At 68.5% G+C, this 55,713-nt stretch carries 51 protein-coding genes (1 of these 51 only partly in view); 15 read left to right on the plus strand and 36 right to left on the minus strand.

Going from position 1 to position 55,713, the window contains the following annotated elements:
- Window positions 1-121: 121 nt before the first annotated feature.
- From gshB to AC07OD_RS11595, 7 genes are all read right to left on the minus strand, one after another.
- The gene (gene gshB / locus AC07OD_RS11565; RefSeq protein ID WP_494596742.1) at window positions 122-1,078 is read right to left on the minus strand and encodes a glutathione synthase; all 957 of its coding nucleotides are present in this window, start codon (window positions 1,076-1,078) and stop codon (window positions 122-124) included.
- A 135-nt stretch (window positions 1,079-1,213) separates the two neighbouring features.
- Complete coding sequence (locus tag AC07OD_RS11570) at window positions 1,214-2,401, minus strand: benzoate/H(+) symporter BenE family transporter (RefSeq protein WP_218297844.1); 1,188 nt, start codon at window positions 2,399-2,401, stop codon at window positions 1,214-1,216.
- 136 nt (window positions 2,402-2,537) lie between these two features.
- Window positions 2,538-4,406: a potassium transporter Kup gene (locus AC07OD_RS11575; protein WP_369643628.1), complete on the minus strand. Its 1,869-nt coding sequence runs from the start codon at window positions 4,404-4,406 to the stop codon at window positions 2,538-2,540.
- Between the two features lie 252 nt (window positions 4,407-4,658).
- Window positions 4,659-5,954 carry a glutamate--cysteine ligase gene (gene gshA, locus AC07OD_RS11580; protein WP_218297846.1) on the minus strand — a complete coding sequence of 432 codons (1,296 nt, stop codon included), beginning with the start codon at window positions 5,952-5,954 and terminating at the stop codon, window positions 4,659-4,661.
- Window positions 5,955-6,052: 98 nt separating this feature from the next.
- Window positions 6,053-7,519: a TrkH family potassium uptake protein gene (locus AC07OD_RS11585; RefSeq protein ID WP_494596745.1), complete on the minus strand. Its 1,467-nt coding sequence runs from the start codon at window positions 7,517-7,519 to the stop codon at window positions 6,053-6,055.
- A 274-nt stretch (window positions 7,520-7,793) separates the two neighbouring features.
- The gene (gene trkA / locus AC07OD_RS11590; RefSeq protein ID WP_494596747.1) at window positions 7,794-9,248 is read right to left on the minus strand and encodes a Trk system potassium transporter TrkA; all 1,455 of its coding nucleotides are present in this window, start codon (window positions 9,246-9,248) and stop codon (window positions 7,794-7,796) included.
- Window positions 9,249-9,308: 60 nt separating this feature from the next.
- Window positions 9,309-10,589: a glutamate-5-semialdehyde dehydrogenase gene (locus tag AC07OD_RS11595; RefSeq protein ID WP_218297849.1), complete on the minus strand. Its 1,281-nt coding sequence runs from the start codon at window positions 10,587-10,589 to the stop codon at window positions 9,309-9,311.
- 93 nt (window positions 10,590-10,682) lie between these two features.
- On the opposite strand from AC07OD_RS11595, the gene AC07OD_RS11600 reads away from it, so the two are divergent.
- Window positions 10,683-10,961, plus strand: coding sequence for a hypothetical protein (locus tag AC07OD_RS11600; protein WP_369643630.1), 279 nt, complete (start codon window positions 10,683-10,685; stop codon window positions 10,959-10,961).
- Window positions 10,962-11,045: 84 nt separating this feature from the next.
- Here the strand turns inward: AC07OD_RS11600 and holA are convergent, their stop codons facing one another.
- On the minus strand, window positions 11,046-12,101 hold the full coding sequence (gene holA / locus AC07OD_RS11605) for a DNA polymerase III subunit delta (RefSeq protein ID WP_494596750.1): 1,056 nt from the start codon (window positions 12,099-12,101) through the stop codon (window positions 11,046-11,048).
- A 234-nt stretch (window positions 12,102-12,335) separates the two neighbouring features.
- On the opposite strand from holA, the gene rocF reads away from it, so the two are divergent.
- Entirely contained in the window at window positions 12,336-13,325 is a 990-nt protein-coding gene (gene rocF, locus AC07OD_RS11610; RefSeq protein WP_218297852.1) for an arginase, read from the plus strand.
- 71 nt (window positions 13,326-13,396) lie between these two features.
- Here the strand turns inward: rocF and AC07OD_RS11615 are convergent, their stop codons facing one another.
- From AC07OD_RS11615 to AC07OD_RS11640, 6 genes are all read right to left on the minus strand, one after another.
- The gene (locus AC07OD_RS11615) at window positions 13,397-13,894 is read right to left on the minus strand and encodes an LPS-assembly lipoprotein LptE (RefSeq protein WP_494596752.1); all 498 of its coding nucleotides are present in this window, start codon (window positions 13,892-13,894) and stop codon (window positions 13,397-13,399) included.
- Between the two features lie 119 nt (window positions 13,895-14,013).
- A complete protein-coding gene (leuS, locus tag AC07OD_RS11620; RefSeq protein ID WP_218297854.1) occupies window positions 14,014-16,707 on the minus strand; it encodes a leucine--tRNA ligase in 2,694 nt (897 codons plus the stop codon).
- 135 nt (window positions 16,708-16,842) lie between these two features.
- Complete coding sequence (locus AC07OD_RS11625) at window positions 16,843-17,292, minus strand: ExbD/TolR family protein (protein ID WP_218341789.1); 450 nt, start codon at window positions 17,290-17,292, stop codon at window positions 16,843-16,845.
- 22 nt (window positions 17,293-17,314) lie between these two features.
- A complete protein-coding gene (locus AC07OD_RS11630; protein WP_218341788.1) occupies window positions 17,315-17,998 on the minus strand; it encodes a MotA/TolQ/ExbB proton channel family protein in 684 nt (227 codons plus the stop codon).
- A 14-nt stretch (window positions 17,999-18,012) separates the two neighbouring features.
- Entirely contained in the window at window positions 18,013-18,873 is an 861-nt protein-coding gene (gene dapB, locus AC07OD_RS11635; RefSeq protein WP_218341787.1) for a 4-hydroxy-tetrahydrodipicolinate reductase, read from the minus strand.
- A 66-nt stretch (window positions 18,874-18,939) separates the two neighbouring features.
- Window positions 18,940-19,500, minus strand: a complete 561-nt coding sequence (locus AC07OD_RS11640) for an outer membrane protein assembly factor BamE (RefSeq protein WP_218297858.1) — start codon at window positions 19,498-19,500, stop codon at window positions 18,940-18,942.
- A gap of 87 nt (window positions 19,501-19,587) precedes the next feature.
- Between AC07OD_RS11640 and fur the strand changes: the two genes are divergently transcribed.
- The gene (fur, locus tag AC07OD_RS11645) at window positions 19,588-20,004 is read left to right on the plus strand and encodes a ferric iron uptake transcriptional regulator (RefSeq protein WP_218297859.1); all 417 of its coding nucleotides are present in this window, start codon (window positions 19,588-19,590) and stop codon (window positions 20,002-20,004) included.
- Window positions 20,005-20,123: 119 nt separating this feature from the next.
- Here the strand turns inward: fur and hprK are convergent, their stop codons facing one another.
- The 4 genes from hprK to AC07OD_RS11665 form a co-directional block, all read right to left on the minus strand.
- A complete protein-coding gene (hprK, locus tag AC07OD_RS11650; RefSeq protein WP_218297860.1) occupies window positions 20,124-21,080 on the minus strand; it encodes an HPr(Ser) kinase/phosphatase in 957 nt (318 codons plus the stop codon).
- A 50-nt stretch (window positions 21,081-21,130) separates the two neighbouring features.
- A complete protein-coding gene (locus tag AC07OD_RS11655; RefSeq protein ID WP_218297861.1) occupies window positions 21,131-21,598 on the minus strand; it encodes a PTS sugar transporter subunit IIA in 468 nt (155 codons plus the stop codon).
- Window positions 21,599-21,709: 111 nt separating this feature from the next.
- Entirely contained in the window at window positions 21,710-22,045 is a 336-nt protein-coding gene (hpf, locus tag AC07OD_RS11660; protein ID WP_494596758.1) for a ribosome hibernation-promoting factor, HPF/YfiA family, read from the minus strand.
- A gap of 247 nt (window positions 22,046-22,292) precedes the next feature.
- Window positions 22,293-23,519 carry an MFS transporter gene (locus AC07OD_RS11665; RefSeq protein WP_218297863.1) on the minus strand — a complete coding sequence of 409 codons (1,227 nt, stop codon included), beginning with the start codon at window positions 23,517-23,519 and terminating at the stop codon, window positions 22,293-22,295.
- 259 nt (window positions 23,520-23,778) lie between these two features.
- Between AC07OD_RS11665 and AC07OD_RS11670 the strand changes: the two genes are divergently transcribed.
- Window positions 23,779-24,699 carry a phosphoribosylaminoimidazolesuccinocarboxamide synthase gene (locus AC07OD_RS11670; RefSeq protein WP_218297864.1) on the plus strand — a complete coding sequence of 307 codons (921 nt, stop codon included), beginning with the start codon at window positions 23,779-23,781 and terminating at the stop codon, window positions 24,697-24,699.
- A gap of 196 nt (window positions 24,700-24,895) precedes the next feature.
- Here AC07OD_RS11670 and trxA read toward each other — a convergent pair whose 3' ends face one another.
- Window positions 24,896-25,804, minus strand: coding sequence for a thioredoxin (gene trxA / locus AC07OD_RS11675; protein WP_218297865.1), 909 nt, complete (start codon window positions 25,802-25,804; stop codon window positions 24,896-24,898).
- Window positions 25,805-25,963: 159 nt separating this feature from the next.
- On the opposite strand from trxA, the gene purE reads away from it, so the two are divergent.
- From purE to AC07OD_RS11695, 4 genes are all read left to right on the plus strand, one after another.
- A complete protein-coding gene (purE, locus tag AC07OD_RS11680; RefSeq protein ID WP_494596761.1) occupies window positions 25,964-26,458 on the plus strand; it encodes a 5-(carboxyamino)imidazole ribonucleotide mutase in 495 nt (164 codons plus the stop codon).
- A complete protein-coding gene (locus AC07OD_RS11685; protein ID WP_494596763.1) occupies window positions 26,455-27,624 on the plus strand; it encodes a 5-(carboxyamino)imidazole ribonucleotide synthase in 1,170 nt (389 codons plus the stop codon). Before purE ends, AC07OD_RS11685 begins: the two co-directional genes overlap by 4 nt.
- 2 nt (window positions 27,625-27,626) lie before the next feature.
- Window positions 27,627-28,643, plus strand: a complete 1,017-nt coding sequence (locus AC07OD_RS11690) for an L-threonylcarbamoyladenylate synthase (protein WP_494596765.1) — start codon at window positions 27,627-27,629, stop codon at window positions 28,641-28,643.
- Window positions 28,644-28,718: 75 nt separating this feature from the next.
- Window positions 28,719-29,672, plus strand: a complete 954-nt coding sequence (locus AC07OD_RS11695; RefSeq protein ID WP_492246533.1) for an SGNH/GDSL hydrolase family protein — start codon at window positions 28,719-28,721, stop codon at window positions 29,670-29,672.
- Window positions 29,673-29,792: 120 nt separating this feature from the next.
- Here AC07OD_RS11695 and AC07OD_RS11700 read toward each other — a convergent pair whose 3' ends face one another.
- The 3 genes from AC07OD_RS11700 to dacB form a co-directional block, all read right to left on the minus strand.
- Window positions 29,793-31,091 (minus strand): lipase family protein, encoded by a 1,299-nt coding sequence (locus AC07OD_RS11700; protein ID WP_492246534.1) that lies wholly within the window; start codon window positions 31,089-31,091, stop codon window positions 29,793-29,795.
- 132 nt (window positions 31,092-31,223) lie between these two features.
- On the minus strand, window positions 31,224-31,493 hold the full coding sequence (locus AC07OD_RS11705) for a SemiSWEET transporter (RefSeq protein WP_218297870.1): 270 nt from the start codon (window positions 31,491-31,493) through the stop codon (window positions 31,224-31,226).
- A gap of 71 nt (window positions 31,494-31,564) precedes the next feature.
- Window positions 31,565-33,037: a D-alanyl-D-alanine carboxypeptidase/D-alanyl-D-alanine endopeptidase gene (gene dacB / locus AC07OD_RS11710; protein ID WP_494596767.1), complete on the minus strand. Its 1,473-nt coding sequence runs from the start codon at window positions 33,035-33,037 to the stop codon at window positions 31,565-31,567.
- 100 nt (window positions 33,038-33,137) lie between these two features.
- Here dacB and AC07OD_RS11715 point away from each other — a divergent pair, with 100 nt between their 5' ends.
- The 5 genes from AC07OD_RS11715 to corA all read left to right on the plus strand — a co-directional run bounded on the left by AC07OD_RS11715 (window position 33,138) and on the right by corA (window position 37,429).
- On the plus strand, window positions 33,138-34,136 hold the full coding sequence (locus AC07OD_RS11715) for a DMT family transporter (protein WP_492245262.1): 999 nt from the start codon (window positions 33,138-33,140) through the stop codon (window positions 34,134-34,136).
- A 31-nt stretch (window positions 34,137-34,167) separates the two neighbouring features.
- On the plus strand, window positions 34,168-34,908 hold the full coding sequence (tsaB, locus tag AC07OD_RS11720) for a tRNA (adenosine(37)-N6)-threonylcarbamoyltransferase complex dimerization subunit type 1 TsaB (RefSeq protein ID WP_218297873.1): 741 nt from the start codon (window positions 34,168-34,170) through the stop codon (window positions 34,906-34,908).
- Window positions 34,909-34,930: 22 nt separating this feature from the next.
- Window positions 34,931-35,410 carry a ribosomal protein S18-alanine N-acetyltransferase gene (gene rimI / locus AC07OD_RS11725; RefSeq protein WP_218341783.1) on the plus strand — a complete coding sequence of 160 codons (480 nt, stop codon included), beginning with the start codon at window positions 34,931-34,933 and terminating at the stop codon, window positions 35,408-35,410.
- 27 nt (window positions 35,411-35,437) lie between these two features.
- Window positions 35,438-36,244, plus strand: a complete 807-nt coding sequence (locus AC07OD_RS11730) for a uracil-DNA glycosylase family protein (RefSeq protein WP_494596769.1) — start codon at window positions 35,438-35,440, stop codon at window positions 36,242-36,244.
- A gap of 198 nt (window positions 36,245-36,442) precedes the next feature.
- The gene (gene corA / locus AC07OD_RS11735) at window positions 36,443-37,429 is read left to right on the plus strand and encodes a magnesium/cobalt transporter CorA (protein WP_010464274.1); all 987 of its coding nucleotides are present in this window, start codon (window positions 36,443-36,445) and stop codon (window positions 37,427-37,429) included.
- Window positions 37,430-37,627: 198 nt separating this feature from the next.
- Here the strand turns inward: corA and AC07OD_RS11740 are convergent, their stop codons facing one another.
- The 8 genes from AC07OD_RS11740 to AC07OD_RS11775 all read right to left on the minus strand — a co-directional run bounded on the left by AC07OD_RS11740 (window position 37,628) and on the right by AC07OD_RS11775 (window position 47,691).
- Window positions 37,628-38,395: a 5'-methylthioadenosine/adenosylhomocysteine nucleosidase gene (locus tag AC07OD_RS11740; protein WP_494596772.1), complete on the minus strand. Its 768-nt coding sequence runs from the start codon at window positions 38,393-38,395 to the stop codon at window positions 37,628-37,630.
- A 130-nt stretch (window positions 38,396-38,525) separates the two neighbouring features.
- The gene (locus AC07OD_RS11745) at window positions 38,526-40,205 is read right to left on the minus strand and encodes a long-chain-fatty-acid--CoA ligase (protein ID WP_218297878.1); all 1,680 of its coding nucleotides are present in this window, start codon (window positions 40,203-40,205) and stop codon (window positions 38,526-38,528) included.
- Window positions 40,206-40,295: 90 nt separating this feature from the next.
- Window positions 40,296-41,708, minus strand: coding sequence for a Re/Si-specific NAD(P)(+) transhydrogenase subunit beta (gene pntB / locus AC07OD_RS11750; RefSeq protein WP_494596773.1), 1,413 nt, complete (start codon window positions 41,706-41,708; stop codon window positions 40,296-40,298).
- A 34-nt stretch (window positions 41,709-41,742) separates the two neighbouring features.
- Window positions 41,743-43,344, minus strand: coding sequence for a Re/Si-specific NAD(P)(+) transhydrogenase subunit alpha (locus AC07OD_RS11755; RefSeq protein WP_494596775.1), 1,602 nt, complete (start codon window positions 43,342-43,344; stop codon window positions 41,743-41,745).
- A gap of 63 nt (window positions 43,345-43,407) precedes the next feature.
- Complete coding sequence (locus AC07OD_RS11760; RefSeq protein ID WP_218341779.1) at window positions 43,408-44,133, minus strand: hypothetical protein; 726 nt, start codon at window positions 44,131-44,133, stop codon at window positions 43,408-43,410.
- 317 nt (window positions 44,134-44,450) lie between these two features.
- Window positions 44,451-45,515, minus strand: a complete 1,065-nt coding sequence (fba, locus tag AC07OD_RS11765; protein ID WP_492254124.1) for a class II fructose-bisphosphate aldolase — start codon at window positions 45,513-45,515, stop codon at window positions 44,451-44,453.
- 80 nt (window positions 45,516-45,595) lie between these two features.
- Window positions 45,596-46,987 (minus strand): histidine kinase dimerization/phospho-acceptor domain-containing protein, encoded by a 1,392-nt coding sequence (locus AC07OD_RS11770; protein ID WP_494596778.1) that lies wholly within the window; start codon window positions 46,985-46,987, stop codon window positions 45,596-45,598.
- Window positions 46,984-47,691, minus strand: a complete 708-nt coding sequence (locus tag AC07OD_RS11775; protein ID WP_218297884.1) for a response regulator transcription factor — start codon at window positions 47,689-47,691, stop codon at window positions 46,984-46,986. The genes AC07OD_RS11770 and AC07OD_RS11775 overlap by 4 nt, the downstream gene beginning before the upstream one ends.
- An 88-nt stretch (window positions 47,692-47,779) precedes the next feature.
- Between AC07OD_RS11775 and AC07OD_RS11780 the strand changes: the two genes are divergently transcribed.
- On the plus strand, window positions 47,780-48,532 hold the full coding sequence (locus AC07OD_RS11780) for a phosphatase PAP2 family protein (RefSeq protein WP_369643644.1): 753 nt from the start codon (window positions 47,780-47,782) through the stop codon (window positions 48,530-48,532).
- Window positions 48,533-48,577: 45 nt separating this feature from the next.
- On the opposite strand, the gene pyk is transcribed toward AC07OD_RS11780, so the two are convergent.
- Together pyk and AC07OD_RS11790 are read right to left on the minus strand one after the other, a co-directional pair.
- Window positions 48,578-50,014, minus strand: coding sequence for a pyruvate kinase (gene pyk / locus AC07OD_RS11785; protein ID WP_218297886.1), 1,437 nt, complete (start codon window positions 50,012-50,014; stop codon window positions 48,578-48,580).
- Window positions 50,015-50,093: 79 nt separating this feature from the next.
- Entirely contained in the window at window positions 50,094-51,581 is a 1,488-nt protein-coding gene (locus tag AC07OD_RS11790) for an MFS transporter (RefSeq protein WP_494596781.1), read from the minus strand.
- Between the two features lie 168 nt (window positions 51,582-51,749).
- Here AC07OD_RS11790 and AC07OD_RS11795 point away from each other — a divergent pair, with 168 nt between their 5' ends.
- Window positions 51,750-52,646, plus strand: a complete 897-nt coding sequence (locus AC07OD_RS11795) for a LysR family transcriptional regulator (RefSeq protein WP_218297887.1) — start codon at window positions 51,750-51,752, stop codon at window positions 52,644-52,646.
- Window positions 52,647-52,676: 30 nt separating this feature from the next.
- Here AC07OD_RS11795 and AC07OD_RS11800 read toward each other — a convergent pair whose 3' ends face one another.
- The 4 genes in view from AC07OD_RS11800 to AC07OD_RS11815 are tightly spaced (at most 50 nt apart) and all read right to left on the minus strand, a layout consistent with a single transcriptional unit that may run on beyond the window.
- Entirely contained in the window at window positions 52,677-53,465 is a 789-nt protein-coding gene (locus AC07OD_RS11800) for a CPBP family glutamic-type intramembrane protease (protein WP_494596783.1), read from the minus strand.
- A gap of 22 nt (window positions 53,466-53,487) precedes the next feature.
- Entirely contained in the window at window positions 53,488-54,885 is a 1,398-nt protein-coding gene (locus tag AC07OD_RS11805; RefSeq protein ID WP_218297888.1) for an aminopeptidase P N-terminal domain-containing protein, read from the minus strand.
- The gene (locus tag AC07OD_RS11810; RefSeq protein ID WP_494597029.1) at window positions 54,882-55,628 is read right to left on the minus strand and encodes a nucleotidyltransferase family protein; all 747 of its coding nucleotides are present in this window, start codon (window positions 55,626-55,628) and stop codon (window positions 54,882-54,884) included. The genes AC07OD_RS11805 and AC07OD_RS11810 overlap by 4 nt, the downstream gene beginning before the upstream one ends.
- 50 nt (window positions 55,629-55,678) lie before the next feature.
- On the minus strand, window positions 55,679-55,713 hold the final stretch of the coding sequence (locus AC07OD_RS11815; protein ID WP_218297889.1) for an S-adenosylmethionine decarboxylase family protein. 355 nt of this gene lie beyond the right edge of the window; 35 of the gene's 390 nt are visible here — the last part of the coding sequence; its start codon lies beyond the right edge, outside the window; its stop codon occupies window positions 55,679-55,681.

The raw sequence follows: 55,713 nt of genomic DNA on the forward strand, positions 1-55,713 counted from the left end.
ACCCCATCATCACCCGAACCTCCAGCGCCCCGCATCTCTGCAGCACCGCCTCAGTAGCGAAGCCCTCGACTATAGCATGAGTTCGGAGGGCGAGAAAAGACTCCAGCCAAAAAATTGCCCTCTACCGGGGGGAGACCGCCATGGCGGACTCCAGTGCGTCGATGAACAGGGCTGCGACATCACACCCTGTCTGATCGAAGATTTCCTGGAAGCACGTCGGGCTGGTCACATTGATTTCCGTGACGCAGTCCCCGATGACATCCACGCCCGCCAGCAACAGGCCGCGCTCTTGCAGTATGGGCCCCAGGGTTTCGCCGATCTCCAGGTCGCGTGCCGTCAGGGGCCGTGCCACGCCCTTGCCTCCCGCCGCAAGGTTGCCACGCACCTCCGTGCCTTGCGGAATGCGCGCCAGGCAATAAGGAACGGGCTTGCCGCCAATCACCAGCACGCGCTTGTCGCCGTCCACGATCTCGGGCAGAAACTTCTGCACCATCACGCTCTGCGCGCCGTCGCGATTGAGCGTTTCGGTGATGCTGCCCAGGTTCAGGCCATCCGGTCCCACGCGGAAGATGCCCATGCCCCCCATGCCGTCCAGCGGCTTGAGGATGATGTCCCGGTGCTCTGCGTGAAAACGCTGGATGTCCGATGCGCTGCGCGTGACCAGGGTTGGCCCGATGAACTGGGGAAACTCCATGATCGCCAGCTTCTCCGGATGGTCGCGCAGTGCCCGGGGCTTGTTGAACACGCGGGCGCCATCTCGCTCGGCCTGCTCCAGCAGATGGGTGGCGTAGAAATACTCGCTGTCGAAGGGCGGGTCCTTGCGCATCAGCACGGCGTCGAAGTCCACCAACGCGGCGACGCGTTCGGGCTGCGCCTCGAACCACGGGCTGGCATTCCCCGTCAGTCGGATGTCGCGCACCCGCGCACTCACCTTGCTTGCGCGCTGCCAAGTGATGTGCCGTGGCTCGCACACCGCCAGCGTATGCCCGCGCCGATGGGCTTCGCGCATCATGGCGAAGGTGGTGTCCTTGTAGATCTTGAAGCTTTCCAGGGGATCGGCGATGAAGAGCAGTTTCATGGTGTCGGATCGAAAGTGGCAGGAGAGGCGCTGCCAGGTTGGCCAGCTAGCTCCTCTATATAGATATGGGCAAAGACGATGGCCGCAACGCCCGGTTGGCCCGGCCGCCGCGCCAGCGGTTCACCCGGGCTCGCCTCACGCACCCCGGGCCGGCGAACGCCTGTACTGTTGCACAAATAGCGCAAAGCTGCCGGCGACCACGCCCCAGAAGGCCGACCCCACCCCGGCAATGACCACGCCGCTCAGGGTGACGAGGAACGTGACGAGCGCCGCTTCGCGGTGCGACTCCTCGCGCAAGGCGACCGCCAGGCCGTTGCCGATGGTGCCCAGCAGGGCCAGGCCTGCGATGGCCACCACCAGTTCGGAGGGAAATGCGGTCAGCAGGCCGGTGATGACCGCACCAAAGAGACCGATCGCCACATACAGTGCGCCGCAGCACACCGCTGCCGTGTAGCGCCGATGGCGGTCCTCATGGGCCTCGGGGCCCATGCACATCGCGGCCGTGATGGCGCTGAAGTTCAGCGCGAAGGCGCCAAAGGGCGCGAGCGCGAGCGTGGCGAGCCCCGTCAGCGTGATGAGGCGGGAGATGGGCAGGTCATAGCCCGAGGCCCGGATCACCGCAACGCCGGGAAGGTTTTGCGACGCCATGGTGACGACGAACAAGGGGATCGCCAGGCTGATGGTCGCGGCAAGGCTGAACTGCGGCGCCGTGAAGACGGGCATTGCCAGTTCCAGCCGCACCCCCGACCATGCCATCTTCCCCTGCAGGGCCACGAAGACCACGGCCACCGCCAGGGTGACGACCACGGCGTACCGCGCCGCGAACTTGCGGGAAAACAGGTACACGACCAGCATGGTCAGCACCAGCGGCAGTGCCGTCTGGGCGGCGGCAAACGCCTGCAGGCCGAAACGCGCCAGCACGCCCGCCAGCAGGGCGGCGGCGATCTCCATGGGGATGCGCCCCATGGCCCGCTCGAACCAGCGCGTCACGCCGGCCAGCGTGATGAGGACGGCGCTGACCATGAAGGCGCCCACCGCCTCGCCCATGGTGAAGCCCCCGGCCAGGCCGGCCGTGGCCAGCACGGCCGCGCCAGGGGTGGACCAAGCCACCATCACGGGCTTGCGCAGGATGAGCGAGGGCACCAGGGAACACAGGCCCATGCCCAGGCCCAGCGCCCACATCCAGGACGTGACCTGGGCCGGCGTGGCGCCAAACGCCTGCGCGGCCTGGAACACGATGGCCACCGAACTGGTGAAGCCCACCAGCACGGCCACGAACCCGGCAGTGAATGCCGACAGGCTCAGGTCTTTGAAAAATTGCATGGGCTGGATTCTGGCACCACGCATCCCCGCCGGCGGCCGCGCCACCACAGAAAGGCGGGGGACACGATTGCTATTATTTTTATAGCTATTGGCGCTTGATGAGCAAGCGCTTGAAGCCCAAAAGACCCCAACCCGCTCAAATCTCGATCTTGGATCCGAGTTCGACGACCGCGTTGTTGGGCAGGTGCAGGAAGTCCGCCGCACCACTGGCGTTGTGGTGCATCTGCGCGAACAGCTTCTCGCGCCAGGGCGCCATGCCGCTGCCAATGGTGGGGATGACGGTATCGCGCGAGAGGAAGTAGCTGGTGGTCATCGACTCCAGCTCGCAGCCCCGCCCGCGCAGCAGCTCCAGCGCACGCGGCACGTCCGGGTCGTTCTTGAAGCCGTAGTGGATCACCACCTGCCAGCAGTCGTGGCCCAGGGGCTCCACCTGCAGGCGCTTGTCCAGCCCGATCCAGGGCGTCTCGTGGTTGTGCACGGTCACGAACAGGTTCTGCTGGTGCAGCACCTTGTTGTGCTTGAGGTTGTGCAACAGCGCATTGGGCACCGCACCGGTCTCGGCCGTGAGAAACACGGCGGTGCCCTCGACCCGCGTGGGCGGGCTGATGAACACCGACTCCAGGAAGTCCTTGAGGTCGATGGCGTCCGCACGCAGCTTGTCGTTGAGCAGCCGCCGCCCCTCCTTCCACGTCATCATGAGGGAGAACACGACGCCGCCGATCATCAGCGGGAACCAGCCGCCCTGGAACAGCTTGAGCAGGTTGGAGGCAAAGAACGCCAGGTCCACCACGAAGAAGCAGCCCGTGGCCGCGATGCACAGCGCCAGCGGGTAGCCCCAGCCGTACCGGATCACGAAGAAGGTCAGCGTGGTGGTGATCAGCATGTCCAGCGTCACGGCAATGCCGTAGGCGGCCGCCAGGTTGCTGGAGGAGCGGAACATCACCACGGCCAGCACGATGGCGGCGAACAGCCCCCAGTTGACCAGCGGCATGTAGATCTGCCCGGTGTCCCGCACGCTGGTGTGCTGGATGTTCAGGCGCGGCAGGTATCCGAGCTGGATGACCTGCTTGGTCACGCTGAAGGCGCCGGTGATCAGCGCCTGCGATGCGATCACGGTGGCCATGGTGGCCAGTATCACCAGCGGGACCAGCGCCCAGTCGGGCGCCATCATGTAGAACGGGTTCTTCACCGCCTCGGGTTCGGCCAGCAGCAGCGCGCCCTGGCCGAAGTAGTTGAGCGTGAGCGCGGGCATGGCCACGCCGAACCAGGCCATGCGGATGGGGCGCTTGCCAAAGTGGCCCAGGTCGGCGTACAGGGCCTCGGCCCCCGTCACGCACAGCACCACGGCCCCCAGGATGATGAAGCTGGTGCCGGGATGGGCCCACATGAAGCCCAGCGCGTGGTGCGGGCTCAGCGCCCAGAGGATCTCGGGATGCCCCACGATGTGCGAGACGCCCAGCAGCGCAATGGTGATGAACCACACCAGGGTGATGGGCCCGAAAAACTTGCCGATGCCGCTGGTGCCGCGCTTTTGCACGGCAAACAGGCAAAAGAGCACGACCAGGGTGATCGGAATCACGTACTGCTTGAAATGCGGCGAGACGACTTCCAGCCCTTCGACGGCCGACAGGACCGAGATGGCGGGCGTGATGACGCCGTCGCCATAGAAGAGCGAGGTGCCGAAGATGCCCACGGCCAGCAGCACGCCACGCAGCCGGGGCTTGTCCTTGACGGCCTGGGAGGCCAGCGCCAGCATGGCGATGAGCCCGCCCTCGCCGTGGTTGTCGGCGCGCAGCACCAGCACCACGTACTTCAGCGAAACAATGACGGTGAGCGTCCAGAAGAAGATCGAGAGGATGCCGTAGATATTGGCTGGGGAGAACGGCACATGGCCGGACCCGAAGACCTCCTTGACGGCATACAGCACGCTGGTGCCGATATCGCCATACACAACACCGATGGCGCCCAGCGTAAGCGCTGCGAGCGATGATTTGGAGCTTTGCACTGACCGCACCCGGCACACAGGGGCTGCCGGGTTCCGTTACTTTTGGGAACGCTATTGTGCGCCTGAGGCAGATCAAGTGCCTGGGGGGAGCTCCCCATGTTGCGACGCAACAACTTGCCCTTGGCAGCCCGGCGCAGACATGGCAGGCCGCGCGGAATCCCCCGGCGAAACTGGCGCTGCCTGGTCGCAGGGGCGGCCCCGCCCCCTCCGGGAGAACACGGAGAAGACACGCCGCTTCCCGGGGGCGCCGTTTCAGTCGTACACCTCGGCGTCCGGGTTGGTGGCTTCCAGCTCGTAGCTGGCCGCCAGCATGGCCAGGCGCGCGACCACGCCGTACATGTAAAAGCGGTTGGGGGCGCTCACGCCGGGGCGCACGCCGGGCTGGGGCATGTGCGTGCTGTGCTCGAACGCGAGCGGCACGAAGCTCGCGCCCGGGGCGTTGAGGTTCTCGTCCACGCCGCGCTCGGCATGCATGCGGTAGAAGCCGCCCACCACGTAGCGGTCCATCATGTAGACCACGGGTTCGGCCACGGCCTCGTGCACGCGCTCCTGCGTGAGCACGCCTTCCTGGATGATGAGGTCGCTGACCGGCTGGCCGTCCTTGATGATGGCCATCTTGTTCTTGGTCTTGCGGTTGACCGCGTCCAGCTCCTTGGCGTCGCGCACGGTCATGATGCCCATGCCGTAGGTGCCGTTGTTGGCCTTGACGATGACGAACGGCTTCTCGTTGATGCCGTATTCCTTGTACTTGCGGCGCACCTTGGTCAGCAGCGCATCCACCGTGGTCTGCAGCTTGTCCATGCCTTTGTCCTCGGCAAAGTCCACGCCGTCGCACTGGCTGTACATGGGGTTGACGAGCCAGGGGTCGATGCCCAGCATCTTGCCGAAGCGCTTGGCCACCTCTTCGTAGTTCTTGAAGTGGGTGCTCTTTCGGCGCACGCTCCAGCCCGCATGCAGCGGGGGCAGCAGGTACTGCTCGTGGATGTCTTCCAGGATGCCGGGCGGCCCGGCAGAGAGATCATTGTTCAGCAGAATGGTGCAGGGGTCGAAGTCCTTGAGGCCCAGGCGGCGCTTGGTGCGCACCACGGGCTCCAGCGTCACCGTGTCGCCATTGGGCAGCTCGATGAGCGTGGGCTTCTTGATCTCGGGGCTGATGGAGCCCACGCGCACGTTCAGGCCCGCCATGTTGAAGATGCGCTGCAGCTGCACCACGTTGGCCAGGTAGAAGGTGTTGCGCGTGTGGTTTTCCGGAATGATCAGCAGGTTGCGCGCCTCGGGGCAGATCTTCTCGATGGCGGCCATGGCGGCCTGCACGGCCAGGGGCAGCATCTCCTTGGTGAGGTTGTTCCAGCCCCCGGGAAACAGGTTGGTGTCCACGGGCGCGAGCTTGAAGCCAGCATTGCGGATGTCCACCGAGGTATAGAACGGCGGCGTGTGCTCCATCCACTCCAGCCGGAACCAGCGCTCGATGGCGGGCATCGAGTCGAGAATGCGCTGTTCGAGTTCGTTGATCGGCCCGGTGAGGGCCGTGATGAGATGCGGAACCATGGAAAGCCCTCGGGAAGCGATTGCGATGAATTGTAGGGAGTTGGGGTCGGGCCGGAAATTCGCAAGCCGCCTGCGGCACGAGCCGTGGCGGGCGCTGGCTACCGGCGCCAGAAGGCGGGGGTGAGCAAGGCCATGAAGCTCAGGATCTCCAGCCGCCCCAGCAGCATCGCCAGCGAACACACCCAGATCTGGAAATCGGTCAGCACGGCATAGGTGGACGCGGGGCCCACGCTGCCCAGCCCCGGGCCCGCGCAGTTCACGCTGGCCAGCACCACCGAGAACGCCGTGACCGGGTCCAGGTCGGTCAGCAGCATGACCATGCTGAGCCCGAAGACCGTGCCGCCATACACCAGCATGAACGCGAGCACCGAGAAGATCACGCGGTTGTCCACCACGGCCCCTCCCAGGCACACGGGCTGCACGGCGCGCGGGTGCACCAGGCGGTTCATCTCCCGGCGCGCCTGCTTGGCCAGGATGAGCATGCGCACCATCTTGATCCCCCCGCCGGTCGACCCCGCGCTGGTGGCCACGCCCGACAGCAGCAGCATGAACACGGGCGCAAACACGGGCCAGGCCAGGTAGTCCACGGTGGCATAGCCCGTGGTGGTGGCGAGCGAGATCACATTGAACATCGCGTGGCGCAGCGCATCCAGCGGTGCATAGCCCCCCTTGGCCCACAGCAGCAGCGCCACCACCAGCCCCCCGCCCACCAGCGAGAAAAGCGTCGCGCGCAACTCCGGGTCGCGCCAGAAGCCACCCCAGTGGCCCTTGCGGAAGGCCACGAAGTACAGCGCGAAATTGCAGCTGGCCACCAGCATGAAGAAGACGCAGATCGCCTCCAGCAGCGGCGACTGGAAATACCCGAAGCTGGTGTCATGGGAAGACAGCCCGCCCAGGCTCACCGTGGTGAACATGTGCATCAGCGCATCCAGCGGCCCCATGCCGGCCGCCCAGTAGGCCAGGCCGCAGGTGACGGAAAACAGTGCATACACGCCCCACAGGCCCTTGGCGGTGCCCGTCATGCGCGGCGTGAGCTTGGCGTCCTTGAGCGGCCCGGCCGCTTCGGCCTTGAACAGCTGGCTGCCCCCGACCCCCAGCAGCGGCAGGACGGCCACCGCCAGGATGAGGATGCCCATCCCGCCCATCCACTGCAGAAAGGTGCGCCATACATTGACCGACACGGGCAGCGCGTCCAGGCCGCTGAGCACCGTGGAGCCGGTCGTGGTCAGGCCCGACACCGCCTCGAAGTACGCATGCGTGAAAGACATCGGCCGCCCGATGTGGTGGCCCGCCAGCATCAGGGGCACCGCGGCGGACAGCGGCAGCAGCATCCACACCAGCGACACCAGCATCACGCCGTGGCGCGGCTGCAATTCCTGGCGGAAAAGGCGCAGGCGCCACCAGAGCCACGCCCCCACCGCCATCGTGGCGCCCATGGCGATCGGGTACACGTGCCACACGCCATCGCGCGTCCACAGCGACACCACCAGCGGCAGCCCCATGGCCAGCGAAAAGATCATGACCAGGATGCCCAGCACGCGCAGGACGGGAAACATGTCTGTCATGACGGGCGTCCTTGGTCCATGGCAGCCGGCATCGCATGCAGCTGCCGATACTGGCGCAGCCCAGGCGAGGGCCGCCGCGCAAGGGCCGCCGCGCCGCAGAGGCGGCGCTTCGCTGGCGTGCGCTGGCGGCGTCCCCCTGCCCGCAGCGCGAAGCGCTGCGAGAGCGGGGGCTGGGGGCCGGGGCTCCCAGCGTGCCTGCGCAGGCTGGGACGGCCCCGAAGAGCTGGTGCCTCTGGCAACTGCACGGAGGCGCGAATCAACTCAGGGGGGGACATCAAAAAAACGTCGCGCTCACGCGGAAGAGCTTTTCCACGTCGCGCACGAGCCGCTTGTTCGGCAGGAAGAACACCACGTGGTCGTTGCCCTCGATCACCGTGGAACTGCGCGGGATGATGACCTGCGGCTCGCGCAGATCCCCGGGCGGCGCATCGGGCGAATCCGGCAGGCCGCGCACGATCAGGCCCATGTGCACATCGCGCGGCAGCGCCAGTTCGCTGACCTTGCGGCCCACCACGCGCGAGCTCTTGCGGTCGCCGCGCGCCACGATCTCCAGCGCCTCCGCCACGCCCCGGCGCAGGCTGTGCACGGCCTGCACATCCCCCTGGCGCACGTAGGCGAGCAGCTCGCCCAGCATGGCCTGCGCGGGCGACAGCGCGATGTCGATCTGCGTGCCGTGCATCAGGTCGGCGTAGCTGCGGCGGTTGATGAGGGCGAGCACCCGCCTGGCGCCCATGCGCTTGGCCAGCAGGCAGGACATGATGTTGTCCTCGTCGTCGTCGGTGAGCGCCAGGAACAGGTCCACCTCCTCGATGCCCTCGTCGCCCAGCAGGTCCTCGTCGGTGGTGTCGCCCTGCAGCACCAGCACCTCGGAAGGCAGGGCCGACGCCAGCTCGACGCAGCGGTCGGCGTGGTCCTCGATGATCTTGATGTTGAAGCGCCCCGGCGCCTGCGCCAGCTGGCGGGCCAGGCGCAGCCCCACCCGGCCGCCGCCGGCGATCATGATGCGGCGCACGGGCTGGGAAGGCTGCGACTGCGGCCGGTGCAGGGCCGCCAGCACCTTCGCGATGTGCTCCTGCGCGGCCAGCACGAAGACCTCGTCGCCCGGCTCGATGCGGGTGCGCCCGTCGCACGCGACGAAGCGGTCCGGCTCGTCCGGAAACCGCCGGTAGATGGCCACCATGCGCATGGCCATCTCGGGGTCGCTCTCGCGCAGCTGGCCGATGGTGTGGCCCACCATGGGGGCACCCGCACGCGCGCGCACCGATACCAGGCAGGCACGCCCCCCCGCGAACTCGCGCACCTGCATGGCCTCGGGGTATTCGATGAGCTTGCCGATGTAGCGCGTGAGGGATTCTTCGGGGCAGATGATGCGGTCCACCGCAAAGCCCTCGGGTCCGGTCAGCCGCGTGTCCAGGTCAAAGCCGGTGGAGCGCACCCGCGCGATGCGCTTGGGGATGTTGAACACCAGCTGTGCGATCTTGCAGCACACCAGGTTGGTCTCGTCCTGCGCGGCGCAGGCGATCAGCAGGTCAGTGTCCTGCGCGCCCGCCTCGGCCAGCACGGCGGGCTCGATGCCGTTGCCCACCACGCCGCGCAGGTCGAAGCGCGACTCCAGGTCGCGCAGGCGCGCGGCGTCCGTGTCGATCACGGTGATGTCGTTGCGCTCCGACACCAGGCTGTCGGCCACGCTCTGGCCCACGCGGCCCGCCCCGAGGATGATGATTTTCATGTGGTATGGGCCGTCAGCGCACTACTGGCAAGCGCCACCAGCTATGAAAAATGGAGCAAATCAGGTCCGCACCTCGCCCTCGCCCAGCACCACGTACTTGAGCGAGGTCAGGCCTTCGAGCCCCACGGGCCCGCGCGCATGGAATTTGTCGGTGCTGATGCCGATCTCGGCGCCCAGCCCGTACTCGAAGCCATCGGCGAACCGCGTGCTGGTGTTCACCATCACACTGGCGGAATCCACCTCGCGCAGGAACCGCTGGGCATGCACATGGTTGGTGGTGAGGATGGCATCCGTGTGGTGGCTCGAATACCGGTTGATGTGGGCGATGGCCTCGTCCACGCCATCCACCACCTTCACGCTGATGATCGGGGCCAGGTACTCCTCGCTCCAGTCCTGCTCGGTGGCGGGCACCAGCTGGGCGCCTTGTACCGATTGCAGGATGGCCAGCGCCTGCGGGCAGCCGCGCATCTCCACGCCCTTGGCGGCGTACACGGCGCCGATCTTCGGCAAGAAGTCGGCCGCCACGCCCCGCGCCACCAGCAGGCCTTCGCTCGCGTTGCAGGGGCTGTACTTGTTCGTCTTGGCGTTGTCGGCCACCTTCACCGCCATGGCGATGTCGCAGGGGTCGTCCACATAGGTGTGGCAGTTGCCGTCCAGGTGCTTGATGACGGGCACCTTGGCGTCGCGGCTGATGCGCTCGATCAGGCCCTTGCCGCCACGCGGGATGATCACGTCCACAAACTGCGGCATGGCGATGAGCTGGCCCACGGCCTCGCGGTCGGTGGTCTGCACCAGCTGCACCGCGTCCTGCGGCAGGCCGGCCTCGGCCAGCGCCTGCTGCACCAGCTTGGCCAGCGCCTTGTTGGAATCGATGGCTTCGGAGCCGCCGCGCAGGATGCAGGCGTTGCCGCTTTTGATGGACAGAGACGCGGCCTCGATGGTCACGTTGGGCCGGCTCTCGTAGATCATGCCGAACACGCCGATCGGCACCCGCATCTGGCCCACGCGGATGCCGCTCCCCTGCTGCTTCATGCCCAGGATCTCGCCGATGATGTCGGGCATGGCGGCCAGCTGCTCGCAGCCCTCGGCGCAGGTCTCCAGCACCTTGGGGCCGAGCTTCAGGCGGTCCACCATGGGCTCGGCCAGGCCGGCGGTGCGGGCGCGGTCCAGGTCGCGGGCGTTGTCGATCTGCAGCGCCTCCACGTTCTCGCGCAGCAGGCGGGCCAGGGCCTTGAGTGCTTTGTTTTTGATAGCTGCTGGCGCTTTGGCCATCAGCGCAGAGGCCGTTTTGGCCTGCTGGCCGAGGGTGTGCGTGTATTCAGCGACGTTGAGGGCGTTCATCCGGCGATTTTGCCGCAGATACCCTCTGTGCGGCCCACCGAGCGCCTGTTACCCTTGCCACCCCGCCGCCATCCCCCGCTTCCAGAGCCGCCCATGACCCGCGCCCACCTGCTTCAACCTGTCCACGACGCCCTGCAGGCCTTCAGCCACGGCACGCTGTCGGCGTCCGCCCTGAGCACCACCGCCCGCGCCCAGACCGACCTGCTGGCCGCCCTGCCGCCGCGCTACGCCGAGGTGCTGCACGGCCTGCTGGACCGGCTCGAATCCAGCGCGCTGTTCTCGGAAGAAAGCTGCTCGTTCAGCCAGAAGGATCTTGTCGCCAACCTGGAGATGTGGGTGGACAAGGCACGCGGCGTGCTGGACGCCGCCTGATCATTACTACCATTTTGATAGCTTCCAGCGCTTGATGGACAAGCGGTAGCGGCTATTTTTATCTGGAACCAGGCGCAGCGCGGCTCACCGCGCCGCCTGCGTCAGCCGGCACAGCTGGAACGCCAGGCGCTGCAGCGCCTGCCAGCCGTCGGTCGGCCAGTCGGGCGCCTTCAGGCCCTTGACGATGCCGTCCACCGTGTGCGCGGACTGCAGCAGCCGCGCCAGGGCGGCGTCGCTCGCCTTGGGCAGGATGCGCTCATACAGCTTTTCCTTGGCTCCCCAGATGCGGTTCTCGCGCAGGGCCATGGGCAGGGGGCGGCCGGCGTTCATGGCGTCCTTCACGCGCTTGAGGGCGCGGATGTCTTCGGCCAGCGCCCAGTGCACCAGCACTTCTGCCTCGCCTTCGGCCTGCAGGCCGTCGAGCATGCGCTGCACGCGCGCGGTCTGGCCGGACAGCACGGACTCGGACAGCTTGAACACGTCGTAGCGCGCCACGTTGAGCACGGCGGCCTCGACCTGGGCCTGCGTCAGCTCGCCCGCCGGGTGCAGCAGGGCCAGTTTCTGGATCTCCTGGTGCGCGGCCAGCAGGTTGCCTTCCACGCGGTCGGCAAAGAACTGCAGCGTGCGCTGCCCCTCCTCGCCCGCCACCACGCGCTGCCCCTGGGCGGCCAGGCGCTGTGCGATCCACTGCGGCAGCATGCCGCGCTCGATGGGGTCGATCTGGAGCGAGGTGCCGCTCGATTCGAGCGCCGCGAACCACGCGCCGGTGCGTGTGGCCTTGTCCAGGCGCGGGAGCATCACGAGCGTGAGCGTGCTGTCGTTGCCCCGGGCGGACTCGGCCACCTGCTGCAGCGCCACGCTGCCGTCCTTGCCGGGCTTGCCCGAGGGAATGCGGATCTCCACGATCTGCTTGTCGGCGAACAGGCTGAGCGAGCCGCCCGCCGCCAGCACCGCGCTCCAGTCGAAGTGCGCGCCCGCCACCGTGTAGGAACTGCGCTCGGTATAGCCCTGCGCACGGGCCGTGGCGCGGATGGCGTCGGCCGCCTCCTGCTGCAGCAGGGGCTCGTCGCCATGCAGCACGTAGAGCGGCGACAGGCCCCGTTGGAGATGCGTGGAGAGTTGGGCCAGGGCGACTTGCATGCGGCAAAGTTTATCCCCTTGCCCTGGCACCCTGGCGCACCAGGAGGCCAGGGGCACAGAAAACCCCGCAGATCGCCAGCACAGGCCTGCAGATTGCACGGTACACGCACCCGATTGCGCAGCTGTCCTGCTTTTCATTGGCGCTCCCCGCCCCGACAATCACCCCGCCACCCACACGGGCACCCAGCACCCCGGGCGCCCGGCACCGTCCGTTCCCCACCAAGGCCTCGCACCATGACCTCCACCCCGCCCCTCCCCGCGCCATCCATCAGCCTCCTGGGCGCCCCCACCGACGTGGGAGCGGGCGCGCGCGGCGCCTCCATGGGCCCCGAGGCCCTGCGCGTGGCCGGGCTGCAGCCGGCGCTGGAAAGCCACGGCCTGCGGGTGTTCGACCGGGGCAACCTGAGCGGGCCGGCCAATCCCTGGCAGCCCCCGCAGCAAGGCTACCGCCACCTGCCCGAAGTCGTGGAGTGGAACCAGCGCGTGTTCGATGCGGTGTATGCCGAATTGCGGCGCGGCCACCTGCCCATCCTGATGGGCGGCGACCACTGCCTGGGCCTGGGCAGCATCAGCGCCGTGGCGCGGCATTGCGCGGAGACCGGCAGGAAGCTGCGCGTGCTGTGGCTTGATGCGCATGCCGACTTCAACACCAGCGCCCTCACGCCCAGCGGCAATGTGCACGGCATGCCCGTGGCCTGCCTGTGCGGCTTTGGGCCGAAGGAGCTGACACAGCTGGCCCGGATGCCCGGCGGAGGCCCCGCGCTGCACCCCGGCCAGATCCGCCAGATCGGCATCCGCAGCGTGGACGAAGGCGAAAAACGCTTCGTGCACGAGCAGGGCCTGGAAGTCTTCGACATGCGTTACATCGACGAGGTGGGCATGCGCCAGACCATGCAGCAGGCGCTGGCCGGGCTGGATGCCGACACCCACCTGCACGTGAGCTTCGACGTGGATTTCCTGGACCCGGACATCGCGCCCGGCGTGGGCACCACGGTGCCCGGCGGCCCCACCTACCGCGAGGCCCAGCTGTGCATGGAGATGATCGCCGACAGCGGCCGCCTGGCGTCGCTGGACATCGTGGAGCTCAACCCCGCGCTGGACGTGCGCAACCGCACCGCCGTGTTGGCCGTGGACCTGGTGGAGTCGCTGTTCGGCAAGAGCACGCTGATGCGCGTGCCATCGGGCCTGCGCGCCCCGCAGGCGGCGCTCCGTAGCGCTTCCTGAAACGGGCGCGCTCCCCGCACGGGACGCCGTGGAGCGGGCCTGGCCCGGCCGCTGGCGTCGCCGCCCCCCGGCTACCGCTTCACGGCGGCCAGCCGGCGCATCAGCTGCTGCACCAGGTCGGTCCGCATGTTGCGGTACAGCAGCGCCTCTTCGGCCTCCTTGGCCAGGGCGATGGTTTCGTTGTAGCTGATGTCGCGCTGCTGCAGCAGTTCGGTGTCAGGGATCAGTTCGGTGCCCGCCGGGGTCCGGAGCTTGAAGCGAATGCGCAGCCGCAACTGCAGCTCGCGCACCTGGCCCGAGGCGTTAAGCCCCACCACCACGCGCTCCTGCTGCTCCTGCAGCAGGTCCAGGATGGCCTCGGCGGTGGGCAGGGCCGCCGGGTCGCGCAGCACCTGCAGCTTGCTGCCCGACCCGTCCAGCGTGCGCTGCAGCTCCCGCGCCAGCGGCGAGCCCGCGGGGGCCGCGATGTAGAGCGAGTCGAACCCGAACTCCGGCACGCCCCGCAAGCGAAAACCGCAGGCCGACAGCAGGGCCGCGGGCGCGATGAAGAGCAGTGTGCGTCTTTGCATTTCAGTTATCCATTGCGTTCGCGCCACCCACAACCCGTGGCACTGGCCCGGCCCAGGCCAGCAGACGCCGCACCAGGGCCGCCCCGGCGCGCAGCGCCTCAGGGGGGTGTCGCTTCATTTCACACCACCACGTTCACGAGGCGGCCAGGCACCACGATCACCCGCTTGGGCGCCGCGCCCGCGGCATGTGCCGTGAAGGCCTCGCTGGCCAGGGCGATGCGCTCGATCGCTGCCTTGTCGGCCTGCGCCGGCACGTGGATGGAGCCGCGCAGCTTGCCATTGACCTGCAGCATGAGCTCGATCTCGTCCTGCACCAGCGCGTTCGCATCCACCTGGGGCCAGGGCGCATCCAGCAGATCGCCCAGGTGGCCCGCGTAGCCCAGGCTGCTCCACAGGCTGTGCGCGATGTGGGGCGTGGCCGGGTACAGCACGCGCAGCAGGATGCCAAAGCCTTCGATCAGCGCCACCTGGGCGCCGGCCGACTCCGTGGCCTTGAAGTCCTCGAGCGCGTTGATCATCTTCATCGCGCCCGACACCACGGTGTTGTACTGCATGCGCTGGTAGTCGTAGTCCACCTGCTTGAGCACGGTGTGGATCTCCAGCCGCAGGGCCTTGGCCTCCTTGCCGAACTCCACCTCCTTCAGGCTGCTGGCGCTTGCCACGCTGGCGCTGGCGGCTTGCATGTCCATGGCGGAGAGCTTGAAGCCGAAATTCCACACGCGGCGCAGGAAACGGTAGCTGCCTTCCACGGCCGCGTCGTTCCACTCCAGCGTGGCCTCGGGCGGGGCGGTGAACATGGTGTACAGGCGCGCGGTGTCGGCGCCGTACTTCTCGATGAGGTCCTGCGGGTCCACGCCGTTGTTCTTGGACTTGGACATGGTGCCCACGCCCTCGTAGTCGATGGGCGTGCCCGCCGGCAACAGGCCGTCACCGCTGGTGGCTTCGTTCTTGAGCCTGGCGCCAACGATCTTGCCGCCTTCGTCCAGCACATGCTCCACATCGTGTGGCCAGAAGTAGTCCTTTCCGCCCTTGGCGGTGCGGCGGCTGTAGATGTGGTTGAGCACCATGCCTTGCGTGAGCAGCTTGGTGAAGGGCTCGTCCACCTTGACCAGCCCCAGGTCGCGCATGACCTTGGTCCAGAAGCGCGCGTACAAGAGGTGCAGGATGGCGTGTTCGATACCACCGATGTACTGGTCCATCGGCATCCAGTAGTCGGCGCCGCCAGCGACCATGGCGTCGGCATTCTTGGGGTCGCAATACCGCATGAAATACCAGGACGAGTCCACGAACGTGTCCATGGTGTCCGTCTCGCGCCGCGCGGCCTTGCCGCACACGGGGCAGACCACGCCAGCATGGAAACCTTCGTGCTTGTGCAGCGGGTTGCCCGAACCATCGGGCACGCAGTCGGTGGGCAGCACCACCGGCAGGTCCTTCTCGGGCACGGGCACGGCGCCGTGCTCATCGCAATGGATGATGGGGATGGGCGTGCCCCAGTAGCGCTGACGGCTCACGCCCCAGTCGCGCAGGCGCCAGGTGGTCTTGGTCTCGCCCAGGCCCTTGGCCTGCAGCGCGTGGGCCACGGCGGTGACGGCTTCCTTGTAGCCCAGGCCGCTGAAGCTGTCGGAGTTGATGGTGACGCCGCGCTGCTTGTCGCCGTACCAGTCGTTCCACTGGTGGTAGTCGAAGTGCTCGCCATCGACCAGCACCACCTGCTTGATCTCCAGGTTGTACTTGAGGGCGAACGCGAAGTCGCGCTCGTCGTGCGCGGGCACGCCCATCACGGCGCCGTCGCCATAGCCCATGAGCACGTAGTTGCCGACCCAGACCTCGACCTTTTCCTCCGTCAGCGGGTGCGTGACGAACAGGCCCGTGGGTTGGCCCTTCTTTTCCTGCGTGGCCAGCTCGGCCTCGGTGGTGCCGCCGCTCTTGCATTCCTCGATGAAGGCGGCGAGCTCCGGGTTCGTCCTGGCGGCGTGGGCGGCCAGCGGGTGCTCGGGCGCCACGGCGCAGAAGGTCACGCCCATGATGGTGTCGGCGCGCGTGGTGAAGACGTACATGCGGCCGTCGCCGATCAGCGTGCCGTCATCGGCCCGGATATCGTGCGGGAAGGCGAAGCGCACGCCTTCGCTCTTGCCGATCCAGTTCTCCTGCATGAGCTTCACGCGTTCGGGCCAGCCGGGCAGCTTGTCGCCGGTCACGAAGTCCAGCAGCTCTTCGGCGTAGTCGGTGATCTTCAGGTAGTAGCCCGGGATCTCGCGCTTTTCCACCGTGGCGCCGGTGCGCCAGCCCTTGCCGTCGATGACCTGCTCGTTGGCCAGCACGGTCTGGTCCACCGGGTCCCAGTTCACGACCTGGGTCTTGCGGTAGGCAATGCCTTTTTCCAGCATCTTGAGGAACAGCCACTGGTTCCACTTGTAGTACGTGGGGTCGCAGGTGGCCACTTCGCGGCTCCAGTCGATGGCCAGGCCCATGGCCTGCATCTGCTTCTTCATGTACGCGATGTTCTCGTACGTCCACTTGGCGGGGGGCACGCCGTTCTTGAGCGCGGCGTTCTCGGCCGGCAGGCCGAAGGCGTCCCAGCCCATGGGCATGAGCACGTTGTGGCCGTTCATGCGCAGCTGGCGCGTGAGCATGTCGTTGATGGTGTAGTTGCGCACATGGCCCATGTGCAGCTTGCCGCTGGGGTAGGGCAGCATCGAGCAGGCGTAGAACTTCTTCTTGCTGGTGTCCTCCGTCACGCGGTAGGCGTCGGTGGCGGTCCAGTGGTCGTGCGCGGCGCGCTCGACGTCTTGGGGAGAGTATTTGTCTTGCATGAGGGCTCGGGGATGAGAGAGGTGTGCGGCTGCGAGGCCGCGCTGCGCAGATTTTAGGCTGTCAGGCCCTGCGTTCCGCGCCCGCCGCCGCCAGCGGCCTGCGCGCCCCCCCTGGGACTCCGGCGCATGGCGGCTTCAAGGTGCCCTGGCAGGGGCCGTTGGCGCGCCAGCGGCCGGCGGCTCGGCCACGAAGCCGATGCGCTGCAGCCCGGCCAGGTGCGCCGCGCCCATGACTTCGACCACCCGCCCATAGGGCACGGCCGCATCGGCGCGCAGCTGGATTTCGGTGTCGGGCCGTTCGGCGCCGATGCGGCGCAGGCGCTCGGCCAGCGCGGGCTGCGACAGGGGCTCGTCCTGAAGAAAGGCCTGGCCCGAGGCATCGACCACCAGGGTGACGAACTGCGGCACCGTGCCGGGCGTGGCGCCTTCGGTGCGCGGCAGGTCGAGCCGGATCGCGCTGGCCATGAGCGGCGCCGTGAGGATGAAGATGACCACGAGCACCAGCATCACATCCACCAGCGGCGTCATGTTGATGTCGCTCATGGGCTGGGGCCCTGCGGTGCGTTCAAGTCGTCCGAAGGCCATGGTGAAAACGGACCTCCGGGATTCAGGGCCGCGCACCGGCGGGCGGCGCCGTGTCGATCAGCAGTTCGCGCAGGTCGCGCGCGAAGCCTTCCAGGTCGGCCTCGATGCGGCCGATCAGGCGGCCGAACACGTTGTAGGCCAGCACGGCCGGGATCGCCACCGCCAGCCCGGCCGCCGTCATGACCAGCGCCTCGCCCACGGGGCCGGACACGCGGTCGATGGTGATCTGCCCCGCGCCCGCCATGGCCGTGAGCGCATGGTAGATGCCCCAGACGGTGCCCAGCAGCCCCACGAACGGTGCCGTGGAGCCCACCGTGGCCAGCAGCACCTGGCCAAACTGCAGGCGCCCGAGCACGCCGTGCAAGGCGTCGCGCAGCACGCGGGTGAGCCGCTGCGACAGGCTGCCTGCCGCCGCCAGCGTGGGCTGGCCGGTGGGACCGGCATGATTTGCTATTGAATTCGCAGCAACAACCAAAGGCAGGACAAGCGCAGCGCGGTCAAAAGATTGCAGGCGCTGTGCAGCAACGTCCATGGACGGCGCCTGCCAGAACGCCGCCGTGCAGCGGGCCACGTCGGCGCTGGCCTGGCGCATGAGCCGCAGCTTCCAGACGATGACCACCCAGCTTGCCACGGACATGGCCAGGAGCACCAGCGCGGCACCCTGCGTGACGGCGTCGCCCTGGCGCCACCAGTGGAGAGCGTCCATGGCTGGCCCGATGGCTAGTTGTTGTTAAGGCCCAGCACATCGAACATGTCGAACATGCCCGTCTTGTGCCCGGCGAGAAAGCGCACCGCGCGCAGGCTGCCCTGCGCGTAGGTGGCGCGGCTGGAGGACTTGTGCGTGATCTCGATGCGCTCGCCGATGCCCGCGAACAGCACGGTGTGGTCGCCCACGATGTCGCCGCCCCGGATGGTGGCAAAGCCGATGCTCGACGGGTCGCGCTCGCCCGTGACGCCCTCGCGCGCAAACACGCCGCACTCCTTGAGGTCGCGGCCCATGGCGCCGGCGATCACCTCGCCCATCTTGAGCGCGGTGCCCGAGGGCGCATCCACCTTGTGGCGGTGGTGGGCCTCGATGATCTCGATGTCGTAGCCGGTGGCCATGGCCTTGGCGGCCATCTCCAGCAGCTTGAGCGTGACGTTGACGCCCACGCTCATGTTGGGCGCCATGACGATGGCCGTGCGCTGGGCCAACGCCGCGATCTCGGCCTTCTGCGCATCGGTGAAGCCGGTGGTGCCGACGACGGCCTTCACCCCGAGCTGGCTGCACACGGCCAGGTGGGCCAGGGTGCCTTCGGGGCGCGTGAAATCGATCAGGACGTCGGCGTTTTTCAGGCCCGTGGCAATGTCGGCCGTGATGGCGACGCCGCTGGCATGGCCGAGGAACGCGGTGGCATCCGAGCCGATGCCCGGGCTGGACGGCACGTCCAGCGCACCGGCCAGCACGCAGTCGTCACTGGCGCGAAGGGCCTCGATGAGCATGCGGCCCATGCGGCCCGATGCGCCGGCGATGGCGACACGGCAGGGGCCGGAGCCCGTGGAAGCGGTGGAAGGGGCGGCAGGCGAAGAAGTCCCTGTCATGGGTGTCCTGTACGTTGTGGTTGAAGCACGGCGGGCCAGGCACGGCCCACCGCCAGCCCGCCGGCGTTACCGTGCGGGCGCTTCAAGCGGTGGATAGCTGATGGAAGCGGGCTCCAGCGGCGCCGCGGTGGGCGACGCGGGGGGCCGCTGGGAAGCGGGATACCGGGCCAGCTGCTCCGGCGTGGCCTCGAGCACGGGCACCTTGCCCTTGGAGCCGCGCGACCCCAGGGCCGCCACGAACTCCGTCTCGGTCGGCATCTCGTCGCCCTCGGAGCGCTCGAGCGCGTCCCCCTTGAAGTACACGGTCAGCTTGCGGGTCTGGGCATCTTCGCCGGGGCGCTTGAGCGTGAACACGTATTCCCAGCGGTCGGCATGGAACAGGCTGGTGACCAGCGGGGTTCCCAGAATCTCTCGCACCTGCTGGCGGCTCATGCCAGGCTGGAGCGCCTCGACCTGCTCGCGCGAGACAAAATTGCCCTGCACCACATCTATCTTGTAGGGGGTGACAATGTTGGCAATGCGGGTACTGGCGCCATCCAGGCTGCTGCAGCCGGCCAGGGCGGCCACGCTGGCACCGATCAACAGGACCAGGCCCAGGCGGGCGCTGCAACGGGCTTTGACGGGCATGGGTAAAAGGGCTGAGGATATGATCGCCCCATTGTAGCGGCAGGCCCTCCGACCCCCAGGCGGGGCCGCATCCCGAAAGACCATGCCATGACCAACATCGACGAACTCAAAAGCACGGGACTCAAGGCCACGCTGCCCCGCCTGAAGATTCTGGAAATCTTCCAGAAGGGCGCGCAGCGCCACATGACGGCCGAGGACGTGTTTCGCGTGCTGCTGGAGGAGCGCTCGGACATCGGCCTGGCCACGGTCTACCGCGTGCTCACGCAGTTCGAGCAGGCCAGCATCCTGATCCGCAGCAATTTCGAGAGCGGCAAGGCGGTGTACGAGCTCAACGAAGGCCAGCACCACGACCACTTCGTGTGCACCTCGTGCGGCAAGGTGGAAGAGTTCTACGACCCCGAGATCGAAAAACGCCAGCAGGCCGTGGCCAAGGCCAAGGGCTGGCTGGTGCAGGACCACACCATGGCGCTGTACGGGCAGTGCGCCGACTGCGCTAAGAAATGACTCCCCCCTGAGCCACCTTCGGCGTCTTCCCCCTAAGGGGGACGCTCCCGGCGCGGCGGGGCGGCCCTTGCGCGGGAGCCCTGGTATGGGCCGCGCCAGTTTCGGTGGCCTGAGCGCCGCTAGCCGCCCGTATCGCGCTCCATGGCGCGGCGATGGCGTTCGACAAACTCTTGGTAAGTGTCGATGCCGCGCAGTTGCAGGATGGTGTTGCGCACGGCGGCCTCGACCAGCACGGCGATGTTGCGGCCGGCGACCACCTGGATCACGACCTTGAGCACGGGCACGCCCAGCACGTCCTGGGTGAGCGGCTCGTAGGGAAGGCGTTCGTAGTCGCGCTCCAGGGTTTCCTTGCGCACCAGGTGCACGATGAGCTTCAGCCGCATCTTGCGGCGCACGGCGGTCTCGCCAAAGATGGCGCGGATATCGAGCAGACCGATGCCGCGCACTTCCAGCAGGTTCTGCAGCAGTTCGGGGCACTTGCCCTCGATGGTGGTCTGGTTGATGCGGAACAGGTCCACCGCATCGTCGGCCACCAGGCCGTTGCCGCGCGAGATCAGCTCCAGGCCGAGCTCGCTCTTGCCCAGGCCCGATTCGCCGGTGATCATCACCCCCAGGCCCAGGATGTCCATGAACACGCCGTGCATGGTGGTGCGGTCGGCGAAGTGCTTGGACAGGTAGGCGCGCAGCACGTCGATGACAAACGCCGACGACTCGTGCGTGGAGAACATCGGGATCTGCGCCCGCTCGCACATCGACACCAGGGCGTCGGGGGCGGTCTGGTTGTCGGCCAGCACCAGCACGGGCGGCTCGAGAGTCACGATGCGCGCAATGCGGCGCTTGCAATCATCGGGTGAAGCGCTGCCGAGATACGCGATCTCCCGCTCGCCCAGGATCTGGACGCGGTACGGATGGATGTAGTTGAGATAGCCGACCAGATCGGCCCCGGAACGTGCCGAGCGCACCGCCACTTCGTCAAAGCGGCGTTCGGAGGCGCCCAGCCCCGCCACCCACTCCCATTTCAGGAGGCCCCGGAATTCCTCGAAAAGGACATCGGCGCTGACGACATTGGGCTTCACGGTGGATCGGCGACGGTGCGAGCGTGCGTTCGTGCGCGGCGCCAGGCGGCTCAGGCCGTCTGCGTGGACTGCCAGCCCGCGATCATGCCGTGCAGCTCGGTGGCGTCGGTGCAGCCCTTGAGCCGTTCACGCAGCGCCGAATCGCTCAGCAGCTCGGCGATCTCGGACAGGATTTCCAGGTGCTTTTGCGTGGCCGCTTCGGGCACCAGCAGGAAGATGAGCAGCCCGACGGGCAATTCGTCCGGCGCATCGAACCCGATGGGATTGAGCAGCTGGAACACGGCGGCCATGGGCGCCTTCAGGCCCTTGATGCGACCGTGGGGAATGGCCACGCCATGGCCCAAGCCGGTGGAGCCCAGGCGCTCGCGCGCGAACAGGCTGTCGGTGATCAGCGCGCGCGACAGGCCGTGCTGGCTCTCGAAAAGGAGACCCGCTTCTTCAAAAGCACGCTTCTTGCTGGTGGCGTCCACGCACACGAGCACTTGAGCGGAAGGCAGGATGGAGGCGAGTCGGTTCATGGTCAAGGGTAACAATTATGCACACGTTGGCGAAAACCCTGAGCACAACGCATCGGGCAACAAAAAAACCGCCCAGTGGGCGGCTGCTGTGCCGGGCTCAGGGCTGCCGCATCAGGCGTGCAGTTCGCGCTTGACGGCATCGTGGTGATGGTCCTGCAGGCGATCCTTGTGGCGCACGACCTGGCGGTCCATCTTGTCGACCAGTTCATCCACGGCGGCATACAGGTCGGCGTGGGAGCTTTCGGCAAACAGGTCGTTGCCCTTGACGTGGATGTTGCATTCCGCTCGCTGCCTCTTTTCCTTCTCCTTTTGCTTCTCTACCGTCAGCAGTACCTTGACATCGACAACCTGGTCAAAATGGCGGGTGATCCGGTCCAGCTTGGTGGTGACGTAGTTGCGCAAGGCTGGGGTAACTTCGAGGTGGTGACCGCTGATCGTCAAGTTCATAAATAAGTCTCCTGTAACACTCTCGGTGGAAGAACGCCGCCCTGGATCAGAGGAGCGGCTCGGCGAACCTGGATGCATCCCGTTGACGTGAAGTCACTATGCCCCCGCCCTCCCTGAAAAGCAATCCCATACCGACCCTGTCCGCTGGGTTATGCCGACCAAGGTGCCAAGCCTCCGAAAAGCGCGCACAATGGGCAGGTTGCCGGGTGGGCCGTCCCGTACACCGCCGTCCCGCAGATGCGGCTCCTCACCGTGCCGCGGGCGCCGCGCCGTGCAGCGTGAGCCGCCCCACCACCACCATCGACAGCAGGCTCGCCGCAATGCCCACCACGGCAGCCATCCAGTAGTTCTGCACCAGCCCCTGCGCGTCGCGGCTGATCAGCACCCCGCCCACAAAGGACGCCACGCCCATCGCCGCGGACTGCACCGACGCATTCAGCGTCATGAAGGTGCCGCGCAAGGGCGCCCGGGCCGCCGAGGAAATGATGGCCATGCCCGGAATCATGCGGCCGCTCATCAGCGCGAACATCAGCGTCGACACCACCAGCACGGCCACCAGCGGCACCCCGCGCACCAGCGTGATGCCCAGCAGGGGCAACGCGCCGGCCAGCGCCAGGCAGCGGAACATCACCACCTTGCCCCAGCGGTCCGTGAGCACGCCGAACAGGCGCGCGGTGAACAGCGTCACCACGCCGCCGCACAGGTACACCAGGGGAATCTGGTCGGGCCGCACCCCGGCGTTGGCCTGCATGTAGATGGTGATGTAGGGAATCACCGTGAAGCCGGCGAACATGATGAGCGCCGAGAACAGGAAGGCCCAGCGGTGGTTGGCGTCGGCCAGCACCTGGGCGATACCGCCCAGCGCGGTGCGGCCATCCGCGGCCCGCAGATGCCCCGTCATCACGGGCATGGTGCGTGCCGCCAGAACGGCCAGCACGCCCACCATCAGCGCAATGGCCAGGAATGGCAGGTTCCAGCCCCCGTATTCGGCCAGGATCAGCCCCAGGGGCACACCGGCCACGGTGGACAGGGAAAACGACGTCATCACGATGCCCATCGCGCGCCCGCGCCGCTCGAAGGGGATCACGTCGGCCACGATGGTTTGCGACAGCGCCGACAGCACGCCCCCGAAGGCCCCCGCCAGGATGCGCGCGGCCATGAGCGTGCCGTAGGTGGGTGCCACGCCGCAGGCCAGCGTGGCCAGCCCGAACAAGACGTACAGCGTCAGCAGCAGCCGCTTGCGGCCGAAACGGTCGATGTAGGTCGAGGCCAGCAGCCCGGATGCGCCCGCCGAGAGCGTGTAGGCCGAGACCAGCAGGCCGAACTGCGCATCGCTGATGGCAAACAGCCGCGTGAACTGGGGCCCCAGCGGCATCATGATCATGAAGTCGAGGATGTGGGTGAACTGGATGCCGGCCAGCGTGAGCAGCAGCCACAGTTCTCGGCGGGGGGTCAGGGTGGAATGGGAGGGCACAGGAAGCGGCCAGGGCGGCCAGGTCGGACTCAGGGCCGCCAGTGTGCCGCAACGGCACGAAGCGCGCTGGCCCGTTCGCCAAAGGCGCGTTCCGGTGCGCTCCCGCGCGCCCTCGGGAACCCATGCCACGCGCACGCTTCGGGCCCCGCGCGTAAAATCCACCGGTTGCGCGCCAGCAGGCATTTCCCATGCCCCCGCGCTCCATTCCCCACGTTCTTCGGCCTGCCTGCAGCGGACATTGACCGCCCACCCCGACACCATGACCCAGCCCAGCTCCAACGCCCTGCACACTTCCGCCTTGACCTCGCTGCCCCTGCTGGCCCGTGGCAAGGTGCGCGACAACTACGCCGTGGGCGACGACCGCATCCTGATGGTGGCCAGCGACCGCCTGTCGGCCTTCGACGTGATCATGGGCGAACCCATCCCCGGCAAGGGCGAGCTGCTCACGCAGATGGCGCTGTTCTGGTTCGACAAGCTCGGATACATCTGCCCCAACCACCTGACGGGCGACGCGCCGGAAAGCGTGGTGTCCGCGCAGGAGGCCGCGCAGATCCGCGGACGGTCCATGCTCGTGCAGCGGCTGCAGCCCATCCCCGTCGAAGCCGTGGTGCGCGGCTACCTGGCCGGCAGCGGCTGGAAGGAGTACCAGGAATCGCGCTCGGTCTGCGGCGTGCCGCTGCCCGAAGGGCTGACCAATGCCGCCAAGCTGCCCGCGCCCATCTACACCCCCGCCGCCAAGGCCGCCATGGGCGAGCACGACGAGAACATCACCTTCGAGCGCACGGTGGAGATGATCGGCCTGGACCTGGCGACCCGCATCCGCGACCTCAGCATTGCGATCTACCAGGCCGCCGCCGAGATCGCGCTGACCAAAGGCATGATCATCGCCGACACCAAGTTCGAGTTTGGCCTGGCGCCCGATGGCACGCTGGTGCTGATGGACGAGGTGCTCACGCCCGACAGCTCGCGCTACTGGCCCGTGGAAGGCTACGAAGCCGCCCTGGCCGCCGGCCAGAACCCGCCAAGCTACGACAAGCAGTTCGTGCGCGACTGGCTGGAGCAGGCCCAGGTGAACGGCAAGCCCTGGGACAAGACCGCGCCCGCCCCCCGCCTGCCGCGCGAAGTGATCGAAAAAACAGCCGCCAAGTACCGCGAGGCGCTGGAGCGTTTGGTCGGTTAAACGGCGACCTGCCTAAAAAACACAAAAGGCTCCCAACCGGGAGCCTTTTCTTTTCTTTTCTTTTCTACCCATCGCACGATGCCGTCGCAACGGGCACGGTACAGGCCAGCGGCCGCCGTGCAAGGGCCGCCCCGCCGCACTGGCGGCGTCCCCCTTCCAGGGGGAAGGCGCAAAGCGCCTCAGGGGGTAGCCTGTTCTAGCTCAGCACCACGCTCGACAGCCGGCGCCGGTAGGTCGCCACCACCGGGTCGTCGGGCGGGATCTGGCCGTCGGCCACTTTCGCCTTGGGGGGTTCGATGATCTCGAGGATGGCCACGTAGGTCTTGCGGGCGATCTCTTCGCCCCAGGCCTTGTCGCGCATGAGGATTTCGAGCAGTTCGTCCATCGCGTCCGTCCAGCGCTGGCCGGCCAAGAGCCAGCGGGCGCGGGCGTAGCGGGTATCGAAATCGCGCTTGTTGGCGGCAATCTTGGCATCGAAATCGGCCTCAGCGCTTTCTCCATATGCGCCAGAAGCTACGAAATCAATAGCATCCATCCAGACTTTCAGCGCGCCGAGCTTGCGCGAGCCCGCGGCCTTGGCGATCACGGGGGCGAACGCGACCTTGGCATCGTCCTCGCGGTGCAGCTGCAGCAGGAGCTTGACGTAGTCGAAGCGCGCATCGTCGTTGGAGGGATCGGTCACCACCGCATGCTGCAGCTTCTCCAGCGCGGTGCTGGTGTCGCCCTCGGCCAGGGCGTCCTGGGCTTCTTCCTCCTCCATTTCGGCCACCATTTCCTCGGCGGTGGGCACGTGCTTGTCGAGGAAGGCGCGCACCTGGCCCTCGGGCAGGGCCCCCATGAAGCCGTCCACGGGCTGGCCGTTCATGAGCAGCACACAGGTGGGGATGCTGCGGATGCCGAACATGCCCGCCAGCTGCTGCTCCTGGTCCGAGTCGATCTTGACGAGCTTGAAGCGGCCGGCGTATTCGGTCTCGAGCTTTTCCAGCACCGGCCCCAGCGACTTGCAGGGGCCGCACCAGGGCGCCCAGAAGTCCACCAGCACGGGCACGGTCATCGAGGCGGCAACGACCTCGGCTTCAAAGTTCTCTACGGTGACGTCAATCATGGTGGTGTACGGGCGGGGCCGGTCAAGCTGGTTGGTTCACGCTATTTTGGCCCATCGACATGCCCGGGTGCGGCGAAGGGAAGCGCAAAAAGTAAAATCGCGGGTTCCACCTACAGCCGTGCCGCAGGCGCAGCCCGCGGCCAAGGCACCTTCCACACCATGAAACCCATCCAGATCGGCGTGGTCATGGGTTCCAGCAGCGACTGGGACACCATGCAGCATGCAGTGCAGATTCTTGAGCAATTCGGCATCCAGCATGAGGCCCGCGTGGTCTCGGCCCACCGCATGCCCGACGACATGTTCGCCTACGCCGAGGCGGCCGCCGGCCGGGGCCTGAAGGCCATCATTGCGGGTGCCGGTGGCGCCGCCCATCTGCCCGGCATGATTGCCGCCAAGACCACCGTGCCCGTGCTGGGCGTGCCCGTGGCCAGTCGCCACCTGCAGGGTGTGGATTCGCTGCACAGCATCGTGCAGATGCCCAAGGGCATCCCCGTGGCCACGTTCGCCATCGGCACGGCGGGCGCCGCCAATGCCGCCCTGTTTGCCGTCGCCCTGCTGGCCAACGAAAGCCCCGAACTGCGCCAGCGGCTCGAAGCCTTCCGCGCCGAGCAGACCGAGGTGGCCCGCAACATGACCTTGCCGCCCGCCGCATGAGCGCCAGCAACAAACCCCTCCTGCCGGGATCGACGCTGGGCGTGCTCGGCGGCGGCCAGCTGGGCCGCATGTTCGTGCACCAGGCGCAGGCCATGGGTTACTTCACGGCCGTGCTCGACGCCGACCCCACCAGCCCCGCCGGGCTGGTGAGCCACCACCACATCCAGACGGGCTATGAAGATCCGCAGGGCCTGGCCGAACTGGCCCGCCTGGCCGATGCGGTGACCACCGAGTTCGAAAACGTGCCCGCGGCCGCGCTGGCCGCCCTGGCAGCGCAGCGCCCCGTGTCGCCCGCCGCCAGCGCCGTGTCGGTGGCGCAGGACCGTGCGCGGGAAAAAGCCCATTTCGTGGCCTGCGGCGTGCCCTGCGCGCCGTATGCGGTGATCGAAACGGCTGAGCAACTGGCTGCAGTTTCTTCTGATCTGTTGCCAGGCATCCTGAAAACGGCTCGCATGGGCTACGACGGCAAAGGCCAGGTGCGCGTGAAGACCGCTGCCGAACTCGCCGCTGCGTGGGACGCGGTCGGCAAGGTGCCCTGCGTGCTGGAGAAGATGCTGCCGCTGGCACTGGAATGCTCGGTGATCGTGGCGCGCGGCGCCGACGGGGCCACCGTGCACCTGCCCGTGCAGCGCAACCTGCACCGCGACGGCATCCTGGCCGTGACGGAGGTTTTTGAACAAAATCTGCCTCCAGCGCTTATTCAGCAAGCGGTAGCAGCTGCAATTTCGATAGCAAACGGCCTGCAGTACGTCGGCGTGCTCTGCGTGGAGTTCTTCGTGCTGCAGGACGGCAGCCTGGTGGTCAACGAGATCGCCCCGCGCCCGCACAACAGCGGCCACTACAGCCAGAACGCCTGCGACGTGTCGCAGTTCGAGCTGCAGGTGCGCACCATGGCCCGCCTGCCGCTCACGCAGCCGCGCCAGCACAGCCCCGCCGTGATGCTCAACCTGCTGGGCGATCTGTGGTTTGCGCAGGGCGGCACGGAGCAGACGCCCCCCTGGGCCGAGGTGCTGGCCCTGCCCGGCACGCACCTGCACCTGTATGGCAAGCGCGACGCCAAGCGCGGCCGCAAGATGGGCCACCTCAACATCACCGCCGCCACCCCCGACGCCGCGCGGGCCACCGCCCTGCGGGCTGCGGCCCTCCTGGGCATCGCGCCGTTCTGACCATGATTCTTGACGGCACCCAGCCCGCATCCATCGCCGCCGCAGCGCGGGCCGTGCGCAGCGGCGCGCTGCTGGGCCTGCCCACCGAAACCGTGTATGGCCTGGCCGCCGACGCCAGCAGCGATACCGCCGTGGCGCAGATCTTCGCCGCCAAGGGGCGCCCCAGCGATCACCCGCTGATCGTGCACGTGGCCAATGCCGAAGGCATTCGCCACTTCGCCAGCGCGGTGCCGGGCTTCGCGCAGAAGCTCGTCGATGCCTTCTGGCCCGGACCGCTCACGCTCATCCTGCCTCGCCTGCCCGGCGTGGCCACGGCCGCCACGGGCGGCCAGGACAGCGTGGGGCTGCGCTGCCCCGCCCACCCCGTGGCGCACGCGCTGCTGCTGGCCTGCGCCGCGCCCGGCGATGGCGATGCCCTGGGCGGCCCGCCCGTGTGGGGCGTGGCGGCCCCCAGCGCCAACCGCTTTGGCCGCGTGAGCCCCACCACCGCCCGGCATGTGCAGGACGAGCTGGGCGCCGGGCTGCTGGTGCTTGACGGCGGGCCCTGCGCCGTAGGCATCGAATCGACGATCGTGGACTGCACGCGCGGCGTGCCGGTGCTGCTGCGCCCGGGCGCCGTCACGCGCGAGCAGATTGAGGCCGCCTGCGGCACCGCGCCGCTGTCCAGGGACGACCTGCCCGCGCTCACGCCGCGCGCCTCCGGCACGCTCGAAGCGCACTACGCGCCCGCCGCCAAGGTGCGCCTGATGGACGCCAAGGCCCTGCAGACCGGCCTGGACCTGCTGGGCGCCGACGCCGCCCACATCGCGGTCTATGCCCGTGCCGCGCTGCGCACCCAGTCCTCCAGGCTCGTCATGCGCCGCATGCCCGACGACGCGGCCGCCACGGCCCAGCAGCTGTTCGCCGTGCTGCGCGGCTTCGACGACGACGGCGTGAAACTGATCTGGATCGAGACCCCGCCCGCCGAGCCCGAGTGGGAAGGCGTTCGTGACCGCCTGCAACGGGCATCTGCCGCATGATTCCAGCCGCACAAGGCGGCTTTACATGGGTTGACGTTGCACCGCTAAACTACCCCCACTTTTCTGGAGAAATACATGGCAGCAAATTGGATGCGCCGCACCGTTCTGGTCGCCGCATGTGCGTCGGCCGCGTTGCTTGCGGCCTGCGGTTCAAGCACCACCGAATCGGCCATCACGCCCGAGCGCTTCATCGCGTTCGGCGATGCCAACAGCGACGTGGGGCAAAAGGGAACGCGCTACACCGTCAATGACGGCAGCGTGAACAACTGGACCCTGCAGGTGGCCGCCAACTACGGCAAGCCCCTCACGGCCGCCTCGGCGGGCGGCAAGAGCTACGCGGTGGGCAACGCCCGCGTCAAGGCCAAGCCCGACGCCGCGGGCAACGCCAGCACCCCCACCATCACCGAGCAGATCGATACTTTCCTGGCCAGCGGCAGCTTCGCGGCCAACGACGTGGTGATCCTGAGCGGCGGCATCAGCGACGTGATCGCCGGCATGGCCGCCGTGCAGGCAGGCACCCAGACGGAAGCCGCCATGGTGGCCGCAGCCCGCCAGGCCGGTGAGGACATGGCCGCGCAGGTGCGCCGCCTCGTCGCCGCGGGCGCCAAGTACGTGGTGGTGACCGGCACCTATGACCTGAGCAAGACCCCGTGGGCCAAGGCCATCCGCCGCGAGGCGCTGCTGACCGACGCCAGCAGCCGCTTCAACGACGGCCTGCTCGTGGGCATCGTGGACCTCGGCGCCAACGTGCTGTACGTCGATTCCGCCTACTACGTGAACCTGTACACGAGCGTGCCCGCCAACTACGGTTTCAACAACGCCACGACGCCCGTGTGCACCTCCGTGGACGCCGCCAACGGCATCGGCATTGGCGCCGGACAGGTCAACTCGGCCCTGTGCACCCCCTCGACGCTGCTGGCGGGCGCCAACCAGGCCTCCTACGTGTTCGCCGACCCGGTGTACCTCACCCCTTCGGCACAACGCCAGTTCGGCACCTACGCCCATGACCGGCTGAAGGCGCGCTGGTAACCCGCCTGCGGGGTGGCGGCGCTCGTGGAGCGCGCCACCGGGAGGCACAAAAAAAGCCGACCCCAGGGTCGGCTTTTTGCTGTGCGCCCTGCCCTGGGCGGGCAGGGCGGATGCCTTTGCCTACTTGACGGTGTCAAACACTGCACGGGCCTGTGCATGGCAGAAGGGTGGCTCATACGTGCCGTGGTAGGCGGCGTAGTAGGTCGCGAATGCGGCCGATGCCGGATCGGTGGGGGCCTGGCCGCCCGGGCCGAAGGTGGCCTGGATCGCGGCATCGACGTCCACCGACGCCACGTTGGTCAGGCCCCGGCTGTCGAAGTCGGCCTTCATCACACGTTGGTGGATCGCAGGCGGCACCGTGGGGTCGCCCGCCCCGCCGCACAGCAGCACGCGGGCCTTGGGGTTCCAGCCCAGCAGGTCGTTCTTCTTGGCCGCCAGGTACAGGGGGTGGGTGGTGCTGGTCTGCGAGCCCGTGATGAAGGCGGGCTGGAACAGCGCATCACGCGCCTGGTTGGGCGTGCCCGCAGGCAGGGTGCCCGAGGTGACCAGCGTGGTGTAGGTCAGCGTGGGGTGGGGCAGCAGGGTCTCGATGTAGCCCGAGTACGGCGCCTTGAAGACCTGCTTGACGTCCGTGTAGACATCGCCATAGACCTTCTGCCAGGCCGTCACCAGGTACGGAACGAAGAACTGCACGCCCGCGATGGCGTCCGGGATGCGCAGCGAACCCGACAGGTTGTAGGGGCCCGCCAGGTGGGCGCCGGCCACCACGTTGAATTCATTGCCGTAGTCGCGCTCAGCGGAGCGGTGCGCCGCCATCGACGAGTGCCCGCCCTGCGAGTAGCCTGTGAACATGACCTTGCCCGACAGATTGGCGCCCACGCTGCCCGCCGCGTTGCGGGCGGCGCGCACCGAGTCGATGACCGAGGTGGCTTCCGAGTCGGCGTGCAGGTAGGGGTGGTAGCTGTAGCCTGACTTGGCAAACCCCAGGTAGTCGGTGGCCACCACGGCATAGCCCTGGGCGGCGTACATGGCAGCGAGCAGGAAGGTTTCGCTGTCCTGCGGATTGGCCAGGGTGCGGGGCTTTTGCACGTCGGTGCCCTTGGCATAGGCGACCAGCGGCGCGGCGGTGCTGCAGCTGCCCGCGGGCACGAGCATCACGCCGGAGGCGTTGGTGCTCTCGCCCCCCTTGGCGCCCGCGGTGGCGTAATTGAGCGCAACCACCTTCACGTCGCATTTCGCCTTGCCGGTGATGGCCTGCAGGCCGCTGCTGGAAGTGCCTGCGTCGATCTGCGCGGCCGTCAGCGTGGTGAGCACCGCCGGGGGATCGATCAGCGCGCCGCGGGCGGGATCGTCGGAGCCACCGCAGGCAACAAGCAGGACCGCGGCGGCGGCGACACAGGTAAGGCGGAAATACGTCATGAATGGATACCTCAGGTCTGGAAGGAACGACGCATCGTGCGCGCACCTGCACTGCACCATCCATAGGGGATAACGCGGACCGCACCGGGCGCGCAGACGCCTAGGCGACAGCGTGCTGCCACGGGCCGGCGGTCAGTGCCCGCCGCCTGCCCCGTAGGCCACCTTCATTCCCAGGATCGTCCCCGCCAGCGCGAGCGTGATGGCATTGGCCACCACGATGGGCCAGGCCGCCAGGGTCAGCCCATAGACCAGCCACAGCGCCACGCCCGCCGTGAACACGCTGTACATGCCCAGCGAAATGCCGCGGACATCCCGCGTGCGGAAGGTGTGCAGCGCCTGCGGCACGAAGCTGCAGGTGGTCATGGCGGCGGCAAGGTAGCCGATGAGCTCGGTCGTGGGCATGGGGCGGTGGTTCCGGAAACCTGTTCGAAGCGAAGGCCCGGGCGCGCGGGGCCGGGGCAACGCCGGATTATTCACTGGTCACCCGCCGCCCAGTCGACCAGGCTGTCCAGCACGGGCCGCGCTGCGCCGGCATTGGCATGGTTGACGACCGCCACCAGCACATAGCGCCGGCCGCTGGCCGCGTGCACGTAGCCCGCCACGGCCATCACGTCGCGCAAGCTGCCCGTCTTGAGGTGGGCCACGCCCGCGCGGCTCTGGCTGCGGCGCAGCGTGCCGTCCACGCCGGAGATGGGCAGCGAGGCCACGAGCTCCGGCATCACGGGCGAGGCCCAGGCCACCTGCAGCATGCGCGCCAGCGCCTGCGCGGTCAGGCGGGCGTCCCGGCTCAGGCCCGCGCCGTTGTCGGCCAGGGGCAGTTCCGCATCGCCCATGCGCGCGAGCCACCACTGGCGCAGGGCCTCGCGGGCACCGTCGAAGGTGGCCACACCGTTCCTTTGCAATGCCAGCGTGAGGAAGACATGCTGCGCCATCACGTTGTTGCTGTATTTGTTCACATCGCGCACCACCTCGGCCAGGGGGGGCGAGGTGGCCACGAAGGCGGGCTTCAGGCCGGCCGGCACCTTGCCCTCGCGCACGCTGCCCGTGAGCTTGCCGCCCAGTTCGCGCCACATGCCTTCCACCGCGCGCGCCGCAAAGCCGCGCGGGTCGGCCGCCGCCACGGGCCACACGCGTTCGCCGCAGGCGGCCGGGTACACCCCCTGGAAGACCACCTTGGCGGGGTCGGCCAGCTCCGCGCGCAGGGCGCCACGCCAGTCTCCGCACTCGGTGCCCGGCGCCGCCAGCGCCACGGTGGGCTGGCGCGACACGCCCGCCAGGGGCGGGTCGTACTGGATGCGGGCCAGCCCGCCGGCGGCGTCGGGCACGAAGGTCATCACCGACGACTTGTAGTTGAGCAGCAGCGCGTCGGGCGCGGCGTTGTACGGGCGCAGGGGCTCGCCGTCAAAGCGCGCCGGGTCGTGGTCGGGCACATCGAAGGCGGTGCGGTCGAGCACGATGTCGCCCACGATGACCTGGATGCCCTGGCCCTGCAGGCGCCGCATCAGCAGCCACAGGCGCTCCATGACGAGCTTGGGGTCGCCCTGGCCCTGGATGTAGACATTGCCGCGCAGGCTGCCCTCCTGCACCGTGCCCTGCACGTAGACCGGGGTGTTCCACACATAGGCGGGGCCCAGCTGCTCCAGCGCCGCGTAAGTGGTCACCAGCTTCATCACCGACGCCGGGTTGACCTGGGCCTGCGCGCGGTGCGAAAGGCGCGCCGCAGCGCGGCCGCCCTGGGCATCCACGACCACCACCGACAACGCCTCGCGCGGCAGCCTGGCGCGCTGCAGGGCCGCCTCGACTTCCGGGGGCAACGAAACGGGTGCGGGGGTGGCGGACTGCGCCCCGGCGGCGCCGGCGGCCCCCGCCAGGACAAGCGATGCCGCGCAGCAGCGCACGGCATCCCGCAGCGCATTCCAGCGCCAGGCAACAGGAAGAGAAAACATGGCGGAAGTCTATCGCCCGGCGCCAGGGGTAGCCTCTGCCCCGGCCCCGCCGGCAAGCCGCGCGCCAGCGCTGGCGGCGGCAGGCACCGATAATCCCCCGATGCGCTTTTCTCCTCGTGCCATGGGCCTGCTGGCGGCGGTCGTGACCGTCACCATCTGGACAGGCTTCATCGTCATTGCCCGCGCCTCGGCCCAGCGCACGCTCACCCCGTTCGACATCGCGCTGCTGCGCATCACCGGCGCCAGCCTGGTGCTGCTGCCCTGGGGCTGGTGGATGGTGCGGCGGCGCACGGCGGCGCAGGGCGCGTCCGCCCCGCCCTCCAGCCTGGCGGGCATCTCGCCCCTGCCGCTGCGCACCACGGCCCTGCTGGGCATCTTCGGCGGGCTGCTGTACGCCATGCTGGCCTACGCGGGGTTCTTCCATGCGCCCGCCACCCACGCGGCCGTGCTGATGCCGGGCAGCCTGCCGCTGTGGACGGCGCTGCTGGCCGCCGCGCTGCTGCGCGACCACATCACCCCGCTGCGTGCCGCGGGCCTGGCCTTCATCGTGGCGGGCGACCTGCTGGTGGGCGGCCGCAGCCTGCTGGCGGCCTTCTCGGGGGGCGACGTGTGGAAGGGCGACCTGCTCTTCATGATGGCGGCCGCGAGTTGGGCCACCTACAGCGTGCTGGCCCGGCGCCACGCGGTGGACGCCGTGCAGGCCACCATCGCGATCACGGCGTTTGCCTGCCTGGTCTATGTGCCCGGCTATGCCCTGCTGACCACGCTGGGCGCCGTCACCAGCCACCTGGCGCTGGCGCCCTGGAGCGAGATCGTCTTTCACATGGTGTTCCAGGGCGGCGGCTCGGTGGTGATCTCGGGCATCGGCTTCACGCGCATGATCCAGCACTATGGGCCCGTGCGCTCCACCATGATCACGGCGCTGGTGCCTGGCCTCTCGGCCATCGGTGCCGTGGTGTTCCTGGACGAGCCGATGTACTGGAACCTCGTCGCCGGCCTGCTGCTGGTGACTGCCGGTATCCTGCTGGGCGTGCTGCGCAGGAGCCCGGCGGGCCCGGCCGCCACCGCCACGCCCGCCCCTGGCCACACCGCCTCCTGACCTCCTTTTGCCGCGCAAACCCCCAGGCCCCATGAATCTGCTTGCCTTCGACACCAGCACCGACACCCTCTCCATCGCGGTACAGCAGGGCGATGCCGTGTGGCATCACACGGGCCCCGGGGGCGCGCAGGCATCGGCCACCCTGATCCCGGCGGTGCGCAGCCTGATGGCGCAGGCCGGCGTGTCGTTCGACACGCTCGAGGCCATCGTGTTTGGCCGGGGGCCGGGTTCCTTCACCGGCCTGCGCACCGCCTGCGCCGTGGCCCAGGGGCTGGCGTTTGGCGCACGCGGGGGCCACGGCGTGCCGGTGCTGCCCGTGGACACCCTGCTCGCGGTGGCCGAGGAGGCGCGCCACGCGCAGGGCTGCACGCGCGTGGTGGCGGTGCTGGACGCGCGCATGGACGAGGTCTACCACGCGCGCTGCGAATGGCGGGCCCCCGAGGCACGCTGGCAGGCCGACGCCGACTTTGGACTGGGCGCGCCGGAATCCGTGCTGCCGCCCCCGGGCTGGACGGTGGCGGGCAATGCGCAGGCCCCCTACGGCGACCGGCTCGCGCCCGATGCCCCCCATGTGGCCGCGCTGCCCACGGCCGGTGCGCTGCTGCGCCTGGCCCCTGCGCTGCTGGCCGCCGGCCACGGCGTGCCAGCCCGCGATGCGCTGCCGCGCTATATCCGCGATAAAGTGGCGCAAACCACCGCCGAACGTGCCGCCCTGCGCGCCGCCCAGGCGGCAGCCAACCCGCAGGAACCCGGGGTTGGCGCGTCCCAGTGAACCTTGTCCTGGCCACCACCGCATGAGCGCCCTGCCCACCCCGCCCGCCCGCGCCCTGGAAGCGCGCTTTGAAACCCTCACGCTCGCGCGGCTCGACGCCGTGCTGGCGGTGGAGCAACGCGCCTATTCGCACCCCTGGACGCGCGGCAACTTCACCGATGCGCTGGCCTCGGGCTACCAGGCCCAGCTGCTCATGGCCGGCGACCATCTGCTGGGCTACTTCGTGGCGATGCTGGGCGTGGACGAAGTGCACCTGCTCAACATCACCGTCACGCCCGAATTCCAGCGCCAGGGCTGGGCGCGGGTGCTGCTTGATGCGCTGGCCCTGTGGGCACGCGGACGGGGTGCGCAGTGGCTGTGGCTGGAGGTGCGCGTGAGCAACGTGCGCGCTCAGCGCATCTACCAGGCGCACGGATTTCGCCGCGTGGGCGAACGCAAGCGCTACTACCCCGCGGCCGAGGGCCAGCGCGAAGACGCCGTGGTCATGAGCCTGCCCCTGTAACCCGCAAGAACCACCCACCCCGCCCGTATGAGCCTCCACCTCGATGCGCGACAGCGCGCCATGCTGCAAGAAATGGGCGTCACCGTGTGGGGCCCGCCACAGGCCGTGGCGGTGGCGGCGCCAGCCGCGCAAGCAGCGGGCGCCACAGCGGCCCCCGGCACCGATCGCCCACCGGCGCGGCCCGCCCTGGTGGCCGCCACGACAGCCCTGGCCGCCGCCCCCGACCGCGCAGCGCCCCCCACCCCGCCCCGGGTGCCCGCGCGCGCTGCACCGGCGCCAGCGCAGGACACGCCGCCCTCCACCCTCTCCACCGTGACGGCCCCCGTCGCCCCGGCCCTGAGGCTGCACGCGCCCCAGCCGCTGTACCCCCTGGCCGATCCGGCGCAGGCGCCCGCCGGGCTGGGCCCGGGCTGGCTGATCGTGGCCGAATGCCTCACCCCCGACGACCCGCTGGGCGGCGACGCAGGCCGCCTGCTCGACAACATGCTGCGCGCCATGCAACTGCACCGGCATCCCCGCGTGTTCCTGGCCGCGCTGGAGCGCCCCGCCCCCGGCACGCAGGCGAGCGCGGACATCCAGGCCACGCTGGCCGAGACCGTGGCATCGCTGCAGCCCGCCCTGGTGCTGGTGCTGGGCCATGTCGCGGCGCGCGTGGCGCTGGGCCGCACCGAACCGCTGGGCCGCCTGCGCGCGGGGCCACACGCGCTGGGCGGGTGCCCCGCCGTGGTGACCTACGACCCCGCCTTCCTGCTGCGCTCGCAGGAGACCAAGGCCGCCGCCTGGGCCGACCTGTGCCGGGCACTGGCCATCGTGCGCCAGGCTTCATCCACCTGACCACGGCGGGCGCGGGCTTTTGCCACGGACCCGCCGCGGCGGCAGTGCCATAATCCGCCGCCTGTCCATTTTTTACGGAGAAAGCTCCTTGGAAACCTACCCGAGTTGGTAGCTTTCAGCTCCCCGGCCTGCCTGCTGTGGGGTTGAAAGCACCCGATCCCCCACACCGCAGATGCCACACAACAAGGGAGTGAGCCCATGCTCAACATCTTCACGCTCGCCAATGGCCGGCTGTTCCAGGAAGAAATCGAATCCCTGGAAGAGCTGACCCGCTTCCAGCCGATCTGGGTGGACCTGGAAGCCCCCACCCTCGAAGAAAAACGCTGGATCAAGCAGCATTACGGCCTGTCCATCCCCGAGGATGCGATGGACGAGGACATCGAGGAATCCGCCCGCTTCTACGAGGAAGACAACGGCGAGCTGCACATCCGCAGCGACTTTTTGATCGACGACGATGAAGACCCGCGCTCGGTGCGCGTGGCCTTCATCCTGAACCAGCACAACGCCAACCTCAAGAGCCGGGGCGTGCTGTTTTCCATCCACGACGAAGACGTGCCGGTGTTCCGCCTGCTGCGCATGCGCGCACGCCGCGCGCCGGGGCTCATCGAAGACGCCAAGGAAGTGCTGCTCAAGCTGTTCGACGCCGACGCCGAGTATTCGGCCGACACGCTCGAGAACATCTACGACGAGCTGGAAAAGGTGAGCAAGCAGGTGCTGGCCGGCGACGTGACCGATGCCCTTGCTGGCGAGGTGCTGGGCGCCATTGCCCGCCAGGAAGACTTGAACGGACGCATCCGCCGCAACGTGATGGACACCCGCCGCGCCGTGAGCTTCATGATGCGCAGCAAGATGCTCAACTCCGAGCAGTTCGAGGAAGCCCGCCAGATCCTGCGCGACATCGAATCGCTGGACAACCACACGGCGTTTTTGTTCGACAAGATCAACTTCCTGATGGACGCCACGGTCGGTTTCATCAACATCAACCAGAACAAGATCATCAAGATCTTCTCGGTGGCCAGCGTGGCGCTGCTGCCCCCCACGCTGATCGCCAGCGTGTACGGCATGAACTTCAAGTTCATGCCCGAGCTGGAGTGGAGCTACGGGTATGCCTACGGCATCCTGCTGATGATCGCCAGCGCGGTAGGGCCGATGTGGTACTTCCGCAAGCGGGGCTGGTTGAAGTAGCCCCCCTGTGGCGCTGCGCGCCTTCCCCCCCGAGGGGGGACGCCTCCGGTGGACCGGCGAAGCCGGATCCACGGTGGCGCTGGCACGGGGGAGCGCCAGTTTCACGGCGCGGCGACCGATGATCTACGGCCACGCATGAAAATATCCAATCAAAATAGCTCCTAGCGCTTATCCAATAAGCGCGAGTAGCTATTAATTTTATAGTTTTTGAAGAAACGCCAGCATGATGTGCTCGGCGTAGCGGCTGGCCACGGTCTGCACGAAGAGGGGAAAGTCCACGTGGGCGGTGTCGTCGGCACGGTCGGAGATGGTGCGCACGGCGGCGAAAGGGATGCCGTAGTCGTGGCACACCTGGGCGACGGCGGCGCCTTCCATTTCCACGGCCAGCACGTCGTGGCCGGCGTCGCGCAACGTGGTGCGCAGGCGGTGGGCTTCATCGGCTGCGGAAACAAAGCGGTCCCCGCTGGCCACCAGGCCGTGGTGTGCGCGGTGCAAGACACCTTCCAACGCATCTGTTGCGTCAGTTTTCAAGCCAAATTGGCCGCTGGCCCTTGATATACAAGCGCTGGCCGCTTCCAGAAGCAGAGCAGACAATACGGTGTCGCATGCCAGGCGGCTGCGCGTGTAACCCGGGATCTCCCAGCGGGGGAACAGGGGCGAGGCGTCCATGTCGTGCTGGAGGTAGTCCTGCGCCACCACCACGTCGCCCACGTTCACGCCATCGCCCACACCGCCCGCCACGCCGGTGAAGACGATGCGCGCCACGCCGAAGCGCTCGATGAGCGCCGTGGCCGTGGTGGCCGCCGCCACCTTGCCGATGCCCGAGAGCGCCAGCACCACTGGCCGGCCGCACAGGTCGCCGCGCCAGAAGAAACGGCCGGCATGCACCAGGCGCTGGGGGTGCGACAGGTGCTGGACCAGCGAGCTTTGCTCTTCGGGCAAGGCGCTGAGGATGGCGGTGGTCATGGCCTACGAAACCGACACGTCCCATACCAGCGGACGCCGTGGAACTGGCTTCGCCAGGCCGCTGGCGTCGTCCCCCTTCCCGGCGCGAGCCGAGAGAAGGGGGAAGCCGCGAAGCGGCTCAGGGTGATGGTCATTTCTTGTCGCGCAGCTCGCGGCGCAGGATCTTGCCCACGGGCGTCTTGGGCAGCTCGGTGCGGAACTCGATGACCTTGGGCTGCTTGTAGCCCGTGAGTTCAGCGCGGCAGAACTCCTTGACCTGCGCTTCGGTGAGCGCGGGGTCCTTCTTGACGATCACGAGCTTGACGGCCTCGCCGGTCTTCTCGTCGGGCACGCCCACCACGGCGCATTCGAGCACGCCGGGGCAGTTGGCCACGACTTCTTCGACCTCGTTGGGGTAGACGTTGAAGCCGCTGACCAGCACCATGTCCTTCTTGCGGTCCACGATCTTGAAGAAGCCGCGCTCGTCCATGACGCCGATGTCGCCGGACTTGAAGAAGCCGTCGTCGGTCATGACCTTGGCGGTTTCATCGGGGCGCTGCCAGTAGCCGGCCATCACCTGCGGGCCCTTGATCGCGATTTCGCCGGGCTGGCCGAGGGTGGTCACCTCGCGGCCGTCGTCGTCGAGCAGCTTCATCAGGGTGCCGGGGAGCGGCACGCCAATGGTGCCGGTGAACTCCTTGGCGGTCACGGGGTTGCAGCTGACCGAGGGGCTGGTCTCCGACAGGCCGTAGCCCTCGCAGATGGGGCAGCCGGTCTTCTCCAGCCACAGCTTGGCCACGGCGCCCTGCACGGCCATGCCGCCGCCCACCGAGACCTTGAGGTTCTTCCAGTTGACGGTGTTGAAGTCGGGATGGTTGGCCAGGCCGTTGAACAGCGTGTTCACGGCCGGGAAGCTGTGGAAGGTGTGCTTGGACAGCTCCTTGAGCACGGCAGGCAGGTCGCGCGGATTGGGGATCAGGATGGTCTTGCCGCCCGTGCGCATGCTCAGCATCATGTTCACGGTGAACGCGAAGATGTGGTACAGCGGCAGCGCGCAGATGCTGGTCTGCTGCTCGCCCGCGGGCACCTTCTTCATCACCGGGTCGTTCCATGCCTCGGACTGCAGCACGTTGGCGATCACATTGCGGTGCAGCAGCACCGCGCCCTTGCTCACGCCGGTGGTGCCGCCGGTGTATTGCAGCAGCGCGATGTCGTCGGGCCGGATGTCGGGCTTCTTGAGGGTGCCGCGCGTGCCCTGGGCCACGGCGTCATTGAAGCGCACGGCGCCCGGCAGGTTGTAGGCGGGCACCATCTTCTTGACGTTGCGCACCACGTAGTTGACGAGCGCGCCCTTGAGCAGGCCCAGCTGGTCGCCCATGGCGCACAGCACCACATGCTTGACGGGCGTGTTGGCAATGCAGCTTTGCAGCGTGGTGGCGAAGTTCTCGATGATGACGATGGCCTTGGCGCCCGAATCCTTGAGCTGGTGCTCCAGCTCGCGCGGGGTGTACAGCGGGTTCACGTTGACCACCACGAAGCCCGCGCGCAGGATGGCCGCCACCGTCACGGGGTACTGCGGCACGTTGGGCATCATGATGGCCACGCGGTCGCCCTTGACCAGGCCCAGGCCCTGCAGGTAGGCCGCGAACGCACTGCTCAGGGAGTCGGTCTGGGCATAGGTCACTTCCTTGCCCATGAAGCTGTAGGCCACGCGGCCCGCGTACTTGGTGAACGCCTCGTCCATGAGGGCCACCAGCGACGGGTATTGCGCGGTGTCGATGTCTGCGGGGACGCCTTGCGGATAGGCAGCCAGCCAGGGGCGATTCGTCATTTTTTGTCTCCTGATAAGTTTTATTGAGGCCGTGAGACCGTGCTGATTTTTCAGCACGGTCGTGCTTTTTTCGCGGTGGAATTATGCCCGTCACCCCTTGAGCGCGGAAAGAACTTCGTCGAGCATTTTCTTGGCGTCGCCAAACAGCATGCGGTTGTTGTCCTTGTAGAACAGGGGGTTGTCCACGCCCGCATAGCCCGAGGCCATGGAGCGTTTCATCACGATCGAGGTCTTGGCCTTCCACACTTCCAGCACCGGCATGCCGGCGATGGGGCTGGACGGGTCGTCCAGCGCGCTCGGGTTCACGATGTCGTTGGCGCCGATGACCATGGCCACGTCGGCATTGGGAAAGTCCTCGTTGATCTCGTCCATCTCCATCACGATGTCGTAGGGCACCTTGGCCTCGGCCAGCAGCACGTTCATGTGGCCGGGCATGCGGCCCGCCACCGGGTGGATGGCAAAGCGCACATCCACGCCTTTTTCGCGCAGGGTCTTGGTGATCTCGTACACGGTGTGCTGGGCCTGGGCCACGGCCATGCCGTAGCCGGGCACGATGATGACGCTTTTGGCATCGCGCAGCAGCTCGGCCGTCTCGGCGGAGCTGACGGGCACGGCCTCGCCTTGCGGCTCGGCTGCTTCGCCCTTCTTGGCGGGCGTGCCAGCGCCCGAGCCAAAGCCGCCCGCAATCACGCTGATGAAGTTGCGGTTCATCGCGTTGCACATGATGTAGGACAGGATGGCGCCCGAGGAGCCCACGAGCGCGCCCGTGACGATAAGCAGGTCGTTCGACAGCATGAAGCCCGTGGCTGCCGCCGCCCAGCCCGAGTAGCTGTTGAGCATGGACACCACCACCGGCATGTCGGCGCCACCAATGGCCATCACCATGTGAATGCCGAACAGCAGTGCGATCGCCGTCATCACCATCAGCGGCACCATGCCTTGTTCAATGGTCTCGGCGCGCAGGAACTCGCGGCCAAACCAGATCACGATCAGCAGCGCAGCCAGATTCATCCAGTGGCGACCAGGCAGCAACAGCGGCTTGCCACCGATCTTGCCGTTGAGCTTGCCGAAGGCGATCAGCGATCCGCTGAACGTGACCGCGCCGATCAGGATGCCGACATAGATCTCCACCTCATGGATGATCTTCTCGGCGCCCTGCAGCTGGATCGAGGTATCGACATAACTCGCAAAACCCACCAGGCAGGCCGCGAGGCCCACCAGGCTGTGCATGAGGGCGACCAGCTCGGGCATCTGGGTCATCTTGACGACCTTGGCCGCATACAGGCCAATGCCGCCGCCAATGACCAGAGCGCCGACGATCCAGGCCACGCCCGCAGGACTGACACGGGGGCCGAACACCGTGGCCAGCACGGCCAGCGCCATGCCGACCATGCCGAACAGGTTGCCCCGGCGTGAGGTTTCGGGGTTGGAGAGCCCGCCCAGGCTCAGGATGAACAAAATGGCCGCACCCAGGTAGGCAACGGTGGCGAGACTTTGGGACATGTTCTGTGCTCCTTGTGTTCTTGTTGTGATGGAGTTACTTGCGGAACATGGCCAGCATGCGGCGCGTGACGGCGAAGCCACCGAACATGTTGACAGCCGTGAGCACCAGCGCGGCAAAGGCCAGCCAGAGGATGAGCCCATCCGGGCGCCCGTTGATGCCCGCATCGGGCGGTGCAATCTGCACCAGCGCACCGATGGCGATGATGCTGGAGATCGCGTTGGTCACGCTCATCAACGGCGTGTGCAGCGCGGGCGTGACATTCCACACCACCATGTAGCCGATGAAGCAAGCCAGCACAAACACCGTGAAGTGGCCCAGGAAAGCCACGGGCGCATAGGCACCGATGGCCCAGAACAGCACGGCCAGCACGGCAAAAACGATGGTCAGCGTCTTGGCAGACATCGGTGCGCCCGGGCCATGGCTGGATTTTTTGGCAGCCACAGGAGCCGCCGCGGCCTTGGGTGCCAGCACAGGGGCCTGCTTGAGCGGCGGGGCGGGCCAGGTGATCGCGCCATCCTTGACCACGGTGAGGCCGCGGATCGCGTCGTCCTCCATGTTGACCACGGCCACGCCATCCTTGGCCTTGCACAGCTCTTCAGCCAGGCGCAGCAGGTTGGTGGCATACAGCGTGGACGACTGCTTGGCCAGGCGCGAGGCCAGATCGGTGTAGCCGACGATGGTCACGCCGTGGCGCACCACAGCCTGGCCAGGCACGGTCAGCTCGCAGTTGCCACCCTGCTCGGCGGCCATGTCCACGATCACGCTGCCGGGCTTCATGCTCTGCACCATCTCGGCCGTGATGAGCTTGGGCGCGGGCTTGCCGGGGATCAGCGCGGTGGTGATGATAATGTCGGCATCCTTGGCCTGCTCCGCGTACATCTTGCGCTGCGCGGCCTGGAAACCCTCGCTCATGACCTTGGCGTAGCCGCCGCCGCCCGAGCCTTCTTCCTCGTAATCCACCTTGACGAACTCACCGCCCAGCGACTTGACCTGGTCGGCCACCTCTGCGCGCGTGTCGTTGGCGCGCACGATGGCGCCCAGGTTGGCCGCCGTGCCGATGGCGGCAAGCCCCGCCACACCCGCGCCTGCGATGAACACCTTGGCCGGAGGCACCTTGCCCGCGGCGGTGATCTGGCCGTTGAAAAAGCGGCCGAAGGCATTGGCCGCCTCGATGACGGCGCGGTAGCCGGAGACGCCAGCCGTGGAGGTCAGCGCGTCCATCTTCTGGGCGCGCGAGAGCGTGCGCGGCAGGCAGTCGATGGCCAGCACCGTGGCCTTGCGGGCCGCGAGCTGCTGCATCAGCTCGGGGTTCTGGGCGGGCCAGATGAAATCAATGAGCGTCGTGCCCTCGCGCATCAGCACCACTTCGTCGCTGCTGGGCGGGCGCACCTTGAAGACGATGTCTGATGCTGCCCACAGCGCGGCAGCGCCGCCCACGATCTGGGCCCCGGCGGCGCGGTAGGCGTCATCGCTGAAGTTGGCGGCATCCCCAGCCCCCGACTCCACAGTGACCGCAAAACCCAGCTTGATCAGCTTCTCCACCACATCGGGCACGGTGGCCACACGCTTTTCGCCAGGGAAAGTTTCCCTTGGCACGCCAATGCGCTGCGGCTGCGGGACTGGGCTTGTCTGCATCAGAGGTCTCCTCGAGTTTCGTAATCGTTATGCAAGGCCGCCAGGCAGGGGAGGGCCGGCGCGCTAGCGTCTGGAAGGGGGCGCGGGAAACGGGAACGGCGGAATGGCCAGGTGGCCATCCATCATGCCGGCGCTCAGGCGCACGGCCTGGGCCAGGTCATGGGCCCACTGCTGGAGGGGCAGGCCCGCGGTCAGGAATTCTTCGTTGCTGCGCGGCCGGACGCTGAGCAGCCGCTGGTCCACCAGGGCATCCACCGCCACCCAGACACCCGCTTCGGTGACGTAGCGGTAGCCCACATGCGCGTAGGGAGTGCTCAGCGCGATCTGGCGGCTGGCCATCCACTGGACCAGGTCGGGCCGGTTCTTTTCGAGCCACCTGGGGCTGCTGGCCCAAAGCTTGAAGCGCAGGCAATCGGCGCGCACGGGGCTGCCGTCCGCGGGATCCTTGACCACGACGTCCTGTTGCGGCGGGCAGTACCCCACCCCTTGCGGAGACCCACGCAGGTCGCCCGTGCGGTTGGTCTGCACCCGCAGCGCGGCCAGCCATTCACCTTGCGCACCCCGCAGCCCCACCGCACGGGTCTGGAGCGGGGTACGGCCTGCGGGACCGGACATGGCTTCTTCGGAAGTGCCCAGGTCTTGCCACGCCCCCGGCGGCAACACCAGACGGGCCCGGCCGACGGGATATTCGGACTTGGGGGGAACGGTCAGGGGCGCGCACGCCACCGTGAACACCGTCACAGCCAACACAGGCAACAGCCGCCGGAACTTTGAAATTGTCAGAGTCATAGAGAAAGGTTCATACGAATTCGCCTTCAATCATCCCACGGCACCCGAGTCCGTCCATCGACGGCTTCTGCCATGCAACAACCAGCTCGGTGTAGCTGGTGAGAAATGTGTTGAACGCGCCCTGGTATCGGACACTTCTTGCGGCGCTGCCGGTGGGCAAGCTGACCGCGAGCTTACATGAAGAAGATCTTGTCGCTGTCACCTTTGTCTGCTGTAGAGGGAACTCCCCAGTCTCTGCATGCAGACAGGCAAAAAAAAGCCTGGCAGCACAACGCAACCAGGCTGGGCAGCGGCCCCGCAGGGCCTCGTGCCAACGATCAGTGCACCACTTGCGCCAGAGTACCCGCGGCGTACTGGGCCGCCACGGCCTGCAGGCTCAGGCCCTGGATCTTGCTGCCCTGGCCTTCGCAGCCGAACTCCAGGTAACGCTGCTTGCACACCTGCTTGGCGGCCTCGCGGGCGGGCTTGAGCCATTCGCGGGCATCGAACTTGTCGGGGTTCTCGGCCAGGAACTTGCGCACCGCGCCGGTCATGGCCAGGCGGATGTCGGTGTCGATGTTGATCTTGCGCACGCCGAACTTGATGGCTTCCTGGATCTCCTCGACCGGCACCCCGTAGGTTTCCTTCATCTTGCCGCCGTACTGGTTGATGATGGCCAGCAGTTCGGCGGGCACCGACGAGGAGCCATGCATCACCAAGTGGGTGTTGGGAATGCGCTTGTGGATTTCCTTGACCCGGCTGATGGCCAGGATGTCGCCGGTGGGCTTGCGGCTGAACTTGTACGCGCCATGGCTGGTGCCGATGGCGATGGCCAGCGCGTCGAGCTGGGTGGCCTTGACGAACACGGCGGCTTCCTCGGGGTCGGTCAGCATCTGGCTGTGGTCCAGCTTGCCTTCGGCGCCGATGCCGTCTTCCTCGCCAGCCTCGCCGGTTTCCAGGTTGCCCAGGCAGCCCAGCTCGCCTTCGACCGTGACACCCACCTTGTGGGCCATCTCCACGACCTTGCGCGTCACGTCGACGTTGTACTCGAACGATGCCGGCGTCTTGCCGTCTTCCATCAGGGATCCGTCCATCATGACCGAGCCAAAGCCCAGGTCGATGGCGCCGGCGCACACCTTGGGCGAGGTGCCGTGGTCCTGGTGCATCACCAGGGGGATGTGCGGGAAGGCCTCGACGGCGGCCTGGATCAGGTGCTTGATGAAAGGCTCGCCCGCGTACTTGCGCGCGCCAGCGCTGGCCTGCAGGATGACCGGCGCGCCCACTTCGTCGGCGGCGGCCATCACGGCCTGGACCTGTTCCAGGTTGTTGACGTTGAAGGCAGGGATGCCGTAGCTGTGGGCGGCGGCATGGTCGAGCAGTTCGCGCATCGAAACGAGGGGCATGGTCGTAGGGTCCGTTGAAGGTTGGAGGAAGGCGCTGTCAGCCTGGCAGTGCGGTGGTAACCGCTTGGTAACCCGTGATTTTAACCGGGGGGCGCGGACGGCGGCAGGGGCAAATCCAACCGGAAACAGGTGGTAAAGGGCGCGGAGGCCGGTGCCGCGCCGAACTGGCCGCCGTGGATGTCCGCCACCCGCCGCAGGATCTCGTGGCCCAGGTGCAGGCTGTCGGAGGTGCCCCTCGCTCCCCCGGAGGCGGGAGCATCGCCAGGGCGCCGGGCGCCGTCGTCGCACACCTGCAGCCATGCACCCGCCCCGTCAGACGCCCCCACCTGCACCGCGATGTGCGTGCCTTGCGGCGTGTGCTTGAGCGCGTTTTCCACCAGATTGCGCGCGGCGATGTCCAGCAGCAGCACATGCCCGGACACCCAGAGCTCCGGCGGGGCCGACAGCGCCATGTCGTCGCCCCGCTGCCACGCCGCCTGCGCGTAGTCGGCGCAGACCTGGCGGGCCACGGCGCACAGGTCCACCGGCGCCTTGGCCTCGTGCAGCTCAGCCCGGCTCGCGCGGGCCAGGGCCAGCAGCTGGTTGAGCACATGGCCGGCCCGCAGGGCATCCTGGCCGATGCGCGCGATGGCCTGCGCCCTGGCGGCGGCCTCCAGGTCTCCGGCCAGGGCGCTGGCCTGCAGCGCGATGGAGGACAGCGGCGTGCGCAGCTCGTGGGCGACTTCGTTGGCCAGCCGCCGCTCGCGCACCAGCGCCGCCTGCTGGCGGTCCAGCAAGGTGTTGATGGAGGCGACCACCGACTCGAATTCGCTCCACGCATGGCGCGAGGCCAGGCGCGGCGCGCTGGCGGGGTCGAGGGCGGCCACGTCGGCCGACAGGGCATACAGCGGCCGCAAACCCCGCCACAGGGCCAGGCCCAGCGCGAGCGACACCACGGGAAGCAGCCAGAGGCCGGGCTCGATCATCTGCTCGGCGATGTCCTGCGCGAGTTCATCGCGCTCGCGCAGCTCCAGCAGCACCATGATCTTGCGCATCCGCGCGGCGTCCCATTGCGAGAAGCTGCGCCACACCGTCCCGTCCGGCCCGAGCGCCATGTTGGCGAATCCCTCGACCTCGCCAAAGGCCGGCGCCGGCGCGGTGCCGCTGTGATGGAGCATGCGGCCCTGCGCGTCCCACTGCACGACGCTGAGGGACTGCTGGTAGTCGTGCGACTTGAGCCAGGGCGTGGGGGCGCGCTGGGTGACCTGCGGCCCCTCGGCGGCCTCGGTCGCACGCAGGTTCAGCAGCAGGGCGGCCACGCTGGCCAGGTGCCCGTCGGTCAGTTCGTCCGCCTCGTGCACCCCCGTCTGGTAGCCGATGAACACGAAGCTGCCCCACACCAGCGCCAGCGCTCCAAGGCACCACAGCAGCAGCTGGCGCGTCAGGGACGGCCGGCGAACACGGGCCGCAGAGGCCGCAGGAGAATCACTCATTCCGCGGGCTCCTGGGGCATGAAATAGCCCACGCCGCGCATGGTCTGGATGCACGCGCTGCCCAGCTTGCGGCGCAGGTGGTGGATGTGGACCTCCACCGCGTTGCTCTCGATGGCCGCGTCCCAGCTGTACAGGCGCTCCTCGATCTGCTGGCGCGAGAGCACGCGCCCCCGCGCTTCCAGCAGCACCAGCAGCACCGAAAACTCCCGCGGCGACATCTCCACCGCCTTGCCGCCCTGGTGGACGGTCCGCGCAGCGGGGTCCATTTCGATGTCTGCGTAGCGGATGGTGGGGGACGCCCGGCCGGCGGCCCGGCGCAGCAGGGCCCGCAGGCGCGCGTCCAGCTCATCGATATCGAAGGGCTTGGCCAGGTAGTCGTCGGCGCCCTGGTCCAGCCCCGCGATGCGCTGGTGCACCTGGTCACGGGCGGTGACGATGAGCACGGGGGTGGACGGATCGGGCAGCCCCGGAGCAGCGGCGGCAGCGCCCGGGGCCGGGCTCAGCCGCAGCCGCCGGAGCAATTCGCCGCCGTCTCCGTCGGCCAGCCCCAGGTCCAGCAGCACGGCATCAAAGCGCTCGGCGCGCAGCGCGCTCCACGCACTGGCCACGCCATCGCACACGTCCACCGCGTAGCCGCGCTGGTGCAGGTTGGCACGCAGCCCGCTGGCGATGCCGGCATCGTCTTCGACAACGAGTATTCGCATGCGGCGATTGTCGCCGGGCCCGGCGCCCCCGGACCAGCCGCGGCCCGCCATTAAGGCGGTGTTAAGTGCGGCCTTCTATGGTCCGGGCATGCCATCTTCGCCTTCCCATCCCCATCCCTTCCCGGCCCGCCATCGATTCCTGCTCCTGTGGACACTCGGCCTGCTGGCCGCCGTGGTGGCCTGGGACGCGGGGGGGCAAGACATTCCGCTCGCCCGTGCATTTGGCTCGGCCACGGGATTCCCCCTGCGGGAGCAGTGGTTCTTCGTGCACGTGCTCCATGAAGGCGCACGCCGCCTGGCGTGGCTGCTGGTGCTGCTGCTCGTGGTGGGCGTGTGGTGGCCGCCGCGCGGGGTGCTGCGGCGCATCGATACCGGCGAGCGCCTGCAGATGGCCCTGAGCGCGCTGCTGGCGCTCGCGGTGGTGAGCATCGCCAAGAACCTGAGCGACACGAGCTGCCCCTGGGACCTCGCGGAGTTCGGCGGCGTGGCGCGCTATGCGTCCCACTGGGCGCTGGGCGTGGCCGACGGCGGCGGCGGGCGCTGCTTTCCGGCGGGCCATGCCTCGGCCGGGTTCGCCTTCATCGGCGGCTACTTCGCGCTGCGCCGCAAGGAACCCGCGGCGGCGCGCTGGTGGCTGGCCGCAGCCGTGGCGGCGGGCCTGGTCCTGGGCGGCGCCCAGCAGGTGCGCGGCGCGCACTTCATGAGCCACACGCTCTGGACAGGCTGGCTGTGCTGGGTGTCGGGCTGGCTGTGCGACCTGGGGTTTCAGAAACTGGCGCGGCCCCGCCCGGCCGATGCCGGGGAGCAGGGCCTGCCAGGGCACGGCGCCCCGTCCCAGTGAAGCCGGGTGCAGGGTGAGGCGGCGTCGCCGCTCCGGCGGCCGCGCTCAACTCGCCACGCAGATCTTCAGCATGTTGGTGCCGCCGGGGGCGCCCATGGGCTCGCCGCAGGTGATGGCGTAGACATCGCCCTTTTGCACGATGTTGCGGCTCTTGAGGTGGCGCTCGGCCTGCTCCAGCGCCGTGTCGCGGTCTGCGCTGGTGTCCATGAGCAAGGGGCGCACGTTGCGGTACATGGCCATCTTGCGCTGCGTGGCGACCTTGGGCGTGAGCGCATAGATCGGAATGTCGATGCTGTGCCGGCTCATCCACAATGCCGTCGCGCCGCTGTCGGTCATGGCCACGATGGCCTTGGCGCCCAGGTGGTGGGCCGTGAACAGCGCGCCCATGGCGATGGACTGGTCGATCCGGCCGAAGGTCTGGCCGGTGAAGTCGGCGTCGAGCTGGTGGTCTTCGGCCGCCTCGGCCGCCGCGCAGATGGTGGCCATTTCTTCCACCGTCTCGAGCGGGTAGCGGCCGGCGGCTGTCTCGGCGCTCAGCATCACGGCGTCGGTGCCGTCCAGCACGGCGTTGGCCACGTCGCTCACCTCGGCGCGCGTGGGCACGGGGTTGGTGATCATGCTTTCCATCATCTGCGTGGCGGTGATCACGACCTTGTCCTGTTCGCGCGCCATGCGGATCATCTTCTTTTGCAAGGCGGGCACGGCCGCGTTGCCCACTTCCACGGCCAGGTCGCCGCGCGCCACCATGATGCCGTCGCTCACGCGCAGGATGGCTTCCAGGTGCGGGATGGCCTCGGCGCGTTCGATCTTGGCGATCAGGCCCGGCTTGTGGCGGTACTCGGACGCGGCCACGTTGCACAGCTGGCGCGCCATTTCCATGTCGGTCGCGTTCTTGGGAAAGCTCACCGCCACATAGTCGGCCTGGAAGCTCATGGCCGTGCGGATGTCTTCCATGTCCTTGGCGGTGAGGGCCGGTGCCGTGAGGCCCCCGCCCTTCTTGTTGATGCCCTTGTTGTTGGACAGCTCGCCGCCCACCTTGACGGTGGTGTGCACCTCTTCGCCGCGCACCGCATCCACGGTGAGCACGATCAGCCCGTCATTGAGCAGCAGCAGGTCGCCCGCCTTCACGTCGCGCGGCAGTTCCTTGTAGTCCAGCCCCACGCCGTCGATGTCGCCCAGCTCCGTGCGCGAGGCGTCGAGCACGAACTTGGCGCCCGATTCCAGCTGCACCTTGCCCTCGGCGAACTTGCCCACGCGGATCTTGGGGCCCTGCAGGTCGGCCATGATGGCCACTTCGCGGCCCGCGCGCTGGGCCGCGGCGCGCACCGTCGCGGCGCGGTCGATGTGGTCCTGCGCCTTGCCGTGGCTGAAGTTCAGCCGTACCACGTTCACCCCCGCGCGGATCATGGCCTCCAGCAGTGCCGGGTCGCTCGATGCGGGGCCCAGGGTGGCAACAATCTTGGTGGCGCGGCGGGTAGGCATGGGCTTGTCTCTTTCTGTGGGTATGTAATCGAATTTCAATTCTCACACGAAGCGGTTACATGCCGATTACCAGCCGCCCTCAGCCGATGCCCGGAGGGCATCCTTGGCGCCTGCGCGCACGGCTGCCCAGCATGAGGGCCATGGCCCCCACCATCAGCAGCGCGGCGGCCGTGAACGTGGCCCGCATGCCCGCCACCATGGGCATCCCTGAAGCCCCCACGGCATGCGCCAGCGCCGCGCCCATCGCGAACACGGCCCCCATGGCGGAAGCTCCCGTGATGAGCCCCAGGTTGCGCGACAGGTTGAGCAACCCCGCCACGACACCCCGCGCGCCGGGTTCTGCGTGGGCCATGACCGCGGTGTTGTTGGCCGCCTGGAACAGGGCATAGCCCGCCGTCAAGACCGCCAGCGGGACGACATAGCCCGGCACGCCCCACGCGAGCGGCGCCAGCGCCAGGCCGGCGCACCCGGCGAGCATGGCGGCGAGCCCGGCCAGCCCCATGGAATGCGCGCCCAGCCTGTCCACGGCCCTGCCCGCGGGAAGGCCCACCAGCGCGGACACCAGCGGGCCACACGACATGGCGAGCCCGACCTGCGCGGCACCGAGCCCCAGCGCCCCCGACAGATAGAACGGCCCCACCACCAGCGTCGCCATCACCACCGTGGCCACGAGGGTGGTGGTGGCCAGGCCCGCGCCCAAGCCGGGGAGGCGCAACACCGACAACCGGACCAGGGGCGCGGCCACGCGCGCCTGGGCCCACACGAACAGGCATGCCCCCAGCGCCGCAAGGCACAGCAGCGCCCCGTTCAGCAGGCCCCAGCCGCCACGCCCCATCGTCATGGCCAGCGCGTAGGCCCCCAGCGCGAGGGCCAGCAGCACCGTGCCCAGGGGGTCGAACCCGGGCCTCTCCCCTGCGGCCAGGCGGTCCGCCGGCAGGTGGCGGCGCACCAGCAGCAGGCCCAGGGCGCCCAGCGGCAGGTTGATGAGAAAGATCATCGGCCAGCCGGCCTGGGCGATCAGCACACCGCCCAGCGTCGGCCCCAGGGCCGTGCCCACGGCGGACATGGTGCCCAGCAGGCCCATGGCGCTGCCCGCCCGGTCCTTGGAGACGGTCTCGCCCACGAAGGCCATCGTGAGCGCCATCATCGCGGCCGCGCCCAGCCCCTGCAGCGCCCGGGCGGCGACCAGGAGCCCCAGCGTGGGGGCCGCGGCGCACAGGGCCGAGGCCCCCGTGAACAGGGCCAGCCCCGCCAGCAGCAACCGCCGGCGGCCCACCACGTCGCCCAGCCGGCCCACGCCGACCACGGCCGTGGTGATGGCCAGCAGGTAGGCCAGCACCACCCATTGCACTTCCTGAAAGGGCACGTCCAGCGCCTGCGCCAGCGTGGGCAAGCCGACGTTGACGATGCTGGTGCCCAGCGAGGACAGCAGCATGGACAGCGCAAGGCTCGCCAGCGCCCACCGGCTGTCCGAGGGGCCGGTGGCCTGCGGCCCGCCCGCGGCAGGCTGGGGCAGCAGGGAAAAAGTCGCTTGCGGGGGAATGGCGGTGCGGGTGGGGGGTGTCATGGCGGAGGGTCTCCTCGGGAGGCAATGGTTCGCGGGTGCCCGGTCGGCGCCCCTGGAAAACCAGCCACTCCAGCGTAGCCAGGCACGTGGCCCGGCGGAAGACGCAGCATTTGCATTCCATACATGCACCAGACGCCATGCCACGGACCGGCGTGCTATGGTCCCGCCATGCCGCGGCCTGATCTCAACCTGCTGGTCACCCTGGATGTGCTGCTTGCGGAGGGCAACGTGGCGCGGGCCGCCGAGCGCCTGCACCTGAGTCCTTCCGCGATGAGCCGGGCGCTCGCCCGGCTGCGCGACACCACCGGCGACCCGCTGCTCGTCAGGGCCGGGCGCGGACTGGTGCCGACGCCACGCGCACTGGAGCTGCGCGACAAGGTCAGCCAGCTCGTGCAGGACACCGAGGCCGTCCTGCGCCCCGCATCGGCGTCCGACCCCGCCCAATGGGCCCGGTCTTTCACGCTGCGCTGCAGCGACGGCTTTGCGGAGAACTTTGGCCCCGGCCTCCTCGCCCGCGTGGGCGAGGCCGCCCCCGGGGTGCGGCTGCGCTTCGTGCAGAAGACCGACAGGCACAGCGCCCCGCTGCGCGATGGAACCGTCGACCTGGAGACCGGCGTGGTGGGCGACGCCATGGGCCCCGAGGTGCGGGCGCAGGCCCTGTTCCGCGACCGCTTCGTGGGGGTCGTGCGCGCGGGGCACCCGCTGTGCGCGGGCGAGATCACGCCGGCCCGCTATGCGGCCGGCAGGCATGTGCTCGTGTCGCGGAAGGGGCGGGACCGGGGGCCCGTGGACGATGCCCTCGCGCCCCTGGGCCTGGCGCGGCAGATCGCCACCGTGGTGGGCGGCTTTTCCACCGCGCTGGCGCTGGCGCGCGGCTCCGACCTGGTTGCCACGGTTCCCGAACACCACACCGGCAACCTGCGCGCCGGCATGTCCAGCTTTGCACTGCCCGTCCCGGTGCCGCAGATCACGGTGTCGCTGCTGTGGCACCCCCGGCTGCAAGCCGATCCCGCGCACCAGTGGCTGCGCGGGCTGGTCCGGGAGGTGTGCGCCGAGCTTCGCTGACGCGCGCCCCCGCACGGCCGCACGCAGCGGTCAGACGAAGGGATGCGACAGGGCGTGCGCCAGCACATGGGCCAGGATGGCGGCCTCCAGCCCATGCCGGGCATAGAGCCATCCCGCCACCAGCCCGAAGGCGGTGTTGCCCACCAGCACGAACGCCACCACGGAGGGGGTGAGCACCCCGGCCATGGCCTGCGCGGCCGGCAGATGCCCCAGCGCAAACAGCAGGGCGCTGGCCACCACGGCGGCCGCCACGATGCCACGGCCCGGCGTGCCCTGGCCGCGCTGCACGAAGCGCCAGCCCAGCCACAGCAGCAGGCTCATCACGCCCCAGCGCACTAGCAGTTCCTCGGAAATCCCGCCATAGAGCAGCTTGACCCCCAGGGATGCGGCACCGGCCGGGTCGGAGGGCCTGAGCGCCTGCGGCGCCACCAGCGAGAGGCCCCACAGCCACAGTGCGCCCGCGAGCCCGCCCACAAGCCCCGGCGCCCACTGGCGCCGGAAGGGCCCGGCCACCGGCTGGCCCTGCAGCCAGGCCGACACGGCAGGCGCCGCCAGCCCCACGCGGGGCGCCAGCGCCACACCCAGTGCCACGCACAGGGCCAGCAGGACCGCGGTCTGCAGGCCGCTGAGCAGCACCATGGCCCACAGCGGCAGCGGCAGCAAGGCCTGGTGGGCGGCCAGGGGCGGGACCAGCGCCCACACCACGGCCACGACGCCCGGCAGGCCCAGCAGCCACAGCGCGGCACCCAGGCGCCACTTCTGCGCGCGGGGCGCGCGCGTGGCAAGGTGCGCGGGCACGGCGGTATCAGAAGCCATCATGGACCCTGGCCATCCCTCGGCCTCAGCCGCGCATCAGCGCTTCGATCTCGTCGGCCTTCACCGGCACGCCGCGCGTGATCAGCTCGCAGCCCGTCTCGGTGACGATGGCGTCGTCCTCGATGCGGATGCCGATGTGGTGGAACTGCTCGGGCACCCCGTCGGCCGGCCGCACGTAGATGCCGGGCTCGATGGTGAGCACCATGCCCGGGCGCAGCACGCGGCTGGGGCGGTTGGTGATGGTCTCGCCCGACAGCGGGTCCTTGCGCTCGCTCACCGCCCCGACCTCATCGGGTTCCACGTAGCTGCCGCAGTCATGCACGTCCATGCCCAGCCAGTGGCCGGTGCGGTGCATGTAGAACTGGAAGTAGGCGCGCGTGTCGATCACGTCCTGCGCGGTGCCCACCTTGTTCCTGTCGAGCAGGCCCAGGTCCAGCATGCCCTGCGCCAGCACGGCCACGGTGGCGTCGTGCGGGTCGTTGAAGCGCGCGCCGGCCTTGGTGGCCGCCACCGCCGCGTCCTGGCTGGCCAGCACCAGGTCGTACAGCGCGCGCTGCGGCCCGGTGAAGCGGCCGTTGGCCGGGAAGGTGCGGGTGATGTCGCTGGCGTAGCCGTCAAGCTCGCAGCCGGCGTCGATGAGCACCAGCTCGCCGTCGCGCACCGGGGCGGCGTCCGCGCGGTAGTGCAGCACGCAGGCGTTGGCCCCGGCCGCCACGATGGAGCTGTAGGCCGGGTACTGCGAGCCCTCGTCGCGAAACGCGTGCAGCAGCTCGGCATCCAGGTGGTACTCGCGCACGTCCTGGCCGGCGCGCAGCATGCGGGCCGAGCGCTGCATGGCGCGGATGTGCGCCCTGGCGCTGATGTCACTGGCGCGGCGCATGATGTCCTGCTCGTGCGCGTCCTTGATGAGCCGCATCTCGTCGAGCAGCGTGCACACATCGTTCTGCTCCGCCGGGCACAGCGCGCCGTAGCGCACGCGCGCGCGCACCGCGTTCAGCCACCCTTCCACCCGCGCCGCCAGGCCGCTGTGGATGGCAAACGGGTACCACACGCGGTGGCGGTTCTCCAGCAGGCGGGGCAGCTTGGCGTCCAGCTCGGCGATGGAATGGGCGGCTTGCACGCCCAGCGCCCCGGGCGCCGCAGCAGGGCCCAGCCGGTAGCCGTCCCAGATCTCGCGCTCCAGGTCCTTGGGCTGGCAGAACAGGGTGCTGCACCCGTCCTGCGCGACCACAAGGCATGCCCCCGGCTCGATGAAGCCGGTCAGGTAGTAGAAGTAGCTGTCGTGGCGGAACAGGAAGTCGGTGTCCCGGTTGCGCGGGCGCTCCGGCGCCGTGGGAATGATGGCGATGCCCCCCGCGCCCAGCTGGGCAGCAAGCCGCGCGCGGCGTTGGGCGTAGATGGAGGCAGGCACGGTGGTGTTCATGGACGGGCAGCAGAGAGAGAATTGAGTTCAGCCAGGCGCTCGGGGGTCCCCACATCGGTCCAGCGTCCGGTGTAGAGCTGTGCGCTGACCCGGCCATTTTCCATCGCGCGGCGAAGCAGCGGCGCCAGCGGGGCTTTGATGCCATCCGGGTTGCCGGCCGGAATGTCGCACCAGGGCGCCGCGAACAGCCCGGCGCGCAGCAGGGCGATGGTGCTGTAGGTGTAGCGCGGCGCGGGGTCGTCGGCGGGCAGGTTCAGTGCCAGCCCGTCCGCCGACAGCCCGAAGTCGCCGCGCAGGTTGTGCGCCGGATTGGGCACCAGCCACAGGTGGGCCAGGTGGCCGCTGGCCTCGAAGGCCGACACGGCGGCGCTGCCGAACACGAAGTCGGGCGCAAACACATCGCCCGCCGCCAGCCAGAACACGGGGCCCAACCGGGGCAGGGCGCGGGCGATGCCGCCGGCGGTTTCCAGTGCGCCGCCAAAGTCCACGCCTTCGTGCGAGTATGAAATGGATAGCTGCTTGCGCTTGTCCACCCGGCGCTGGAGGCCAAAAACATCGGAAAAGTGGTGGCTGATCTGTCCACCCAGCCATGCGGTGTTGATCACCACCTGCTCCACACCCGCTTCCTGCAGCGCCGCCAGGTGCCACTGCAGCAGCGGCTGGCCCTGCACCTGCAGCAGGGGTTTGGGGATGGTGTCGGTCAGCGGGCGCATGCGCTCGCCACGGCCTGCGGCCAGCAGCATGGCGGGGACCTGCCCCCCGGTGGCGGCGGCCGGCGCCGCGGCCCCCGCGCTCACGCCACGGCCTCCTGCAGGGCGCCCCGCTGCA

The organism is Acidovorax sp. GW821-FHT10E03, from assembly GCF_059415205.1.

Excerpts from the sequence above, each read along its gene's own strand:
- AC07OD_RS11615 (WP_494596752.1), bottom strand. The coding sequence starts at position 13,894 with ATGCAAAGACGCACACTGCTCTTCATCGCGCCCGCGGCCCTGCTGTCG.
- pntB (WP_494596773.1), bottom strand. The coding sequence starts at position 41,708 with ATGTCCCAAAGTCTCGCCACCGTTGCCTACCTGGGTGCGGCCATTTTG.
- AC07OD_RS11715 (WP_492245262.1), top strand. The coding sequence starts at position 33,138 with ATGCGCTTTTCTCCTCGTGCCATGGGCCTGCTGGCGGCGGTCGTGACC.
- AC07OD_RS11630 (WP_218341788.1), bottom strand. The coding sequence starts at position 17,998 with ATGGACGCTCTCCACTGGTGGCGCCAGGGCGACGCCGTCACGCAGGGT.
- gshB (WP_494596742.1), bottom strand. The coding sequence starts at position 1,078 with ATGAAACTGCTCTTCATCGCCGATCCCCTGGAAAGCTTCAAGATCTAC.
- AC07OD_RS11655 (WP_218297861.1), bottom strand. The coding sequence starts at position 21,598 with ATGAACCGACTCGCCTCCATCCTGCCTTCCGCTCAAGTGCTCGTGTGC.
- AC07OD_RS11745 (WP_218297878.1), bottom strand. The coding sequence starts at position 40,205 with ATGACGAATCGCCCCTGGCTGGCTGCCTATCCGCAAGGCGTCCCCGCA.
- tsaB (WP_218297873.1), top strand. The coding sequence starts at position 34,168 with ATGAATCTGCTTGCCTTCGACACCAGCACCGACACCCTCTCCATCGCG.
- rocF (WP_218297852.1), top strand. The coding sequence starts at position 12,336 with ATGACCTCCACCCCGCCCCTCCCCGCGCCATCCATCAGCCTCCTGGGC.
- AC07OD_RS11670 (WP_218297864.1), top strand. The coding sequence starts at position 23,779 with ATGACCCAGCCCAGCTCCAACGCCCTGCACACTTCCGCCTTGACCTCG.
- AC07OD_RS11585 (WP_494596745.1), bottom strand. The coding sequence starts at position 7,519 with ATGACAGACATGTTTCCCGTCCTGCGCGTGCTGGGCATCCTGGTCATG.
- trxA (WP_218297865.1), bottom strand. The coding sequence starts at position 25,804 with ATGATTGACGTCACCGTAGAGAACTTTGAAGCCGAGGTCGTTGCCGCC.
- AC07OD_RS11570 (WP_218297844.1), bottom strand. The coding sequence starts at position 2,401 with ATGCAATTTTTCAAAGACCTGAGCCTGTCGGCATTCACTGCCGGGTTC.
- AC07OD_RS11695 (WP_492246533.1), top strand. The coding sequence starts at position 28,719 with ATGGCAGCAAATTGGATGCGCCGCACCGTTCTGGTCGCCGCATGTGCG.
- fba (WP_492254124.1), bottom strand. The coding sequence starts at position 45,515 with ATGCCCCTCGTTTCGATGCGCGAACTGCTCGACCATGCCGCCGCCCAC.
- AC07OD_RS11780 (WP_369643644.1), top strand. The coding sequence starts at position 47,780 with ATGCCATCTTCGCCTTCCCATCCCCATCCCTTCCCGGCCCGCCATCGA.
- AC07OD_RS11770 (WP_494596778.1), bottom strand. The coding sequence starts at position 46,987 with ATGAGTGATTCTCCTGCGGCCTCTGCGGCCCGTGTTCGCCGGCCGTCC.
- gshA (WP_218297846.1), bottom strand. The coding sequence starts at position 5,954 with ATGGTTCCGCATCTCATCACGGCCCTCACCGGGCCGATCAACGAACTC.
- AC07OD_RS11775 (WP_218297884.1), bottom strand. The coding sequence starts at position 47,691 with ATGCGAATACTCGTTGTCGAAGACGATGCCGGCATCGCCAGCGGGCTG.
- hpf (WP_494596758.1), bottom strand. The coding sequence starts at position 22,045 with ATGAACTTGACGATCAGCGGTCACCACCTCGAAGTTACCCCAGCCTTG.
- AC07OD_RS11760 (WP_218341779.1), bottom strand. The coding sequence starts at position 44,133 with ATGACTCTGACAATTTCAAAGTTCCGGCGGCTGTTGCCTGTGTTGGCT.
- AC07OD_RS11640 (WP_218297858.1), bottom strand. The coding sequence starts at position 19,500 with ATGCCCGTCAAAGCCCGTTGCAGCGCCCGCCTGGGCCTGGTCCTGTTG.
- AC07OD_RS11705 (WP_218297870.1), bottom strand. The coding sequence starts at position 31,493 with ATGCCCACGACCGAGCTCATCGGCTACCTTGCCGCCGCCATGACCACC.
- AC07OD_RS11730 (WP_494596769.1), top strand. The coding sequence starts at position 35,438 with ATGAGCCTCCACCTCGATGCGCGACAGCGCGCCATGCTGCAAGAAATG.
- AC07OD_RS11810 (WP_494597029.1), bottom strand. The coding sequence starts at position 55,628 with ATGCTGCTGGCCGCAGGCCGTGGCGAGCGCATGCGCCCGCTGACCGAC.
- AC07OD_RS11805 (WP_218297888.1), bottom strand. The coding sequence starts at position 54,885 with ATGAACACCACCGTGCCTGCCTCCATCTACGCCCAACGCCGCGCGCGG.
- pyk (WP_218297886.1), bottom strand. The coding sequence starts at position 50,014 with ATGCCTACCCGCCGCGCCACCAAGATTGTTGCCACCCTGGGCCCCGCA.
- AC07OD_RS11740 (WP_494596772.1), bottom strand. The coding sequence starts at position 38,395 with ATGACCACCGCCATCCTCAGCGCCTTGCCCGAAGAGCAAAGCTCGCTG.
- AC07OD_RS11625 (WP_218341789.1), bottom strand. The coding sequence starts at position 17,292 with ATGGCCTTCGGACGACTTGAACGCACCGCAGGGCCCCAGCCCATGAGC.
- dapB (WP_218341787.1), bottom strand. The coding sequence starts at position 18,873 with ATGACAGGGACTTCTTCGCCTGCCGCCCCTTCCACCGCTTCCACGGGC.
- dacB (WP_494596767.1), bottom strand. The coding sequence starts at position 33,037 with ATGTTTTCTCTTCCTGTTGCCTGGCGCTGGAATGCGCTGCGGGATGCC.
- AC07OD_RS11790 (WP_494596781.1), bottom strand. The coding sequence starts at position 51,581 with ATGACACCCCCCACCCGCACCGCCATTCCCCCGCAAGCGACTTTTTCC.
- rimI (WP_218341783.1), top strand. The coding sequence starts at position 34,931 with ATGAGCGCCCTGCCCACCCCGCCCGCCCGCGCCCTGGAAGCGCGCTTT.
- AC07OD_RS11595 (WP_218297849.1), bottom strand. The coding sequence starts at position 10,589 with ATGAACGCCCTCAACGTCGCTGAATACACGCACACCCTCGGCCAGCAG.
- fur (WP_218297859.1), top strand. The coding sequence starts at position 19,588 with ATGACCAACATCGACGAACTCAAAAGCACGGGACTCAAGGCCACGCTG.
- holA (WP_494596750.1), bottom strand. The coding sequence starts at position 12,101 with ATGCAAGTCGCCCTGGCCCAACTCTCCACGCATCTCCAACGGGGCCTG.
- AC07OD_RS11690 (WP_494596765.1), top strand. The coding sequence starts at position 27,627 with ATGATTCTTGACGGCACCCAGCCCGCATCCATCGCCGCCGCAGCGCGG.
- trkA (WP_494596747.1), bottom strand. The coding sequence starts at position 9,248 with ATGAAAATCATCATCCTCGGGGCGGGCCGCGTGGGCCAGAGCGTGGCC.
- AC07OD_RS11795 (WP_218297887.1), top strand. The coding sequence starts at position 51,750 with ATGCCGCGGCCTGATCTCAACCTGCTGGTCACCCTGGATGTGCTGCTT.
- AC07OD_RS11800 (WP_494596783.1), bottom strand. The coding sequence starts at position 53,465 with ATGATGGCTTCTGATACCGCCGTGCCCGCGCACCTTGCCACGCGCGCG.
- corA (WP_010464274.1), top strand. The coding sequence starts at position 36,443 with ATGCTCAACATCTTCACGCTCGCCAATGGCCGGCTGTTCCAGGAAGAA.
- AC07OD_RS11685 (WP_494596763.1), top strand. The coding sequence starts at position 26,455 with ATGAGCGCCAGCAACAAACCCCTCCTGCCGGGATCGACGCTGGGCGTG.
- leuS (WP_218297854.1), bottom strand. The coding sequence starts at position 16,707 with ATGCAAGACAAATACTCTCCCCAAGACGTCGAGCGCGCCGCGCACGAC.
- AC07OD_RS11700 (WP_492246534.1), bottom strand. The coding sequence starts at position 31,091 with ATGACGTATTTCCGCCTTACCTGTGTCGCCGCCGCCGCGGTCCTGCTT.
- AC07OD_RS11755 (WP_494596775.1), bottom strand. The coding sequence starts at position 43,344 with ATGCAGACAAGCCCAGTCCCGCAGCCGCAGCGCATTGGCGTGCCAAGG.
- purE (WP_494596761.1), top strand. The coding sequence starts at position 25,964 with ATGAAACCCATCCAGATCGGCGTGGTCATGGGTTCCAGCAGCGACTGG.
- AC07OD_RS11600 (WP_369643630.1), top strand. The coding sequence starts at position 10,683 with ATGACCCGCGCCCACCTGCTTCAACCTGTCCACGACGCCCTGCAGGCC.